The following is a 57,671-nucleotide window of genomic DNA, read 5'->3' as shown; positions in this document are numbered from 1 at the left end:
AATTACCATGCAGGTGATTGGAATATACAGAGCATTAACAATTGTGGCATAAGCCAGAGGGAAAGCCCCAAATAAAGCCCCTCCAGTACACACTAACCAAGTTTCATTAGCATCCCAAACACTGCTTAAAGTGTTAATCAAGATGCCTTTTTCTTCCTCATTCTTGCGTCTTAAAGTTAAAATTCCCACTCCTAAATCAAAACCATCAGTAATCAAATAAATGGAGAGAAATAAAGCAATAATACCAAACCAAACTATCGGTAATATTCGTTCCAATGTGTCCATTAAACCTCTCCTTCCTGAATTTTAGTTCCTACAATTTCACCCACAAATTCTCTTTTATTACTACCTGTTGGTAGTGGTAATTCCAAATTTGGACCTTGGCGAACAATGCGACTACCAAAGTACAAAGCAGAACTAAATAACAGCAAATAGATAACTATATAAGCTATCAATGAAGTGAGAACCGTATTTGCTGGGAGATGAGAAACTGCATCTGCTGTTCTAATTTTTCCGTAGACAGTCCAAGGTTGTCTTCCCACTTCTCGCACTATCCAACCAAACTCCACAGCCAGATATCCTAAAGGCGCGGCAAATACCCAACCTCGCATCAACCAACGTTGTTTAGTGATATTTTCTATGGCAAGTTTACCGCGTAACCATTGAATAACACTGAACAACATTAACCCACATAAAAAGAAGCCAATTCCTACCATGATCCGGAAAGAATAGAAAATAAGACTGATAGCATGAGGTCTATCTTGTGGTTGCCATTCTTTTAAACCTTTCACTGGTTCAGAAAGAGTAGGTTTCATTTCTAAGATGTAACCTAATGCGTGAGGAATATTCAGTTCCCAATGATTTTTATCTCCAGCTATATCAGGTGCAACTAACGCTGTCCAAGGTGCAGATTCTCCGGCGGGAATAGTATCCCAAATTGCTTCTATTGCAGCTAATTTTGTGGGTTGGTTGTGATAAACTTGTTCACCACTGATATGACCAACAAATAGTTGTAGAGGAGTGACAAAAATAGCTAGAGCTAAAGCCAATTTGAAAGATTTACTGAAGAAAGCATGATGGCGATTCTTGAGAATATACCATGCACTAATACCACCAATTACAAATAGTGCAGTTTCTAAAATCGCCAAAACCATGTGAAACCAACTACTTAATGCTGCTGGATTAAAAATGGCTTGGATAAAATCATGGACGATGAATTTACCATTCACCATTTCGCCACCAGCAGGTGTTTGCATCCAAGAATTAGCGACAATAATCCAAAAAGAAGATAGACTTGCACCGACAAAAACCATGATTGTTGATAGCAAATGTAACCAACTAGGTACACGATTCCAACCAGAAATCATGATGCCTAAAAAGGCAGCTTCTAGCATGAATGCCATTGTGCCTTCAAAGCCTAAAATTGTGCCGAAAAAGTCACCAACAGCTACAGAAAATGGAGACCAATTAGCACCAAATTCAAATTCTAAAGCAACTCCTGATGCGACTCCACACCCAAAATTAAGAATGTAGATTTTTGACCAGAAACGCGCATGACGGTAGTAATCAGGGTTTTTTGTGAGCAACCAGAGAATTTCTACTACTACCAAATAACCCGCCATGCCGATGGTTAAGACAGGCCATAACATATGAAATATGCTAGTCACGGCAAATTGTATGCGTGACAATATAATGGGGTCTGACAAAAATCCCATAACTACCTTCTCGTGAATAAACAAAATTTAGGGCGATGAGTTGTAGATATAGCCCATATTTCTATTTATGACTTTTTTTATGATTTCGTCAAAAGACAATTTGTCAGAGTAAAAATAAATAGATTAATTATAATTTTTGGTATATCAAATATCTTAATTGTCAGTTATTTTGTTAGCAATAATACTTTTACTCTGTTCCATAAATGTTGAATTGTATTGTTGTTAGTAGTTGGTTTTTCTGTCTAACTCTGGGGTAAGTTCGGCTTTAACTATAGTCCATGCTAGGTAAACATCTTATTTGACGGCTTGTCTTTTGACAAACTGACTCGGTAAAGTAAATAATCCTACCTGGAGACTTGGGACGTAATATCTCTAGTTATTTTTTCGTGGAATGTGGGGGGTAGCTTTGAAATTAAAACAGTGTGTGTTTATAAGTGTGGCAAGTACGATTTGTTTGTTGATAACTCAAAAAGCAAATGCAGAAACTGTTCCCAGTGGAGTTATTACAGATATTCCGCGACTAAATGATGTTGAACGTCCGAAAACAAGTATTAAAGATTGGTTAGCACAGGAATCTCAAACATCTCAAGTTTTGCAAATAACTGGTGTACGACTGCAAGAAACAGAAGCCGGTTTGGAAGTTGTTTTAGAAACCCCAATTGGAGAATTATCCGCACCAGAAAGTTTAATTGATGGTAATGTTTTAATTGCAGATATACCAAATGCGGTACTAGCTTTACCAGATCAAAAAGAGTTTACAACAAAAAATCCAGCAGCGGGAATTGCGGCAATTACGGTTACACAACAAGAAAATAACCAAGTCCGAGTTTTAGTAACTGGAATTGAAGACGCACCAACACTACAGATAGGTGCAAATAACGGCGGTTTAACTTTAAATATATCTGCCGCTACATCAGAACCAGATATAGAAATAACCGTCACAGCCCAAAAGCGGACAGAAGACGCTCAGGATATACCACTTAGTCTGACAGTAATTCCACGTCAGCAACTCGAAGACGGTCAAGTTAGTTCTTTCTCTGGTATCGCCAACAACACACCCAACTTTACCTTTTCTTCCTCTTCATCCGGTAGTGCTGAATACAATTACTATAGTATGCGGGGTTTAAGTAATTTCAATGCTTTTACCAACCAAGATACTGTAGCTTTCTATATTGATGATGTCCCTTTTGATTACGGTGGCTTTTTAGACCTGGGCTTGATTGATTTGGAACGAGTCGAAGTCCTACGCGGTCCCCAAAGTACCCTCTACGGGAGAAGCAGTCCGGCTGGGGTAGTGAACGTGATTTCTCGTCAACCGACTCAAAAGCCGGAATTTGGAGTTTCAGCTAGTTATGGCAGCTACAACAGCCGTGAATTGCAACTTTCCCTCAGCGATGCGGTAATTCCTGATCAGCTATCATTTCGACTAGCTGGTGCATACAACGCACGGGATGGATTTATTGATAATACGACACTGAATCGCACCGTTGGCGAAGTATCAAAAGTAGCAGGACGGGCGCAAATTCTTTGGACACCCACACCAGAATGGAGCGTGTCTTTCAATACCTATGCTAGTGATAGCGATGGTGGCAACCCTACCTATAATCTCCGTAATGCCCCTGATCCATTTCAGATCGATCAAAGTGTGGATGGTTTTGCGCGGTTAAGCAGTAATACCCAAGCCTTGAAAATCGGCTATGATGGTGCTAAATTTCGGGCTACGTCAATTACAGCCCGGCGTTTTACCAATCAATCCAATTTCCTGGGAGATAACTTTGCTGAACTTGATCTACTCAGGCAGATTATAGATATTAATTCCACCGTTTGGTCACAGGAGTTACGTTTTCAGTCCCCTGAAAGTGCAGACCGTTTGCGCTGGTTACTTGGTGGATATTATGAAGGGCGTGATTTTAATGTTGTTAATGATACTATAGAACGAACAGCAACAGCCGCCGCCATATTTGGTTTACCAGAGGGACGTAATCGTGTTTCAGCAGAACAATCTCGCCAAACTTATGCAGTATTCGGTCAATTAGACTACAAACCTATTGAACCCTTAACTTTATTTGCTGGTTTGCGTTATGAAACTGCGGATAGCACCCTTAGCCGTCGTCGTGTCTTGGAAACGCCTGGTGGTGGAGTTATCCCATTGAGTGCTGAATTAAAAGGTGCAGAAATAAGTAGTAGTGCCTTAATTCCTCGTTTTGGGTTGCAGTATCAAATTACGCCAAATTTAATGGCTTACGGGACAATTGCCCAAGGCTATCGCCCCAGCGGACTCAATTACCGCGCTGACGACGACGCAACCCGTCAATATCGAGAAGAAAAATCTTGGACTTATGAAGCGGGTTTAAAGTCTTCATGGCTGGATAACCGCTTGACTGCAAATTTATCGGTGTTTCGGACTAATGTGAATGACTATCAAGTTTTGCTAACCGATAATGATGGATTTTTCCGCGATATTGCCAACGCTGATGTGGATATCACTGGATTAGAGTTTGAACTAAAAGCCCAACCTGTCAAGGGGCTAGATTTAATTGCTGGTGTGGGTTATGTAGATAGCAAATTTCAAAACTACACCAATCCATTTACAGGCATAAATTATAGTAATAATCGTGTTCCTCTTGCACCAGAATTGACTTACAATTTAGCGATTCAATATCGCAGTGCAGGGGGTATTTTTGCCCGTGGAGAATTGCGCGGTTATGGCACAAATTATTTTGATGATGCGAATGAGATTAAACAAGATCCTTTTGTATTAGTGAATGCTAGGATTGGTTATGAGTGGAAAAAGTACGGTATTTATTTATTTGCTAACAATTTGTTTGACACTCGTTATATTAACTCTGGTTTCTTTTTCCCACCGCCTAATGTAACCGCAGGATTTGGTGATCCGGCAATGTACGGTGTGCAAATAAAGGCGAGTTTTTGATTTATAAATAGTATAAAATCGGTAATGCACTATGATCAAGAATTTGGTGCGTTACGCGATCGCTAACACCGAAACAAAACTTATACCACCATTATGCAATGCCGAAAATTGCTGTAAAAATCAAAATCCCGCAGCGATCGCACCGCAATAATTTAGGTTGTATTACTATAGTGCTATAGTTATCCAATCAATTCTATAGCAATTCCCATTCAAGTGAGGTACAAGCAGTAATAATTAAACGCAGATGGACGCAGATAAACGCAGATAATTTTGTACTTCATTAGACTGGAAAACGCTAATAATGGGGTGCAGCCATTGGACGTAAGGGGGAAGTCAACTTTATGTAATAATTATTGGTAGTCGCTAAATATTCTGTTGTTTACGATTTCTCAGGAAACTTTTATGACTTCAGAAAATACTGATATTAAGCAATGTTCCACTGCTAAAGTTATTTACAGATTTCTTGGAGGTACTGCATTTGGTGTCTTGGTGGTAACTATTCCTATTTCATTATCGTCTATAGATGATTTGAATTTATTTCATCTAGTTATTGCATTATTCCTGATTCTATTATCTGGTTTGCTATCAAGTATTTGGGGAGAAAAATTTATTGATGCAGTGACGGGGATATTAAATTCCTTTGCTTCTTAATTATCAACACAAAAGTGACTGGGCTTTAGGTTAGTTTAAGAGGATGTTTGAAAAGTTTTGGGCGAATATAATTCACTACTACACAAGCCAACTCCACACTTCGACAAGCTCAGTGACCACCTGCGTGGACTAACAAAAAATCAAGGGTTTGAAACCCACGGAGGTGGGTTTTGCCTGTGTAGGCGCGACTTCTAGTCGCCAGGGCGAACGTAATTACGAAAAAATGAAAAAAGTATCAAACGACCTATTGTCAAACCTTACAAAGATTAAAACTTTTGGAAGTAATACCATGTAAACAAATATTACTGTATATTCTGATTACGTATTTATCCTCTTTGTATAACTCCCTCCAAGAGTATGGAAATTTTATCTAATACCGTGGCGTTATCGCGGATGCAATTTGCATTTACAGCGATTTTCCACATGATCTGGCCTGTGCTAACTACAGGTATGTCTATCTACCTAATTGTTGTTGAAGGACTATGGTTAAAAACCAAAAACCCTACTTATTATCATCATGCTCGTTTTTGGTCAAAACTGTATTTACTCAACTTTGGAATTGGTGTTGCATCAGGTTTACCAATGGGTTTTCAGTTTGGAACTAACTGGGCCCCATTATCAGAAGCGGTAGGAGATTTCTTAGGTAGTATTCTGGGATTTGAAGGCTCAATGGCATTTATGTTAGAGGCTTCTTTTCTGGGAATTATGATGTTTGGTTGGGAGCGAGTTCCTCCCGTAATTCATTACTTAGCAACTATTCTCGTGGCTTTTGGGGCGAATCTTTCCACATTCTGGATTTTGGTTGCTAATTCATGGTTTCAGACTCCTAGTGGTGGAGAAATGGTGAATGGGAAGTTTATTGTCAATGACTATTTTCAGGCAATTTTAAATCCCTTCATGGTGAATAGTGTTCTCCATATGTTCTTAGCAACTTTGGAGACTTCTTTATTTGTGATTGGCGGCATTAGTGCTTGGTATATTCTCAATAATCGCCAGCAAGAATTTTTCAGCAAATCATTTAAAATAGTTTTAGCGATCGCCATTTTTGTCGCTCCTTTACAAGTGTTAATTGGTCACGCTAGTGGCGATCAAGTTTATCAATATCAACCCACCAAACTAGCAGCAATTGAAGCCCAATGGGAAACTGTACCTGCTGGTGAATCTGCCAAATGGAATATATTAGCAATTCCTAATAGAAAAGCCGAAAAAAATGATTGGGAAATTTCTGTTCCTAATGGTTTAAGTTACATTTTAGAACTCAAACCTCAACTGTCTCAACCTGTATTGGGACTCAAAGAATGGAAACCAGAAGATCGTCCCCCAATGATTCCTTTGATATTTTATTCTTTCCGTTTAATGGTAGGAATTGGCTTTTTCTTAGTTGGATTAATGCTGTGGAGTATTATTCAATGGCTCAGAGGTAAATTGAGCAATAACAACATAACTCAACAAAAATGGTTATTACGAGCTTGGATTTTAGCTGCACCTTTAGGCTATCTGGCGATTGAATCAGGCTGGATTGTGCGCTGTGTAGGAAGACAACCTTGGACAGTATATGGACAAATTCGTACTACTGATGCAGCTTCTCATTTACCACCCGGTGAAGTATTATTTTCACTCACAGTTATTGCCCTTCTTTACAGTGTTTTATTTGTCTCAGCCATGTTTTTTGGTAGCCGCATTATTCGCAAGGGACCAGATTTAACTTTACCAATACCAGGAAGTGAGATCAAAACAGTAATTGCTACTGAATCTGTGAGTCATATTCCCGATAGTCGTCCTTTGGAAACACCGCAATAGGAACAATTACATGGAAGCTTTACTGCACTTTTTACCACAAGTTTGGTTTGTAATTCTGGGGTTATTTCTGTTTCTTTACGTGCTTTTAGATGGCTTTGATTTAGGCGTTGGTATCCTCTCTTTGACTTCTTCTGATGAGAAACGCCGTAGTTTATTAATGACCAGTTTAGGCAACGTTTGGGATGCTAACGAAACCTGGTTAGTTTTGATGGCAGGGGCATTATTTGGAGCTTTTCCTTTAGCTTATGGAACAATTTTAAGTGCGCTTTATCTGCCTCTGATGGTGATGGTTGTAGGGTTAATTTTGCGGGCTGTTGCTTTTGAATTTCGAGAACATTCTGATAATAAAAGTTTCTGGAATTTTGCCTTTGGAATCGGCAGTTTTATTGCTGCTTTATTTCAAGGATTTGCTTTGGGTGGTGTATTAGCAGGAATCAAAGTTGATGCGGCTGGGCATTTTATTGGTGGGATATGGGATTGGTTAAGTTGGCAATCATTATTAACAGCATTGACACTTGTACAAGGTTATGTATTGATTGGTTCAACTTACCTAATTCTGAAAACCGAAGGTAAATTACAGGAAACTCATTTTAGCACTGCCAAATTAGCCGCTTGGACAACTTTCATCGGGGCAAGTTTAATTACCATAACGACACCAATTGTCTATGAAAATGCTAGAGCCAGGTTGTTTCATCAACCAGAAGTTTATATTTTTGCCCTGATTCCTTTGTTGGGTGTGTTGTTGGTTTGGTTGCTGCTACAAAGCCTAAACCATAAACAGGAAGTTGCCTCATTTGTCTATACAGCTTTAATCTTTTTGCTGACATTTATTGGTTTAGGATTTATTGCTTTTCCCTACATTATTCCCCCCACTATTACCATTTATCAAGCAGCTTCTTCTGCTACTTCAATGGTTTTTATGATTACGTTCATTGGGTTTTTGATTCCAATTATGTTGTTTTACAACATCTACAATTACTTTGTCTTTCGAGGTAAGGTGGTCATCACTGAAGAGGGACAATAAATTCATATCAAATAAGAAATCTGTTAGATTCAGTGTCAGCTACTACTATCTTGATTTTTCTTTTAGTATTAGTTAGAGAAATTGTCAGAATCAGGTGGTTATCGAGTTTCGACTCCGCGGTAGTTGAGCGGAGTCGAGATAATTTCCAGGATTTAAGGATGTACAGGATTAAGACTAAATGGCGGGTGTGGGGATCGAACCCACTCATCCCCGAAAATGGTGGAGACTTTAACCAATGATAACCCTAAATTCATCGGCCTAAAAAGGCAAGTTACGAACAAGGGAAACCCGCCAGGAAAGATCAGGGATAAAGTTGTATTTATCCCTTATCAAACAATATACAGCACAACTTTACAAATCGTCATTAGCTAACATTTGGATAATGCGCGGAATACTCGGATCAAACCCCGCCAAATCCCAAGATAAAGGATCTTTTGGATCTACCAAAGAAATACGGTAAGGAGTTAAAGTCACATAAACAGCCTTAACATGAGGATTGATCTTTTTCCGGTATTCCTGCAAAGCTTGACTAGGATGTTTATTACCCGCCCAGCTTTCCGAGTCAGTCCAAAAGCAGACAACATCAGCCTTAAACTTATTCTTGATCATCCAGTCATAAGCTACACTCGCATCAGTTCCGCCAAAGTTTTGGTTACTAGCTTTGCGAACCGCAGAACTAAAACTATCCTTCGCAGTAATATCCAAATCTTTAAACTGAGTTGAAAAACCGCGAATTGCATAGTTTTTTTCAGCTTTTGCTGTTACTAACGCCATTGTTGTGGCGATTTCACAGCAACTTAAACCCATATCTGCAACCAAGCTACCCATAGAACCAGAAATATCTACAGCGTGCATAAAGACTTTACCAGTCGGTTCTACCACCTCAAAAGACAGTTCGACCGCTTTTTCCAAAATATCCACAATGCGGGAAACTGGTTTCCAAGTCTTCTTACTGCGTCCTAAACTTCCTCCAGATTGATAGGTTTTGAGAGCTTTTAAAACATCAATGGGATGAATTCGACCTTTTCTCAAATGTTCACGGTTATTAAGAACTGCTTCCACACGCTGCAAATTTGCGCCTTCATCAGCCCGCAAAACCTCTAATTGAGTCAAAGAACCTAAATTCCGTAACATTGCCCCTATAGGCATTTCTTGAAAGAGCAAATTCCAAGCTTGCTTATCCATGTTACCCACAGGTGCAGCCATTTCATGGGTTAAGCGTCCTTGAGAAATAGCGGTATGAGTTTCGCTAGGGTTACGCTTGAGCCATTCATACCACCAAATCTGCGCTAAAGCATCTGAGGGTATATCTGCGGGTAACTCTTCCCAACCTTTCACAACCCACTCAAATAATTGACGGTGATTTTCTGTAGGTGGGTTGACGTGAAACAACCGCAAAGCATCACGGTGAGTAAAACCTTGACGTTGTTGATATTTCAAAAGTTGATAAGCCAAACCTTTGACATCTTCCCGTGATAGCCACGTTTTACCAGCTTCGCGGATAACTTTACCGAAACCCCGCAAAGATTTGGTGTAATTCAACCATTCATAAAAATGGCTACCTGTGCGGACAACTTGGGGGAAAATTTCACCAAATGCTTTTTTAGCTTCTGGTGTTTCACCCATAGACAGCAATACCAAAGCGAGAATTGGCGCACTGTTATTTATGGCGCGGCCATCACTAGCATAGAGAATTTCTTCGGCTACCCGTCCAGGATTTTCCGCCACGGCTTGGTTGAGAATATTAGCAAAATCTTCTGTTAATTCCTGTTTACCAGCGTAGTACGTGCTTTTTGCTGTTCCTATCAACAGACACCGACGCAGCATTTTCCAAATACCAGCATCGAACATATAGCCGCCACTACGCCCTTTGATCATCTCTTTTTCCCTTCCAGGAATAGGCTGATTTTGGGGTGTAGTATTTTTGTTTTTAGTAAAGAAGTTATAATTCATGGCTGCTTCTCCCGGCCTTTTCAGGCAATTTTGAGATTCCACAAAGTGGAAGGTGGCAGGGCAGGATTTGAACCTGCGATCTCCCGCTTAGAAGGCGATAACCCTCTTTCGTCGGCCTTTTCAGGCAAGGTATGAAAAAGGATGTTTTAGGTGTTCTAGGCCGCTGAACTACCTGCCACATAATGGATTTTGGATTTTAGATTGAATAGAGGTTTGGTGTAGTGAGACAGGAGTTGTTCGCGTAGCGTGCCGAAGGCATACCTGCAAAATTTTCATCACCAGAACCCGATAACCCTCAACTTTTCGGCCTGTTTAGGCAAGGAAAGTAAATTAAGGATTTACTCTGGTGCGTTTACCAATTTCGCCACCCACTACAGAAAAATTCAAAATCTAAAATTGTTTTGGGTGGTGGAGCAGGATTTGAACCTGCGAATGTCTCGATAACCCTCAATTCATCGGCCTTTGCAGGCAAGGTTGTGAATAAGGATATAAAATGAAATGCCTTACCGCTTGGCTACCCACCACATGGAAAGTCAAAAGTTAGAGTTTTGGCGCGGGAAGCAGGAGTTGAACCTGCGACCGATGAATTAACGATAATCCTCAGTAAGTCGGCCTTTACAGGCAAGTTTGTTAACCAAGGAATATGGGTTTTACCCCTTTCACTGCTCTACCAACTGAGCTATTCCCGCACGTAAAAAGTCAAAAATCTAAAATTATTTTGGGTGGTGGAGCAGGAGTCGAACCTGCGAATGCTCGTTCTTTAAACGATAACCCTCAATTCGTCGGCCTTTGCAGGCAAGGTATGAATAAGGATGTTAAGCGCCTTACCACTTGGCTACCCACCACATAAACAAATAATTTCAAATCCAAAATATCAAATCGTTTTGGGTGTAGCGGAGCAGAAATTTGGTCTGCATCTCCGGGATTTTAAGCAAGGGTATTTTAATTTGGAAGATTACGATAACCCTCGAAAAGGCAAGGTGGGCGCTCTGGTATTTGAGCTATCCGCTACGGTAAAAGCTAACTCCTTTGGGAATGTCGCTTGTAGTATTAATGTAGTATGTATATTTCTGGTTGTCAAGAGGGTAAGGAAAATTTTTCTTTATTTTGGTGTAAGCTGTCACTTTTTACTTATGTCAGTAGCTTTTGCCAAATAATTGGCGACATTTTTGCCAAAAAAATACAAACAAATGTCCAAATTTTTGCCAAGATATAAATATTATTTTGTAAAAATTCACTTAGCAAAAAATCAGCATGAGTGAAAAAACCATAGAAAATTACGGGAAAGCTTTTCTCGTTCTAATTTTGCCGATATCGTTTTTGATTGTTTTCCTGGTGAATACCTGGAAAATTTTACTGGTAATCTTATTGCTGTTAATGGTTTTCAATCTTTGGCAACAATACAGATGGGAAAAGTGGTGTAACCAAGTTAACCCGCTTTTTTATCAGTTGATTCAGGAAAACCAGGGAAAAATTACTCCGATGGATTTGGCAATCAAGGGTAATTTTTCGGGACAGGTGGCAAAACGCTATTTAGATGGTAAGGCTAAGGAATTTGGTGCTAGTGTACTGGACTCGGAAACAGAGGATCAATCGTACTACTTTATTACTGCCAGTATTCTCGGCGATATTCTTGATAGTAGTGAATCAGTAGAAAAACTTCCGGCTCAACCAGTTACGAAAGTTGCCCGTTCATTTTTAGCTCCTCCTCCTTCAATTCCCCAGGAGGAGAAAACAGAACCTGAATCTAAATCTGAGCTTGAATCTGAATCTCTACCTGAACCTACCCATGAGGAAGTTAAAAAACCTCTAGAAGAACAGTTAGTTTTTGGTTCATTGATTCAATCTGAGTTAGCTAAACGGCTCAATGTCTATTCGAGTACGGTTTATAAACGACGCAATGACCCAGATTTTGCTGAGTGGAGTCGTAGCCGTGATCCTGATGGTATTGCTTGGTCTTATTCTCGGAGGTCTAAGGAGTTTTTCCCCGTTGAGAAATAGGGAACAATTGACAATTGACAATTGACAACTAACTATTAATTGTCAGTTATCAATTACCTATTACCAATGCCGATCGCTTGATTGATGGATGTTAGTCCGTTTTCTTCTAGTTTGGTTAATAAACCGGAGAGGATGCGGCGTACCATCATTGGTCCTTCGTAAATCCAGCCTGTGTATGTTTGAATGAGGCAAGCGCCGGCTGTGATTTTTTCCCAAGCATCATCAGCAGTAAAGATGCCTCCTACGCCAATGATGGGCATTTGTCCTTGGGTTTGTTGGTATATAAAGCGAATTACTTCGGTGGAGCGATCGCGCACTGGTTTGCCACTAATTCCTCCGGCTTCTTCTTGGGGGGATTTACCCGTTTGTTCAATGATTTGGGTTTGAAGTCCTTCCCGGCTGATGGTGGTGTTGGTGGCGATTAAACCGGCGATTTGGTAGGTTTGAGCGATCGCTATAATGTCAGATATGGCCTCCCATTCTAAATCGGGGGCTATTTTCACAAATATGGGTTTTTGCGCTGTGTTTTCTTGTTGTAATCCAGCTAATATCTGACTGAGCATGGCTGCATCTTGGAGCGATCGCAATCCTGGTGTATTGGGCGAAGAAACATTTACTACAAAATAATTACCCAAATCTTTCAGTAATCGAAAACTCTCTAAATAATCCTGCGCTGCTAGTTCCAAGGGTGTTATCTTGGATTTACCTAAATTTATTCCTATAGGTATCGGTAATGGGTTAGTTAAGTGTTTTTTGCCGTCTGTTAATTTTGCCGCCATAGCGATCGCACCAGAATTATTAAAACCCATCCTGTTAAGTGCAGCTTGATCTAAAGGCAAACGAAATAAACGGGGTGGGGGATTTCCCGGTTGGGGATGATAAGTGACAGTACCCAATTCGGCAAACCCAAAGCCAAAATTATGCCAGATACTCGCAGCAATTCCATCTTTGTCGAATCCGGCAGCCAAGCCCAGGGGATTGGGAAATTTTAGCCCTAATATCACCTGTTCTAATCGTGGATCATTGAGACACAAATATTGCTGAAGGAGATTGTTTAACCAGTTAGTAGAAGGATAATAACTGCTTTTTACAAGCCAGTTTAAACTACCAATGGTTTGTTTGTGTACCCACTCCGGTTCGGTTTTCACCAGAGTAAATAAAAAATGACTAACTACTGCTTTATAAATATCCAATTTAAGGTAACATCTACCAATTATTAACAGATACCAGGAACAAAATCCATTAGGAAGGTTTGCGAGGCATCTTAAAACATATTACTACAACTTATGTCAAACGATAATCAGAATGGGCAGCAAAAGAAACCTAGAGCCGCCGAACAACAAATACTATCCTTGGGGCAACTTCTCCAGAACATGAGAGAAGATGATAGTGTTGATGCTCTGATTAAAACTACTATTGCTTATCTTCAAGAAGGGTTTGACTACCCATTTCTGTGGATTGCTCTTTATGATGAGAGCAATAAAACTTTATATGGAAAAGGGGGATTGACTCCCGATGGAGAAACAAGTTATTTAAGAAGATCGATTGTCATCAAACCTGGAAATTTCTTAGAGAGAGTCGTAACTCAATTATGCCCTTTGGGTATAGCTAATTTACGGGGAGAATCTCGCGCTTCTGAATGGCAGGAAGTTGCCAATAGATATAACATTCAAGGAACTATTCTTTTACCAATTCGCTATAAAGAAAACTGTTTAGGACTAGTATTATTAGGTTCACAACGTTGGGGCTATTTGCTGAGTGGAGAAGCCAGAGCCAAGCTGTTAATAGTCATCGGTGAGTTGGGAATATTACTGTATAAGAATAGCCATAATAATACACATAATAAACCAGAGAATCCGCCAACTCAAGCATTATTACAACTATTAGAAAATGTCCGCTCTGCTAATAATCTAAATAAAAGACTAGAAGCAGTAGTAGATGCTACTCATAAATTTATTTCCCCAAGTCGTACAAATATTTATTGGTTGGAAAGAGAGGGAAATTATTTTTGGTGTCGGATGAGCAATAATCTTGTCAATATTAGTAGTGTAGACAGTCATAAACCAGGAGCAATCGGCATAACAGTCCAAGAATTGAGCGATGTTTATTATGCTTTATCTGTTAACCAAGTAGTATGGATTAATGAAACTGCTAGTTCTTTAAAAACCAATGTCAAAGGTAAACTATTACAACGATTGGGAGTTAAATCTATATTAGCAGCGCCTATCATTTGGCAAAAAGACTTATTAGGTTTTTTATCGGTAGAAAGTCATGAATTGCGAAATTGGTTAGAAGAAGAAAAACATTTTGTCCAAGGTGCAGCAGGATTAGTATCTTTAGTTGCTCCTAGTGAAATTATTGAAGGAACAATCAGACAAATTCAACAAGATACTCAATTAACTAATCAAGTCGCTCAAGCAATTTATAAAGAACAAGGTTTAGATTCAGCTTTACATATTTGTGCAGGTAGGATTTTAGAACGGCTGACTGCGACGCGATTTGTATTGTTACAGTACAATCCCACTAAAAATATTTATCAAGTTATTTTCCAGAGCATAAGACATCATCGCCGACTTTGGGCATTTGATCTGAAGGAACTAACAGAAATTGATATTCAACTTTTACAAAATGCCAAACAAGCCTTAGAAATTGAAAACTTTGAGGCAGATTTGCGGTTTTTGAATTGGCGACGGCAGCTATTAGATAATGGTGTGCGATCGCTGTTAATATGTAACTGCGCTCAAGGTCAAACACCTGAACTACTTTTGCTGATTACCCACGAAACCAACCGATCTTGGAAAACTCTAGAAAAAGAATTACTATGGGTATTTAGTCAAAATATAGGTGTTGTCGTTCACCATTGGCGACTACGTGACAACACCAAAGATCAACAAAAAATATCCCAAGGGTTTAAAGAATACTTAAATATTCTCACTCACACTCAAAGCAGCACAAACGAAACGGAATTAGCTGCCCTTAAACAAATAGCATCTGTTTTAGAAGTTCCCCTAGCAATTATTCTCTCCTCTAATCCTAGTCAGAATTGGGCAAAAATTTTACCGGGGGTAATTTCTAATCATCAATTTGGCGTAGTTCTAGATTTTCATGTTTCTTTAGAGAAGGATGTAATAGCAGAGTTAGCAATAGCACATAATAGTTATTTAATCCTCAAAGCTGAGGATTTACCAGCAGAAACGAGGCAATGGTTGACGATTCCCAACAATAGTAAAGTTTTTGTGATGGCATTACGCACAAGTGCTGAAAATCAACCGACAAGCATTGTAGTTTTAGCAGATTATGAAGAACAAAACTGGAGAGAAATTAGCATCAATGCCACAGTAACTCTGATTCATCAATTAGCATGGTGGCAAAATCAACAGCAAATTATTCAAAATCTAGAATCTCATAATGAAAACTTACATAAACTCAATTGGTACAAACATAGTCGTCTAGAAGAAATTCATAGAATGTCTACACTCGTACTTGGACAAATCCGTGATTTAGGAATACCTGCTAATGAATTAACGCAAATGCGTTACAAATTGCTGTTACGTCAACTAGACTACATAACTAGTTCCATGACTAGCATGATTAAACAAGAGCAGTGGGATTTGCATACTAGTGTGGAAACTATGTCCATTTCTAGCCTATTGAAGCGAGCCGTGGAAAGAGTTGATAATTTGTCTAAACAGCAACAACTTTGGATAGGTATACATGGCTTAGGACAGTCTAATGATAATCGGGAGTTATCCCCAACATCGTCCTTAGCTGGAGAACAAACTATGACAGGTTCTACATTAGCTACAACTGGCGACATTGTAAAAATAGAATTAGTTTTACATGAATTGTTAGTTGCAGCTTGTCAACGTTCTCCTATTGGTGACAGAGTTGATATTTGGTGTCGTCCTTTAGATGAAAAATCGCTAGAAATTTCAATTACAGATAATGGCAGTATTGAACCACAGTTATTAGCAGAGTTTAATCAAGCTCAATTCTCAAATACATTTTCTACTTCTCACGTTAGTAAACCACCTGGTTTACATCTAGTGATTTGCAAAAAAATGATGCAACAATTGGGTGGAGAATTACAGCTATATCAATTACCAGATAAAAGGGTCGTTAGTCGTTTATTGTTGCCTTTAGCATCTCAAAATCATGAAGGTAGTACATTGGGAAGCACTTCATCATTTTTGGGAAATGGGTAATTGGTGATTGGTAATTGGTGATTGGTGACTTGCCCTGAGCGTAGCCGAAGGGTTGGTAATTGGTAATTGGTAATTGGTAAGAATTATTTCTCCTGTTTTCTCAATCTGCAAACTATAATCACAGCACCTTAATTATGGGGCGTTCTCTTTCTAAATCTAATTTACCTGAAAAAATCTGTGTAGTTTGTCAACGTCCGTTTACTTGGCGGAAAAAATGGCAAGATTGTTGGGATGAAGTAAAATATTGCTCAGAACGTTGCCGTCGTCGCCGTTCTAACGCTAAAAATAACAATTGACAATTGACAATTGATAATTGACAACTGACAATTGACAACTGAAAATTGACAACTGACAACTGACAACTGACAACTGACAACTGACAACTGACAACTGACAACTGACAAAATAAATGACATTACAAATACAACCGAAGTTAATTATTCATGGGGGGGCTGGTAGTTCTCTTCAAGGTAAAGGCGGATTGATAGCAGTACGCAACTCTCTTTCTAAAATTGTTGAAGAAGTTTATGCTCTTTTGCTTACTGGTGCGACTGCGGCTGAAGCAGTAGTTCGGGGTTGTCAAATGTTGGAAGATGAACCCCGCTTTAATGCTGGTACTGGTTCTGTACTCCAATCTGATGGACAAATTCGGATGAGTGCTTCCATTATGGATGGGACAACTGGGCGCTTCAGTGGTGTAATTAATGTGTCACGGGTGAAAAACCCTATTGAAATGGCGCTATTTTTGCAAAATTCGGATGATCGGGTTTTGTCTGATTATGGTGCGGCTGAGTTGGCGCGGGAGTTGCAAATTCCTAGTTACAATGGTTTAACTGATTTGCGCTTGAAAGAGTGGACACTAGAACGCCAGGATAACTTTAAAAGAACCATGGCTGGGGTAGTAGCAGAACCGGAAATGGCGGAAAATGCTGGGAGGGGAACTATTGGTGTCGTCGCTTTAGATGGCTATGGTAAATTAGCGGCGGGTACTTCCACTGGTGGTAAAGGTTTTGAGCGAATTGGCCGAGTTAGTGATTCAGCGATGCCAGCAGGTAATTATGCGACTAGTCATGCAGCAGTTAGTTGTACGGGCATTGGAGAAGATATTATTGATGAGTGTTTAGCTGCTAAAGTAGTAGTGCGTGTCACTGATGGAATGTCTTTGTCAGAAGCGATGCAGCGATCATTTACAGAAGCCAGCAAGAATCAAAGAGATTTTGGAGCGATCGCTCTTGATGCTACTGGTGCAATATCCTATGGTAAAACCTGCGAAGTTTTACTAGCTGCTTACCATAACGGAGACAACATTGGCGACACTTTGGAATGGAATGATCAAGAACTGATTGGGAAGGGGTAATTGACAATTAACAATTGACAATTGACAATTAAAATTAGCAATTGTTAATTTGATAATGAATCTTCCAACAGCACAATCTTGGCATGATATTCGCACAGCATTAAAAGCAATTTGGGGATATGACGATTTTCGTCCACCCCAAAAAGAAATTGTTAACTGTTTGATATCACAAAAAGATGCGCTAATTATTATGCCTACAGGTGGGGGAAAGTCAATTTGTTTTCAACTTCCCGCCCTACTCCAAACAGGATTGACTTTAATAGTTTCTCCTTTAGTAGCACTAATGGAAAACCAAGTTGAGGAATTACTTCAAAGAAAGCAAAAAGCAGCACTTTTACATAGTGAGTTAACGACATTTCAACGCAATGCAACTTTGCAAGCTTTAGAAAAACAGCAATTGAGATTATTGTATTTATCACCAGAAACTTTACTAAGTCCAGCAGTTTGGAAAAGGTTATGTGATCCTCAACTACAAATTAATGGTTTAATTTTGGATGAAGCCCATTGTTTAGTGCAGTGGGGTGATACTTTTCGTCCAGCTTATCGGCGATTAGGGACTGTGCGTGAGGCGTTGCTAAAATCCAAATCACCGGGAACAAAGATTAGTATAGCGGCTTTTACGGCAACTGCCGATCCTTTAGCCCAACAAACTATTTCTACCGTTTTAAAATTACAGCAACCTGAGACTTTTCGGATTAATCCCTATCGGGAAAATTTAAATCCTACAGTACGAATTGCCTGGACTCCTCAAGGCAGAAAACAACAATTATTAAACTTTATTCAAACACGACCAAATCAAGCTGGATTAATTTATGTCCGCACACGGCGAGATAGTGAAAATTTAACCCAATGGTTAACAGAAAAGGGTTATAATACAGCTAGTTATCATGCCGGATTAAGTGCCGGAGAACGGCGAAATGTGGAAGCTAGTTGGTTAGGTGGAAAAATCCCATTTGTGGTTTGTACTTGCGCTTTTGGTATGGGAATAAATAAGTCAGATGTCCGTTGGGTAATTCATTTTCATGCGCCTTATTTATTATCTGAATATGTGCAAGAAATAGGACGAGCGGGAAGAGATGGAAAACCTGCTGATGTCCTTACTTTAGTAAGTGAACCAACGGGGTTATTAGATACGGAGGATAAGCAAAGACAGCAATTTTTTCAGGAACAATGGCGATCGCAACAACAAAAAGCCCAACAATTAGTCAAAAATTTGCCTCCTCGTGGTGAAATAAATGCTGTAGTTAAAGAATTTCCAAATGCTGCTGTGGCGCTTTCTCTCCTCCATAGTAATGGACAATTAGAATGGCTTGATCCTTTTCATTATTCTATTTCTTCGCAGCCGAAAAATGCACCAGCCACGCAATTGCCAGCGGCTAAACAAATGAGAGAATATTTAACTACTAAAAAATGTCGTTGGCAGTTTTTATTAAATGCCTTTGGGTTTGCAACACCAACTGTAAATTGGCGTTGTGGACATTGTGATAATTGTCGCCATTAATCATTTTATAATTTAAACTTTGCTCCTTGGCGCGAAACATAATTAGGACTTGCTGAAAAAATAAAGTATGACTCCTAATATAAAAAACTAAAGTAAAGTATCACTACTTTCTAATTCAGTTTCATCTGAATTTTCCTTAACCCTGCGGATAGGTAAATTAGCGATTAAAGCCGTTGTGCGTTGGTTGCTTTCTAGGGAAAACTCCAAACCCTCGGTTTCTATTTCCACATAGCGACAAACAATGTCCAGGATTTCCTGACGCATTTTTTCTAAGGTTTGGGGATCTAAGTCAGCCCGATCATGGGAGATTACCAATTGCAGGCGACGTTTAACGTCATTGCGGCTGTTATCGGGACTACGAACAAAAAGTTTTTCTAAAATTTCAAGAATCATTGCGGGTATGTGTAAGGCAGAAACACTGGCAAGTGAATTAAACAATCTTTGACCACAACATCTTTCTTAAGCGGGAGAAGATGCTTTTATTAGATGAGTCAAGCTCAAGAAATTCGACAGTTTCGCCTTCCAATCTCCGAGCAATGTTTTCAAAAGCTGTAGCAGCTAAAGATGGAGTTTCTGATAATACTAAAGGTTCACCACGATTAGTAGAGACAATCACCCGCTCATCGTCGGGGATCACTCCAATTATGGGGATGGCGAGAAGTTCCTGAACATCTTGCACAGACATCATATCATTTGCCTGTACCATTGCCGGTCTAATTCTGTTAACTATTAAGTTAATCTTTTTTACACCTTGTGCTTCCAGCAATCCTACTACACGATCAGCATCGCGGACTGCGGAAATTTCGGGGGTAGTGACAATCAGGGCTTCTTTGGCTGGGGCTGTAGCATTTTTAAACCCCATTTCGATCCCGGCTGGACAGTCAATCATCACATACTGATACTTTTGCGCCAGTGCATTTACCAGTAATTTCATTTGATCTGGTGTCACCGCTTCTTTATTACGATTTTGAGCGGCTGGAAGCAGTACCAAATTAGGTTGTCGCTTGTCTTTGACAAGGGCTTGTTCTAAACGACACTCTCTAGCCAAGACTTCCACCGCTGTATAAACGATGCGATTTTCTAGCCCTAGTAGTAAATCTAAATTTCTCAAGCCAAAATCTGCATCAATTAAGGCAACTTGCTTGCCGATTTTTGCTAAGGCCATACCCAAATTAGCTGAAACTGTGGTTTTACCCACTCCCCCTTTACCGGAGGTAATGACAATAATGCGAGCCATGATAATGCTGTATGAGAGTTCAGGGAACAATATAAAATATTTAAAGCTATTGATTAATTCTAATTAATTGGTTACGAGAAAAATCAGCGGCTTTAGCAATGCGAATTCCTTCGGGTGTAATATGTGCAACTTCCGGAAAGAAGTTTGTCAGGGACTTTTCTGGCGCTCTAGCGACAGCATCAGCGATTCGCAATTGGGTTGGTTCCATTTGCAAGGCCATAATTAAAGATTCACGATTACCCCCCGCACCAGCATGGGCAACTCCTCGCAATCGCCCCCACACGAGAATATCTCCGTCTGCAATTACAATACCACTAGGATTGATATCTCCCAAAATAATTACCGTACCGGGATGACGAATTTCTACACCTGATCTGACTGTCATTTGTAGATAGAGGGCATCTGCTAGTGCGGTGGGGGCAGATTGGATATCAGTAGAGAGGGATGTTTGGAGTTGGATTTGTTCTACAGAATAACCCAGAGTACAAGCAGCGATCGCCGTTTGTCTACGACTGGTAGCTACTGATTTTAGTTGTAGCTGGTATGTATTTAAGGTTTCTGCTAAATCTTGCAGTTGTCTGTTATCTAACAACCGATCTTTAGCTACTAGATGCAGGGCTGTATTTGGTTTACGTAAGCGATCGCCTGCATTGAGACGCTGTTTCATTTGTTGCCAAATATCCCACCAACTGAATTCTGATGGCGGTATTTGAGATTCTGTAGGTAGAATTAATAAAAGTCGTCCCTCCTCAGTTTTTAACTGAACTTGAATATTATGATCTCCCGTCTGCTGTTGTAATTCTAAATCAGCATTTGGTAAATCAGATAAAACAGAACTAGATTCCCCATCCTGAGAAACATTAGATTCTGCATTTTCAGCATTAGAATTATCTTTTAAATAGGCAAGCACAGATTTTAACTCTGCATTCGGGATAACAGAACTAGATTCTACTTTATGATCAGTAAGATCCGCATTTATCTCGCTAGAGTTAGAATTATTTACCTCTTGATCAAACTGATGAGAAATTGACTCTGACGGAGAAAATTCTGAGTTGATCTGATCAGGTTTCCCCGAATCAGCAGAATCTGTATTTATCTCGCCAGAATTAGAATTATTTACCTCTTGATCAACCTGATTCTCATCAGGTTTAGCAGCATCAGAATTCATGCAACACTAGCCAAAATATACTAACATTGAGATTTTAAATTGATAATTATCAATTATCAGTTGTTAATTCACATATCAATCTTTGATAAATTGTCCCCAAAGCATCAGCATTACCGACATTACCGGGAAACAACACTACAGGTAAGTTAGGAAAAAGAGGATGATCAGATGGTGTAATTACCATTGAACAACCGGCTAAAATTTGGCCAAGTAACCGAGCGGAAGTTAAACTCAGTCCCGTACTCAAGACATCATTAGAAGTAATACCCCCCTTACTAATGAGAAAGCCTATATCAGATGGTAAACCTTGCACAATATCCATGAGTAAAGCCGAAACTTTTGCTCCAAAATCTAACCTGGTTTTGACATCTTTAAAAGACAATTCCTGACGGCTAGTATAAACTACTGGTGTTTTTCCAGAGTTATGTACTACTTGGATCTTTTCAAGGATCTCAGCCAGCAGTTTAGCAGATTCATTTATACCATGATCAAGTAATCTGCCAACATTAACTTCTATCCCTACTGTTCCCTCAACTTGTAATAATGATTCTAACTGTTGAGTTGTCTTTTTGACATGAGAACCCACAATTACCGCACCAGGTTTACCACCGCGCACGTATTTTGCCATATTTTCAGCAGCAATGGGTTGAGGTGGTAAGGCAGCCAAAGCTGTTAAAATACTAGCAGCAGAACGGAATAAAAAGCGTTTTCCTTGGCTTGCGGCTGTTAAAATATCAACAGCGAAGGTATTAAGATCATCTTGATTTTCTCCATCTACAACACCACACTGATTGTCATGAAGTTGCAATAAGCGTTCTAAACTACCAGCACGGATATCTGCAAGCAAAAATCTGGTAACACTATCTTCTTTAATTCGTTTTTGGGTTTTTTCTTCTACATATTTGGGAAGATAGCTGTAATTGTAGCTGAAGACAGAATCACGGGCAAATTCTGTTTCATGGACTGGAGTAGGAACACCATCAATAATTAGATAATGAATACTATCGCAGGTAATTCTTCCCCCCTCAAAAAATGCAGGTACAAGAAAATGAGCATCAAATGGACCGAGTTCTTCGGCAATGACATCAGTTTCGATGGGATAATGTCCACGTAAGGTGGAGTCAGAACGACTAACTACGAGAAAATCGTCAATTTTTTCGGCTGCTAATGCTAGTTTAAGATTGTGACAAACTTCTCTAGTCACAGATGCGGCTGCTTCTGGAGTTAGGGAACGAGTATTAGTTAAAATAAAGAAAATAGGAGCATCATCTTTTAATCCTAAACGTAATGTTTCCACATCCCAGCGCATCAATAGTAAACAACTATGAACGGTTTGTGAACCAGTAGGATCATCATCGAGGACAATTATTTTGGGTTTGTTATTCATAAATATGTCAATTTTGGTAACTATTCAACATCTAAAATCTGTTCAATAATAATATAGTGTCAGGGCAAATTTTGGAAAAATAATTTTAACCTATTTTTCACTTACTTGTTATGCTGGGCTATTATAGCAATTCTATTTGATTTGTGTATCTTTTACAAGAGTCAAATATTTTGTTGTATGACTAAGAGAATGTTTGAAAAATCCAAGAATCTAGAAGTCATTCACCACCCTCCGCAAACAGACAACAATTTATACCTATCCTCCAACTTTATAGGAAACTGCACAAAAAAATAATCCTCCGTATTTATCTGCGTTTATCTGCGTTTATCTGCGGTCAATTATTCTTAAAATCTTACTTCTATACAACTTTATTTAAATTTGATACAAGCATATTTACAAAAAAGGGAACAGGGAACAGATAAGAAACTTTAGTTGGTGAGTTTAAAGCTCAGTCAAAAAAACAGTGTCATTATTTCAATCTCATGTTTAAAAACATAAGTTTTTCCTGTTCCCTCTGAATATAAATAAATAGTTAATCATAGTTTAGAAATAAATGAATTTTCATTCTCTACAGTATTGGGATATTTTTTGAGAATGGAAGTAATTTTTTGTTTCTGATCATCATTTACAAATAAGTTATAGCTTTCAACAAATTTAAAACTTCCTACTAAATAATTAGCACCTAATTTTATTCTAGAAATAATGTATTCCTCTGTTATATCACTATGATTAATCAGCCATCCTTTTTGATGAGATAAGTAAAGTAAAGTTGGATCACCACCTGTAGTAGAAATTATTAATGAACGTGGTTCTGTATTTTGTTTAACTAACTGAGCTAATTTGATAACTTCTGATTTATCTGTGCTTTCTTTAAACATATAATCTACAGAATATATGATAGAACCTGTTGTTATACATAAACATAGAGAAGTTACCAAAATTTTTGATATATTAAGACGCTGATGATCACTATTTAGGTATTTGCTAAAAACCTTCCCGATAAAGACAACACCAGGAAGCATCATTGGTAGTTGATAATATTCATGCACTAAGCTAGTAGTAGGAACTAAAACCCAAGTTAATATTACTGACAATAACCAAACATCAAATAAATACTCTTCTTGGCTTTTTCTTGGTATAAATAACCCTGCTATAAAGATGGGAAACATGAAAATAGCAAAGTGTCTGATAGCCGTTCTCGATATTATTTCTAACCAAAAATTAAAAGTGAATATGATATTATATTGATATCTGTTTGTTGAACCGCCCCAAAATCCAAAAGTATTACCATATTCTAAATATATTTGATGAGCATGATAATACCATAGAGCTAATGTGAAAATAATAAATAAGCTATAAAACCAAAGAGATATTTGGCTGAAAATCTTCAGATGAAATTTGTTTACAGCTAAATAAACCAACGGTATGCCAATATATATTATTGGTAAAACTTTAATAAGACAAGCTAGAGAGACAAAAATTGCTGATATGAATAAAAAATATAATTTTTCTGATTCTAACCAATTAGTAAAATAATATACTCCTATAATCGAACACGTTAAAAGCATGGATTCTGGTTGAAAAGTTCGACTATAATATACAGTTAATGGTAAAATAGCAAATAATAAGCATGACCAAAAAGCGGTTTTATGATCAAGATATTTGCTAATAAGTTTATATAAGAAAAATATTGTTAATAATGAAAAAAGAATAGATGTCAATCTACCAAATAATTCATGTACACCAAAAAATTTATAGAATATAGCTACAATAAATGAATAAATTGGAAATTCTGTTTCACAATAACCAAGGGAATTACCACCCCAATCAATTTGTGGATAAAATAAATTAAATCCATTTTCATAAAAATTCCTAGCCATTGCTGCTGTATCTGCTTGTCGCCAGGAATGAATGCCTATAATTGGTGAATTAATATTGTACAATCGGACAGATATAGATAAGGTTATTAAAAATAATATAGGTGACTTTTGAATTTGTTTTTGAATCTTATCAATTAGCATAAATTCTCATAACTCGGATGATTTAGCAACAATTAATTAAAATATCATAAAAAGGGGCATCACCATCCTGATTAGTTAATGGAAAGGGAAAGAAAAAAACTTTCCCTAAACAATACTTTTGTCGCTACAAATCAAGGCTTTTTTCAATTTGGCGTATTGTTCAAACCAACTTAACTAGTAAAGCATGACATAAATCAACCAACCATTAAAAATTGGACAAAAGCTTGTGTGATCTGCTTTATTTTCTAGACTACAACCTTTTCTAAAATCAATTTAGAACGCTTCATTTGTTCAGGAATAGCGACGGGATAATCACCAGTAAAACAAGCCGAACAGAAACTATTAGTATCTTCTCTGGTTGTTTCTAACATTCCTTCCCAACTCAAATAAGCTAAACTATCAACTTGTAATTGTTTGGCTATTTCTTCGACTGACTTCGTAGCAGCAATTAATTGATCTTGGGTATCAGTATCAATACCATAGAAACAAGGATGAGTGACAGGAGGAGAAGAAATTCTCATGTGGACTTCGGCTACACCAGCATCACGCAAAGCTTGAACTAGTTTACGGCTAGTAGTTCCCCGAACAATCGAATCATCAATAATTACTACCCGCTTACCGTATAATACATCTTTGAGGGGGTTAAGTTTCATGCGGATACCTGACTCACGCATGGCTTGAGTAGGCTGAATAAAAGTGCGGCCAACATAGCGATTTTTAATCAATCCCTCACCATAAGCTATCCCAGAAGCTTGGGAAAAGCCAATAGCCGCAGGGATACCAGAATCAGGAACACCAAAGACTAAATCAGCTTCTACGGGGGATTCAGCCGCTATTCTCCGTCCTAACCGCATTCGATAACTGTATAAAGTTTCGTCGTGCATGAGGCTATCCGGACGGGCAAAATAGATCATTTCAAAGATACAAAGTTTGCGTTCTGGCTGTTGATGCCATTGAAATGATTCTAAGCCGCTTTCAGTGATCCAAACTAATTCTCCTGGTTGAACATCACGCAGATATTCAGCACCGATAATATCTAAACCGCAAGTTTCAGAAGCGAGAACGTAACGGACAGGATCACTATCTAATGTGCCAATTACTAAGGGACGGATACCGTTAGGATCACGAACTCCCATGATACCTTCTGGTGTGCCAATAACTAGGCTAAATGCGCCTTCGCAACGGTGAAAGGCATTAATTGCCCCTGTTAACCAATCTGCACCAGTGTTGACTTCCTGAGCGATCGCATAAGCAATCATTTCTGAGTCGGTTGTCGTTACTAGGTTAAACTGATCTTTTAACTCTTCTCGCAATTTTACTGTATTGACTAAATTACCATTATGTGCTAGGGCTAATAAACCTAAGCGAGTTTCCACAACCGCTGGTTGGGCGTTAACTCTACGACTAGAACCGGTAGTGGAATAGCGAGTATGTCCAACTGCCAGATTTCCAGGTAACTCATCTAAAATGGTTTCATTGAATACTTGCGATACCAAGCCCATATCTTTGTGCTGGTGAACGTGCGAACCCTCAAAGGTAGCAATACCAGCAGATTCTTGACCTCGATGCTGAAGAGCATACAATCCAAAGTAAGTCAATTTAGCAACGTCTTGTTCTGGGGCGTAAATGCCAAAAACACCACAAGCTTCTTCTGGCTTGTCAGGATGGTGTTCATCCAAGGTAACGGAATTAAGGGGAATCATGCTGGTTTTGCTCCTGGTGGGGTGTCGAGTCAGTGGGAACTGGGAACTGAAAACTGGGAAGGGGAGCAGGGGAGCAGGGGAGCAGGGGAGCAGGGGAGCAGGGGAGCAGGGGAGTAGGGGAGCAGGGGAGCAAGGGAGCAGGGGAGTAGGGGAGCAGGGGAGAAAAACACTTAATCTTACCTGTTACCTGTTACCTGTTACCTGTTACCTGTTACCTGTTACCTGTTACCTGTTACCTGTCACCTGTCACCTGTCACCTGTCACCTTCTTCTTAACAAATCTTTAACCATCCATTAAAACAGTACCGTAAATTGGTCAAGGATGAAGTATGAATTGTAAATTTTCATGTTCAAACCTTGATTTTTGATGTTGATTAGGTATTGGTGTAGATAGCAAGACGTTTAGAGATGGCTTGAGAATAGCGATCGCTCATATCTTCGAGACTAACCTGGAGTAACTGATGTTTATCTGCGGTTAAAATCTCCAAATTCCCTGAATTAGCAACTGTTCCCAGTTTTTGCCAATTCTCTGTGAGATGTTCCTTTAAATAGGATTCCCATTTTTCTTGGTTTTCTCCACTTACAGAAACTAAAATTCTCGCCCCACCTTCACCAAATAGCACTTCATCAAATCGTGAATCATGATTTGCACTTATTGGGAAATTAATTTCCGCCCCTAAATTTCCAGAAAGACAAGATTCCGCTATAGCTACAGCCACACCACCCTCAGCCGAATCATGGGCAGAATTTACCCAACCAGCGCGAATACCATGACGACAAGCTTTTTGTACCAGACGTTCTAAATCAAAATCAATTCTAGGGGGTTTACCTGCGATCGTATTATGAATAGCTGCCAAATATTCAGAAGCACCCAATTCGATTTTTGATTGAATTGATAAACCCAGAAGATAAATTATATCACCTGCATTTTGCCAACCTTGTCCGCAAATTTTCGTTAAATCAGGAATCAACCCCACCATACCCACAACCGGAGTCGGGTAAATTGGTTGAGGATTACCTTCCGCGTCGAAAGTTTCATTGTAAAGAGAGACATTCCCCCCAGTTACCGGCGTACCCAACTCACGACAACCTTCACTCAAACCCCGACAAGCCCACGATAATTGCCAATAACCAATGGGTTTTTCTGGACTACCAAAATTGAGGTTATCTGTCACAGCGATGGGTTCAGCGCCCACACAGCTAAGATTCCGGGCAGCTTCCGCCACCACTGCCTTAGCCCCTTCATAGGGATCAAGATAGACATAACGAGAATTACAATCTACTGTAGCCGCAACGCCCGATTTGAGATTTTCGATTTTGGATGTCAGATTGGGGGTTGCTTCCAAAGGACGTAACCGCACCACAGCAGCATCAGCACCACCCGGTAACAATACCGTATTATTCTGAACTTGATGGTCATATTGACGATAAACCCAGCTTTTAGAAGCAATGCTAGGAGTATCTAGCAAAGTCAATAAAATATCATTCCAACTTTGCAGACTTCCCTCAATTTCAATTCCCTCAACATTGCAAACAGGTAAATTATCACTTGTCCATTGCCAAGCTTTTTGTGCATATTCGGGGGCTTCTGTCAATAATTCTCTTTCATACAAAGGCGTATTTTCCGCCAAAGCATCAGCGGGAATTTCAGCGGCAATTTTCCCCTCAAACCAAATTCTAACAATAGGTTCTTCAATTACCGTACCCGCAACCACAGCTTGCAGTCCCCAACGGTGGAAAATATCAATTAATTCCTGTTCCCGTCCTTTTTCGGACACAAACAACATTCGTTCTTGAGATTCCGAAAGCAGGTATTCATAAGGAATCATTCCCGATTCCCGCACCGGAATTTTATCTAAATCGAAATCAATCCCCACACCACCTTTAGCAGCCATTTCCGAAGTTGAACAGGTGATACCCGCAGCGCCCATATCCTGTGCCGCAACTACAGCCCCGGTTTTGAATGCCTCCAAACAAGCTTCAATTAAGGACTTTTCTAAAAATGGATCTCCTACTTGCACCGCAGGACGGTTATCCATTGATTCCTCAGTTAATTCCGCACTGGCAAAACTTGCGCCGCCCATGCCATCCCGTCCGGTGGTTGAACCTACATACAGCACGGGATTTCCTAAGCCGGAAGCCCCTGATTTGACAATTTCCGACGTTTCCATCAATCCCAATGCCATGACGTTGACAAGGGGATTTCCAGAGTAGGCGGGGTCAAAATACACTTCACCCCCAACTGTGGGGACCCCAACGCAGTTACCATAATGGGAAATACCAGATACTACACCAGCAAACAATCTTTGAGTTTTCGGATCATTCAAATCTCCAAACCGCAAGGAGTTTAATAAGGCTATGGGACGCGCCCCCATTGTGAAGATATCTCTTAATATCCCACCTACTCCGGTTGCAGCACCTTGGAAGGGTTCAACGGCGGAAGGGTGGTTATGGGATTCTATTTTAAACGCTAATTGTAGTCCGTCGCCGATATCCACAACTCCGGCATTTTCACCGGGTCCAACAAGTATGCGGGGTCCCGTGGTGGGAAACTGTTTGAGTAAAGGGCGGGAATTTTTATAACAGCAATGTTCTGACCACATCACCCCAAACATACCTAGTTCGGCTTTGTTGGGATGACGGCCTAAGCGGCGGACGATTTCGGTATATTCTTCTGGTTTTATGCCTTCTGAGGCTATTTCTTGGGGAGAAAAGGGATTTTCACCAAATGTGGTCATGGAAGTTATGCACCAAGAGGACAGAGAAATATTCTATCTGAGATTCCCGACTTCTTTTTTTTAATCTTGTCAATAAATTATGAATTGATGTCAGAAGTCGGGGATCTTAGAGATATCAAAGAGATTAAGACTCCCGACTTTTTTTAAATTTTGTCACATTTTTTGGCTAGATTGTTATTTATGCCATGTTGTTCTCAGGTTTTTCTGATTCAAGAGACTGAAAATTCACATCTTCATAAAGTTCTGTCATTGTCCCTGCAAAATTAATATTTTTCAATTGAAATGATGCTTTTTCTCCCACATAAGACTGTAAAATCCAAAGTCCATCATCATTGCGCCTAAAACATTCAACTCTTGGTTTTTTCGTATTAATTAAAACATATTCTTGCAAAGTTTCCAACATTTGATAATCAGCAAATTTATCACCTCTATCAAATCCTTCGGTAGAATTAGATAAAACTTCAATTATTAAACAAGGAAATCTTTTATAACCTGGAGTTTCTTGATCTCTTTCATCACAAGTTACCATCACATCAGGATAGTAAAATCTATTTAAAGATTCTATTCTCGCTTTCATGTCAGCAATGTACACCCGACAACCAGAACCCCGGACGTGATTACGAAGTAACGAGAATATATTACCAGCTATAGTAACATGAGAATCAAGTGCGCCAGCCATTGCATAAATATATCCATCAATATATTCATGTTTAACTGTGCTTTTCTCTTCCATTGCTAAATATTCTTCTGGTGTGATGTAAATATTAGGAGAAGCAATCATATTTCATATCCTCAAGATTTTAGTGGTTGCTGTTTTAACTTCTGTCATAATCTCTCCAATATTTTATAGATTTACTACTTAAATTAAAACTTCAACTTCCTGAGCGATACTTGTAGGTTGGGGAATTGGTAAACCTGACTCTATTAAACCTTCTATATGAAATTCTATGGACTCTACAATTAGTTGTTGAACTTCTGCTAATGTTTCAGCTACAGCTATACAACCGGGTAAATCGGGAACATAAGCACCATAACTGGTATTTCCTTTTTCAATTACTACTGTATAACGCATTATTCTTTCTCCAATTGTGCTTGCCTCCAAATACTTTTTATTGTACCAATGGGTACATTAATATTAGGTTTACCGGAAACTGTAACTGTACCAAGTTTATCAGGATATTTAAACTGTCGGTGACTTCCTCTAGTTCTGGCTAAATACTAACCATCAGCTTCTAGTCGCTGAATCACTATTCTTACTTTCATATTAACATCTATCTGTAATCAATAGTTTGATTTATTGTATAATTAATTATGTTACTTGCTGATAAAATATGCAAGATACCCTAACCATTACTATTACCCCAGAACTGAAAGCAGCACTTTTAGAAATTACCCAAACTGAAGGTATATCTGCTGATAGTTTAGTCGGTAAAGCTATTGAGGACTACATCTTTACCCACAAATTCCGTGCATTGCGTTCTTATTTGATGCAAAAGAATGAAACAGTTTACACAGATGAGGAAATTTCTGAGATAATTTCATAAAGCTAGTTATAGATACTGCTGTTTTATGAGATTGAAAGAGATTTTAGATATAATTATTGATGTTAATTAATTGTTTGCTTATGCCATCTAAAGATATATTTCATGAATCTGTACGTAATGCTTTAGAAAAAGATGGTTGGAACATTACCCATGATCCACTGTATATTAAAGTTGATGATATCGAATTTTTTGTAGACTTAGGAGCAGAAAGACTATTAGCAGCGCAAAAACAAGGTCAACAAATAGCTGTAGAAGTAAAATCTTTTGTAGGTGCATCTGAAGTAACTGAATTTCATCTTGCTTTAGGTCAAACTCTCAATTATCGGTTAGCATTAAAAAAAGAACAACCTGAACGGATTTTATATTTAGCCATTAGCGAAGACACATATCGAGATTTTTTCTCTCGTCAATTTATCCAAGACTCTTTAAAAGAATATCAAATTAAGGTTTTAATTTTTGATTCTTTAACCCAGGAGATTGTTTTATGGAAAGAATAAATTACTCGCAAATTATTCAAGATATTTTAAGCAATCATTCTACCAATGATATCGCCAATGGTACAGAAATTCAACTACTTTTTGATACGCAACGTCATCATTATCAAGTATTAAATATTGGTTGGAAGCAACAAATCAGAACCTATGGAGTGATTATTCATGTTGATATTAAAGATGATAAAATCTGGATACAAAGAGATGGTACAGAAATTGGTATTGCTAATGAATTAATCGCTGCTGGTGTACCTAAAGAAGATATTGTTTTAGGATTTCATGCTCCTTATAAGCGGCAATTTACAGGTTTTGCGGTGGGATAATAACTGTATTAAAATCTTCATCTCTATTTTACTCCTCATCATCATGCAAATTAGAAATATAAGGTGGAAGTTTCCCAAAACTAATTCTTTCTACATATTTAATGGCGCGATGTTCTTCCAATGATGTTTGAATCAGGGTATTTATTAACAACCGAAATTTATTAACATCTGCTTGAGATGGTGATTTTAATTGTGCAGCTAATAAACTGGAAATTTGCAAAATTAATTTAATATTAGGTAAATTAGTGTCCGTTTGTTCAATGATTTCATATTTTTTATTAACACAATATTCATTACCTACATGAGAATAATCAGCCAGTGTTTTTAATAATTCTGGTTTCCAATTGATAATTACTTGTTTTATTCCTGGAATTTTATTTAATAAAACAGCAATGATTTTTGGTAAGTTAGGAATGAAATCACCGATATTTCTAAATCTATATATGGGAGTATCCAGAATTAATTCTATTGTGCTAACTGGTGGTGCGCCAAATGTATAAGTTTCTAATGTATAAGGTGCAACAGGTTTTAATTCGCTTTCACTAATTCGTTTAGTAATTAATGTAGCCGCAGCACCGCCTAAACTATGTCCGGTTACAAAAATATTTTTGTTGGCGTTTTCTTCTCTTTGGATAAAGTCTTGTAATTGTTGCCAAAAACTCTTAACATAAAGATTAAAACCGGAGTGAATTGCTTCTGAATTGGGGAATGCTAGTAAGTTAAAGAAGTAATCATCTAATCTTTCTGTACCTCTAATAGCAATGACAATATCATTTTCTGTGGATAGGAGTAAACCACAACAAACTAATTCATCGGTATCACTTAAAGGACGTGGTGCTGAGATAAATTCTATGGTTTGATATGGTGGGAAAAATGATGAAGTACCTGTTTTTAGGATATCGCTAACTATATCATTTCCTTGTTTATAGGCGACGTAAGCGAGTTGAGAAATACAAGCCATTTCTAGGGTGCGTTGTCTGTCGGTTGATGTTTTCATGTTGGTTAATTTTTGGGGTGGGTTTGATTGTGTAATTACAGGGTTGTAGATTTATTGATTATAGTTTGTAATTCTTTCTGCACTTGTTCAAGTTCTTGGCGTTTTTGCTTAATAAATGCTTTTTCAATTTCCCGTTGTTCTAGGTTTTCTTGATGAGCTTTTTCTTGTTGTTCTATCAAGTTTTCATATAATGAAATTGCTTCTGCAATTACTCGACTAGAACCTTCAATTCTGCTATTAAAAACTGTATTAATAATTTCGTCTAGCTTCTCTGAAATTTTCTCTACTGATTCTTCAAACTTTTCAAAGCCTATGTCATAAACTTTCTGCTTTATTTGGGTACTGAGTCCATCAAAATCTAGTAATCCAAAACCAAAAGAACTAGCAATTGTAGCTGCTATTGCTGCTACAACAATTGCAATAAATCCTAGTCCTGTAAATGCTATTAATCCCACAGCTAACGCACCACCTACTCCAACTCCACCTCCAATTCCACCTAAACCCATAAAATCATCACTTATCCCTCCAATAGATAACTTCATTTGCTGACTAAAATTAGTTTGAATTTGTTGGTCTAAACGTTGAAAATCAGCTTGAATCGCGTCTAATTCATAAGCGATATTAGAATCTAAATATTCTATACCTTCTTTGATAATAATATCTCTTAGTATTTTAGTACCCCATTCATCTATTTCTTGTGATAAGTCTGCAATAAATTGATTCGTATAATCTCTAATTAGTTTATCTTGGCTAAGAACTGGGTTATGTTCAGAAACCCAATATGCACTTTTTTCTGCAATTCTATCACCTAATTCTGCACGCCATTCGTCATAAGATTCACTAGCTTTTTCATAAACTTCATCTATTACGCTAGATACTAATACACGGATTCTGACATCTCTCGCACTTGCTTCTCCTATTTTTTCTAATATTTCTAGTTTTTGAGCTTCGGAAATTTCAATTTTACCTTCTAAAGTTTGTTCAGATTGAGATAGACTATTTAAGGATTTGTTAATTACTCTATTTATTTGTTCAACAGATTGGTGAATTTTTACTTTTCCACTTTCAAGAGTTAGAAATCTCTCAAGAGACTGAGTAAAATTTTGAAAAGATTGTAAATACTCATCTTCAATTCCCTGTAACATTGCATCTAATGCAGCTTGAGCAGAAATAAAATGAACACGATTTTCACCTATAACTATAGGATTTTGACCACTTACAAACCTTTCAATTCTCTGTTTTACTTGTTCACGACCTTTTTCTGTTCGCACTAAATCCATAAAATTACCTACTACAAAAAGATTATTAGCAGGTTCATTTTCTTTACCATAATTTAGTTTGGTTCTCAAGTCTTGAAGTAGTTCACGTTCTCCCTGAGTTAAAGAACGAGATACATTAGTTAAGAAAATAGCAGCATCAGTATTTTGAAGAATTTTATGAGTAATTAAAGTTCTGTCAGGATGTTCATTTAATCCTGGTGAATCTATAATTTCTACACCACTACTACATAAATTTAAATCAGGATGTTCAAAAATAATTTCTTCAATTTCAGAATGCGCTAGTTCATCACCAAGACATTCAATTGCTGCTTCTTCAGAAATAGTTGCTTTCAGGTGATAATCTTCTAAAGAAATTTCTTCTTCTTGACCATTTTTATAACGACAGATTACTCGCTTATTACTACCATGTTTGAGAATAGTAATTGTACCACTACAAGGAATTTCTCTTGCTGGTTGAATTTCTTCACCTAATAAAGCATTTAATAACGTTGATTTACCTTGACTAAATTCACCAATAACAGCTAACCTAAATCGCTGATTTTTAATTTTATTATATACTTCTGTAATATCATCTATCAAAGTAGAAGGTAAGAAACTATGATCTTTACATTCGTGAATTATTTGGGAGACTAAGTTACAATAATTATCTAATTCCTGACGATAGACTTGGAACTTTTTCAACTCATCATAAGATAAAGTTGTATGCTTTTGAGTAGTTTTAATTTCTGGTTTAGCAGGTAAAATTGCCAACATATCACTTGCAGCTTTTACAAAGACTGTATCAAGTTCTTGAAACCGAGAAGAATCTAGTAAAAAATGTAGTTCATTTAAAGCATTTGCTTCAATATTTCCTTCTTGAGTAAATGCAATTTCAAAAATTGATAAATGTTGTGATTTAACACCCAGATTTTTAGCAACTATTTCTAAATATTGCTTTTCCCGTAAATCAATTTCACCATCTGCCGCTGACATTTCATAACCAAAACCAATTAATAATATTTTTTCTGATTCTGAAAGTGGAGATGTTAACTTTAACAAATCCTGAATTTTTTTATAAGTTTGATTTTCTTTAACTCCTTTAATCATCAAGTTTGTTAATTTCTGTATATCACTATTTGATTGACTAAATCGAGATAAAATTTTCTGTAAACGTTGTTTTTCTTCTTCTGAAACTGTCCCATCTACAAGCATTACTCCTAGTAGTAGCGTCACTAAACTAGCTAAAAATAATACCTGTGGTGTGATATCCCGTTGGCTCAGTTTTTGTCCTGTGATGCGTGATAATAAATCAACAGTCTCAGAAGTAACTCGTGAAGTATCCATAAAAATCCCCAGTGGATAGAGTGTGTAAAAATTATTATTCCCTAATTTAATCAAATTTAACCCATTTACCGCACAATCACGGTTCTTAGTATTGAAATTTATCAGTTAAGCTATAAAAGTACATATTGATTCAATAAACTCTACAAAGATATGATGTATCAATTTCCATCTCTCATTCAAGCTGGTATTGAAGCTGGTAAATATATCCCCGTCTTTAGTAATGGAGTACCCTTAAGCATTGCTAGAGATGCTATTACAGGTCAGTTTGTGTCTCATGCTATTGGTGCTACAGTCAGCAATATTCCCTTATCACCACTGGTAGCTGCTCCTAATTTTCTCATGACTGGGTTGCAGATGTATCAAAATCAGCAAAACTTTACAGCAGTCATGGGTAGCTTACAAACAATCCAAAACAGCTTAGGAGTATTACAAGCAACAACCGCCCTCATCGGTGTAGGAACAATTGCAGGTGTAGCATTAACAGCAGTGAACTTACACCAAACCCTGAAATTGAGGAAAGAAGTTGAGCAAATGCGGTTAGAGGTCAAAAATGGCTTTATTGACTTGAAACAAGCCTTAAAAGACCAAGGAGCAGAAATTAGACAACTAATTGAACAGGTAGCCCAAGATATCAAATTTGAACAACATCGCACGGTTTTAATTAGGGCTTATGGTTTATTTGTGCAAGCTATAAACCGTTTACGTTCAGCCATGCAATTACAAGATATTAGCCGCAGAAATGCAGAAATTGACGCTGTTAAAGGAATGTTATTTGAAGCGTTAGCAGATTATACTAATCCGTATTTATTAGAAGATACTTGTGCGCCTGGACAACTGCGCCGTTTAGAATGTTCTTGGGCTATTGAACAAGCAATTATTACAACTTATCAAGTACAAAATGAAGTTTCCGCAGTGAGCGATCGCCTGAACCAATTACAAACTAAAATATGTGAAGATGCCCATACTGTAATTAATCAATGTGAATCCCACGATGAACTTGATTTTCTCTTTCCTGAACTTACCCGTATTCATAATCATGATTTAGTAATCATCGAATCATGGCAAAATCATGTAAATTGGGTAAAATCCCTTCCTCCAGCAGAATTAAAACTTTTAAATAGTGCTGATTTTAATAATTCAGAAACTACCCAAACTATAACTAATTCAGAAATACCACCAGAACAAATCAGCTACGAAAACATAGCCGAAAAATCTCATTTTTATTCATTACGTGATCAATTATTATTTATGTTTGCGCCAGAATTACGCCGGGAATATGAAAATTATGTCAGTCAACAAGCTGCAATTTCTGGATATAGAACATTAGTTACATCTAATTTACAACAAGCATCAGATTTAACTGTTGCTAATCTTTTTCACTATTTTAATATTAGAGATGAATCACAGGAAGAAGTAGAAGAACAATCAAAGGTTGAAAACTTAGCACCTCAACCAATGATTACTGCTAATAATAGTAATACCACTGAAAAAATATTTAGAAAGTTGAAAATAATTATTGCCGAACAATTAGATGTTAATGACAACAAAATTAACTTGAATACAAACTTTATTCAAGATTTAGGGGCGGATTCTCTTGATGCTGTTGAATTAGTTATGGCTATAGAAGAAGAGTTTGATATTGAAATACCTGATCAAGTTGCTGAAAGAATTACGACAGTTAAACAGGCTCTAAATTATATCATTGAAAAAGCTACTTTTTAATGATTTTTCACACTAACTAAGGTAGAATGTAACAGAGGAAAGCAATGATGAAAACCCAAAATGAAATTATCAAACAAGGTTATAATGCCTTAATTAACTCTCTAGAGTTTTTGTAGATTGGGTTAAGCAAAGCGCAACCCAACAAAAGTTAGTAAATGTTGGGTTTCCTAGCGTCAAACCAACCTACCTAATTTAATGTTTTTAGCTTAACCGACAAGTATTGGATCAATAATCAACTTTTGAAAATGTTGAAAAAAGTGATCAGTCAAACTAATCACTTTCCATTTATTCTAATTACTCTGAAGGATTTTGATCAACAGATTTTTCCGCAACCTTCCTCACTGCTTCAATATCAACAGCTAAATTTGCGGCTATTTGTTCCACAGTCAAACCTAACTGTAATAACAGCGGTACTGTTTCCAACTTACCTTCTAACTTACCTTCTAACTTACCTTCTAACTTACCTTCTAACTTACCTTCTAATTTACCTTCTACTTTTGCTTCCTCCGCAACTTCTCGAAAATATCGTGTTTGCTTTAATTCATCTAGAGTAAACATTGCTTCAATCTCCTGACGAGTTAAATTACTTAATTTATAAACTAAGATCGTCTCTAACAATTCTAGAACTTTTTGCCTTTTACTAGCATCAGTTAATTGTTGTCGAGATTTTTGGATTAACTGTTTGGTATGATCGATCGCAGTTTCCTGTTTTTCCACAACTAGCTGTACCATTCCTAGTCCTATTGAATTATCGGTTGTAACCTCTAACTCATCCAAATAAATAAATGTGACTTGCTGACTCATTAGCAAACCCCGATACTGCATTGGTACACCAGGATCTAAACTACGTTTAGCGAAAATCGCTACTGCGTGAAAATCATTCTTGGGTTGATATTGATTGAGATAAACAAAGATTTCGGTAAAAAACCGCCAATAAAAATCCGCTTTCGGCTGAAATTGAACTTCTACAAAGTAAATTGGCTGTTCAGGTATCTCCGAATCAGGTACAAATAAACCATCAAAGCGAAATGCTAGTTCTTTGATTTCTACAGAAGTAAATTGATATCCTTCTGCTTCTGTGGCTGGTTTGCCAAGTAACTCAAAAAGTATACTAGGTAATGTCTGAAACAGTTGATAAAATATAGTATCAGTTTTCACAAGATTGATCTTCTTTTACATTGATTAAAAGATATTCATATTAGTATTTTCTATATTATTGATGAACCATTAAATGTAAAAATACGTATAACCCAATTCCTCTCTAGTTTTAAAATTAGCAGGGTTTTGTCAAGTTGTTGACAATACGTATGAATATAATATTATACACATTATTTATCTCTCCTAGATTAAAAACCCAACTTTGAGTTCAGTTGCGATTCTGGAGTGACGTAAATCACATTTATGTATGACTTAGATCCTCTCATAAATATTGCCATGTTGGCATAATTAAAAGCAACTGAACTCTAGCCGAGTCATTAATAGGGAACACACTAATTGCCGACAGCTTACCATAAGTTTGTCGGTTTTTTGTCATAAGACCTTGCGGTAAGTGGGAAACTCAGTCACTTTAGTGCTGAGAGGAAAACGACACGAGCAGTTCGACAAGCTCACTGACCACGGTTTTAACCGCCTTAAATATTTCTTCATTTGTACTAAGTATAACACTAACTTATCAATTAACTATTGATTAATAAAGTCTTAACCAAGATCAAAATATCCCCACAACTGGTTAATAACCTGACAAATATTTTGCCATAGTCACTACCAACTGTGGGGAAGTGATTGCTAACAAGTGCTAAGATGTTGAATTAGACTTAGCACAGGCGTTTGCTTAGGACATCGCTTGAATGATGTAATCAAAGTAAGGTGCGGCTTCCATAGCGTCTTCTGAATTCAATAAATCCAAGGATGCTTGTTTGAGAGAAGCAATAGCTTCTACCATTCCTGGAACAGGAACACCTAGAGAGTTATACATTTCCCTTACACCAATCAAACCAATTTTTTCAATGGGTTCTTTGTCACCTGCAAGTACACCGTAGGTAATTAGGCGTAAATACCAGCCAAAGTCCCGAATACACAAAGCCCGCTGTTTTTCACCGTAAGCATTACCACCAGGGGCGATAAAGTCAGGGCGTTTTTGCCAAAGTTTTTTGGTGGCTTCTTGAACAATCTTTTTCTCGTTTTCGGAGAGGGTAGCAGCGATTCTAGTGCGCTGTACTCCTGTTTCTAAAAAGGCTTTGATGTTTTTGAGTTCGCCACTGCTAGGGTAACGCAGTTCGTCGTCAGCTTGGAGAATAACTTGGCTAATTACAGTCATGATTATCTAAATGACCTGAAATATTTATTATTTGCTAGTTTAGCGACTTAGAGGTACAGAAGTGAAGTGTGTGGGAAGATAGATATAAATGAATTCACAATTCAACATTAGGGAACTTCCGCTTCCCTGTTCCCATTCCCTAAAAATTGACCAATGACTAATACAATGTGGCGACAAGGTGAAGTCATAGAACTGGAGATTACTGATTTAAGCGACACTGGTGATGGTGTAGGACGCTTTGATCAGCGTGTGGTGTTTGTTCCTGATACGGTGGTGGGCGATCGCGCTCTTGTCAGACTCATCCACGTTAAGCCAAAATATGCTCATGGTAAACTCACTGATTTATTGGAAATTTCGGATGATCGAATTAGACCTCATTGCATTGTCGCTGATAAATGTGGTGGTTGTCAGTGGCAACATATTAATTATGATTACCAATTAAAAGCCAAACAAAATCAAGTGCTTCAAGCTTTAGAACGGATTGGTGGTTTTACTAATCCACCTATAGATCCCATCTTAGTAGCTGATTCATCTTTTGGTTATCGCAACAAAGCTACTTATCCTGTTGGTGTATCGGCGACAGGTCAAGTCCAAGCAGGTTACTACCATGAAGGTAGCCATAAATTAATTAACTTGAACCAATGCCCCGTTCAAGATCCTCGCTTAAATCCTTTGTTAGCGGAGGTGAAATTAGATATTCAAAAGCAGGGGTGGCCAATTTATGACGAAAATCTCCACAAAGGATTAATTCGCCATTTGGGTTTACGCATTGGTCGCTATACAGGGGAAATGCTGTTGACTTTGGTAGTCAATGATTGGAATTTACCAGGAGTTGAAACTCAAGCACAGCAATGGTTAAAGCGATATCCTCAGTTAGTGGGTGTGTCTCTTAACCGCAATAGCGATCGCACAAATGCTATATTTGGATCAGAAACCCGTTGTCTAGCTGGAGTTCCTTACCTGCGAGAAAAATTTGCCGGACTTAACTTTCAAATCCGCCCAGATACCTTTTTCCAAGTGTACACAGAAACAGCCGAGGCACTTTTAGAGGTGATTCAGGCAGAACTGAATTTACAAGGCCATGAAATCCTAGTTGATGCCTATTGTGGTATAGGGACGTTAACGTTGCCCCTAGCTAAACAAGTACGACACATTACAGGTTTAGAATTGCAATCTACAGCAGTAGAACAGGCGATTATCAATGCCCAAGAAAATGGAATTAACAACGTGACATTTCAGGTAGGCGCAGTAGAAAAAATCCTTCAGAATTTGGAAATTATACCAGATGTTGTATTACTTGATCCGCCTCGAAAAGGATGTGAAGATAATGTTATCAAAACATTAAGGAAACTGAAACCATCCCGAATAGTTTACGTCAGTTGTAAAGTATCTACCCTCGCCCGTGACCTCAAATTACTTTGTGAAGATGGATTATACCAACTCACAAGGGTGCAGCCTGCTGACTTCTTTCCTCAAACCGCTCATGTCGAAGCAGCCGCTTTTCTAGCCTTATCAGCCAATGATTAGAGCAGCTAATTCTTTACAAAAATCAAAATTAGAAATTTGTAGTCTAGTCCATACCCATAATGCTAGAATGAAATTACGATAAAAATAGAAATTCATTTTCTTTTAAAGAAATCAGAGTTGCATAGATTCTTAAAAAGGTCAATACAATTGTGTTAATTACAAATCAGCAGTTAAAAAGAGTAACTTTCTACTCCTGTCCGAAAATAGCAATTTTTCATAAAATCGCTAAATCAACAGGTTAACTTTTGCAAATTGTAACTAATCAATATAATTTACCTTTAGAGTTGCTATGTCCTAGCATTTTTATAAATTTAGTTTTACAGACGCAAGTTTGCAGGCAGTACGACTACCTAAATTTTGATCAGGATATCTGTTAAAGCAAACAAATGTCTAGCTAACTAAAAGCTACGGGGTTTCTCTTGTGATTACCATTTCTCTTCGTCCAGTTGGACGTTATTGGGGGACAATTAGTTTTGCCTCCACCCTTTATCTGTGTCCAATATTAGATTTACTCTTGAAAGATATTCCGGCAAAATTACAATCAGAACTACGATTAGGACTTCAAGAAGCCCTAGTAAATGCCGCTAAACATGGCAATAATCTTGATCCTGGCAAATTAGTAGTAGTCCGTTTTTCATTAATAGATAATCAGTATTGGTGGATTATCTCAGATCAGGGTAGCGGTTTCACTCCTTCCCACAGTAGCGATAGTGATCCCGATGACTATTTACCACCAGACGAAGCCGAAAGTGGACGGGGTATGTCCTTACTCCATCAAATTTTTGATCAAGTAGAATGGAATCGCAAAGGCACAGAACTCAGGCTTTGTAAGCAATTAGAAAGCCGTCGTTTATTATCTTTGCGAAGGTGATAGGCAAGAAGGTGACAGTTTACAGGTGACAGGTGACAGGGAAGAAAGAAAGTAATAGGAGAAAACTCTTTTTCCCTATTCCTTCTGCACTCGATCACGATTATGTCCGTGAGTGGGGCAGGGAGGGGCAGAGATTGACTTATCTAGCCAGCCCACAGCCTGTTCCAGCCTAGCTTGTGCCTCTTGGGGTTCATTTTTTACCAAAAATACCATGGCGGCGGCGGCTTGTTCACTAGCGCGGGAATTGCGGTTAGATTTGAGACGATGCCAATCATCAGGAGAGATTTTTAGCCTTTCCATGAGGGCTTGGGCTAATTCTAGAGTGCTAACTTCATTTAGATTAAGTTGAGTAGTTGGAGACATAAGACTAACTGCTGAGTTAATAGACAAAAGTTATTATTTAATTATCATAGCCAATGACCAATGACTAATGACTAATTTAGAGGAAAACCCCCAACCAGATTTTGAACAAGAACTAGAGGAAGTAGAAACTTCACTGCGATTCTTGAAAGATAGATATGCCCAAGTGCAACAAGATCAACAACAAAAGGCACAATGGCAACAAGAATTAAATAATTTAAAGCAAAATAGAAAGCAGACTCCAGAAATTAGAGCAGAGTTAACCCGCCTTCAAAAACAGTTAGAAACTTTAGAAATAAACCTAGAAAGCCAGTTATTTTCTTGGAGTAGCCTGAAAAGACCTTTTTGGCAAGCTATCCGTTTTGGTGGTTTGGGCGTTATTATAGGTTGGTTATTAAAATCTTGGGTTGGGTGATTTTTAGATATCTGACTTCTTAAAGAAGTCGGGGATCTTTGGGGATCTTGATCATGAAAAAAAATACAAATTGCCTAAAATGATTAAACACCGAATTGCAGAAATATTAAGAAGTGGTAAACCCGAAGAAAGTTTGGTAGTTCAAGGTTGGGTAAGAACCAAACGCGAATTAAAAGGATTTGCATTTTTAGAAGTTAATGATGGTTCATCTTTAGGTAATTTGCAAATAGTTATTAATCAAGATTTACCAGACTATCAAGGAATATTAAAACAAATCAATACAGGTGCTTCTGTAGAAGTAACAGGAGTATTAGTAGCTTCTCAAGGAAAAGGACAAAGGATAGAATTAAAAGCTGATACAGTCAAAGTATACGGAGATGCTGATCCTGATACCTATCCTCTGCAAAAAAAACGTCATTCCTTTGAATTTCTGCGAACCATTGCTCATTTGCGCGGCAGAACTAACTCCTTTGGTGCAGTATTTCGAGTGAGAAATGCTTGCGCGACAGCTATTCACCAATTTTTTCACGAACGGGGCTTTTTATGGGTGCATACTCCCATTATTACCGCAAGTGATTGTGAAGGGGCTGGGGAATTATTTAGTGTGACTAATTTCAATTTAAAGGATGTTCCCAGAACCGAAAATCAAGAAATTGATTATAGTCAAGACTTCTTTAATAAACCTGCATATTTAACAGTTAGTGGCCAATTAGAAGCCGAAATTATGGCAATGGCTTTTACTAATGTCTATACTTTCGGTCCTACATTCCGCGCAGAAAATTCTAATACTTCGCGTCACTTAGCAGAATTTTGGATGGTTGAACCAGAAATGGCCTTTTGTGATTTAGAAGGTGATATGGATTTGGCTGAGGAGTTTCTCAAACACATTTTTAAATATGTGATGGAAACCTGTCCCGAAGACATGGAATTTTTCAATGCACGCATTGATAATACTGTTTTAGTAACAGCCAATAATATTATTAACAATCAATTTGCAAGATTGACTTATACTGAAGCAGTCAAACTTTTAGAAAAAGCTGATGTTAAATTTGATTATCCTGTAAGTTGGGGTGCAGATTTACAATCAGAACATGAACGCTATTTAGCCGAAAACCTGTTTAAAAAGCCTGTCATTGTTACAGATTATCCCGCCCAAATCAAAGCTTTTTATATGCGGTTGAGTGACGATGAAAAAACCGTCCGCGCTATGGATATTCTCGCTCCAAAAATAGGGGAAATTATTGGTGGTTCACAACGGGAAGAAAGGCTAGATGTTTTAGAAAAACGGGTATTAGCACAAGGTATGAACCCGGAAGATTTGTGGTGGTATTTAGATTTGCGTCGTTATGGTACTGTTCCCCATGCTGGTTTCGGTTTGGGGTTTGAAAGATTGGTGCAATTTATGACGGGTATGGGAAATATTCGGGATGTAATTCCATTCCCACGTACACCAGAAAATGCGGAGTTTTAATGACTTTAGAGACGTTGTAAATAACGTCTCTTTTAAAAATATTATCTTGCTAATTGCTAACTTTTTGATTTAACCAAGTTACCAAATAAGCAACATCTGAAAAATCAAATAATGCTACTCTACCTTTAGAAGGTACTAAGGCTTGGGATACGAATTAGCCTCACGCAAAGGCGCAAAGACGCAAAGAATTAAGAGTTAAAGATATCTAATTTTTAAATTTCATACTCTGATTCAGCAACGCCGCACTTTTTCCATACTGCATGATTCATAACAATGCACGAATAGGCGAAATCATTAACGTCTGTAAAGCAACATCCTTAACAAGAGACGGCTTATGGATGATTTTCAATCCTGTTGATCAACAGGGTGCGATTATTCCTCATGCTCCAATTAAGCCCTATAAGAAGCCAGAAAACTATCACAATCCTGTAAATCCTCTAATCCTGTACTTCGACTATGGCTACGCCACGCAGGCGATCGCTCAGTAACCAGAAATCCTGATATGGCTTGCACCACGCTACGCTATCAGACAACAGTCAGTGTGGGTATTTCACTTACTTATTCCAAAATCGAAAATTGAAAGTTGAAGACTCTCGACGGAAACGTTTGGTAGGTTTTCTTTTGCGTCTTTTAGCACTTCTATCGCTAGGTATCTCTTCTTCTAAGATTTCCTCTGGTAATTGTGTTTGTAACGTTTCCTGACACCGCCACCAAGCAATTATCCAGCCACCACCCACACCAGCAATACCACCAAACAAAATACTTATGGGTGCTGAATAGCCCAAGAAAAGACAACCCAGCATAAACACCAACCAATATTTTAGTCCAGCGTCAATACCATCATTAGAGGCTACTGTAGTAGATTCGGGATTGTTTTCATTTGCGGCTGTAAATAACCCCAAGGAAACACCACCCATAACACCTACAAAGAGACTGACAGGGAATGAAGCCCCAGCACTTCTGGCAATAATGAATAGAAATAACCCAAATAGCAATTGAGACAAAAAGTTAGGTGAAGAAGAGAAAATATCGCCTAGAAGATTATTTTTTGGTGCCATAACATTAGGAATTAAAAAATCAAATTACACAAATTAAATATGCGTCTCCTAGAATCCTTGTAGAGACATTCCATGGAACGTCTCTACTTCTTACCAGATATTTAAATTAATCCTGGTAATTGTGCCTCTAGTGGTTGAGTTGTATCTACAACTGTTATATAAGGTTGTTCTTGATCTGTAAATGGTTCAGATTGCTTGATTTGGGATGCTAATAAATCAGCAGTAGCATCAGCAATATCACCAGTCCGGTTCAGCAGTCGTTCTTTGACAACTTCTAAGGGTGCAGTGCAATTGATAATATGTACAGGTAATTGATGCTGTGTCGCTTGAGATATCGCATCTTTCCGTAAATCCTGACGATCATATTTAGCATCTAAAATCACAGACCAACCTTGATTAGCCAGTATAATTCCCAAATCCAATAAACGGCTATAGGTTTTTTGTGTCATTTCCGGTGTGTAGATTTCATTCCCACCTCTTTCTAAGAGGGGAATTCCTGCTAAATGCTTACGTACAGCATCAGAACGCAGATGAATGGCGTTGAGTTTCCGCGCCAAATATTTAGCTGTGGTACTTTTCCCCGTACCAGACAACCCTGACATCAAAATCAGTTTTCCCTGTTGAGGTTTAGTATATTCCCAAGCTTGATGATAATATGCCGATGCTGTTTTTGCTGCCTCTTCTTTTACCGCCGCCGGGATATTAGGATCATCTAATAAAAAGGAATTTACCTTAGCCCGTACATAAGCTTGACGACTTAAATATAAAGGTAATACTTGCAAACCTTCCCAATCTCCAGTTTGTTCCACATAGGCATTTAAGAAGGCATTTCCTAAATCTTTACGTCCTCTGGCTTCAATATCCATGACTGTAAAAGCTACATCATACATGACATCAACGAAACGAAATGGCTCATTGAATTCTATGCAGTCAAATAGCATAATTTTGTCATGCCATAGAGCAATATTTCGCAGATGTAAATCGCCGTGACATTCACAAATATAGTTATTGTCAATTCTACTTTTAAATAATTCTGGATGTTGGATAAAGAAGTTATCTGTATATTGTTTTGTTTCCTCAAACTGTTCTTTTGTCTGGGGTCCACCAATATAGTTTTGAGCTTGCTGATAATTCTCATCAATTGCTAAACGTACTTGTGAGACTTCCCCAAAGCTGCGAATGTAATCATTAGTCTGGGCGTTTGCATGGTATTGGGCTACAACTTTTCCCAATTCTTCTAAGTAACTTTCCTGTAAATTTCCACTAGCAAAGAGTTCACTAAACAGGGATTCTTGGGGAAATTGACGCATTTTTACGGCATATTCTACAGCTTGGCCTGTTCCACCTAAATGGTATTGTTCATCTACTAAAGTTAAAGGGACAACTTCTAAATATAATTCACCTGCACCTCTTTGATTTAACCGCAATTCTTCCTGACAAAAATGTTGTCGTTTTTCTAAGGTGGAAAAGTCTAAAAAACCAAAGTTGACTGGTTTTTTGAGCTTGTAAGCATAATCACCTGTCAGGAGAACATAAGAAACATGAGTTTGAATCAGTTGAATTGGTTCTGTTACGGAATGAGGATAAAATCCTGGTTGTAACATTTGTTCAATAAAGGCGGGAAAATTTGTTTCTGTCATTGGTTGGTTGTCAGTTGTTAGTTGTCAGTTATTCGTTGTCAATTGTCAATTGTCAATTGTCATTGGTAAGAGAGATGTTGATACTCTTACTCTTACCTGTTGTCTCTTGTCAATAAAAAAACCAGGTTTAACCCTGGTTCTCTTAGTTATTATCGCCTGAATTTTAGTCTTTATTACCAGCAAAAAAACTGATGTGGTAGGGTGTACCTTTGGCTGGGTGAATTTGAACTTCACGAAGTACGGTTTTACCAGTCCATTGTAATTCAGGGATACTGAGTTCTACTTCTGTTTTATTAGGTGCAGCTTGTTTGAGTAAACGTTCAACGACTTTAGCATCAACTGCGAGAGAAATTGATTCAATCCCGTTGTGGCCATACAAATTAGCGGGAATTAATCCAGAACGACGTAAAGCTTTGGGTTTAACGCCTTCTGGACGTTTTTGAGATTCGACTGCGATCGCCATATAATTTGTTTAGTTGTGAGTTGTTGGTTGTTAGTTGTCAATTGTCAATTGTCAATTGTCAATTATTAAACTGGTGTACCATCTGGTTGTAACAGAGCGCGTTTTGGACCATGAATTGGGTCTTCAACAATGATAGTTTGATCACGACTTGCTCCCAAGGAAACGATCGCGATCGGCACTTCCATTAATTCTGCTAGGAATTTCAGATAGTTTAGGGCTTGCTTTGGCAAGTCTTCTAAGGTACGGCACTCAGTGGTTGATACTTGCCATCCTGGTACAGTTTTATAGATGGGACGACAACGGGCGAATTGACGGGCGCTAGTGGGAAAGTGTTCACACCTTTCACCATCTATATCATAAGCAACACAAACGCTGATTTCCGCTAATTCATCGAGGACATCGAGTTTGGTAATTGCCATACAATCCATGCCATTAATGCGGACTGCATAGCGACCAATGACAGCATCAAACCAACCGCAGCGGCGTTTCCGTCCGGTTGTTGTCCCAAATTCTGCACCGCGATCGCACAGTAATTCCCCTACTTCTCCTGCCAATTCTGTAGGAAATGGTCCTTCTCCTACTCGCGTTGTATAAGCTTTAGATACCCCAATTACTCGGTCTATCATTGTTGGACCCAAACCTGTACCAACGCAAGCCCCACCTGCTACGGGGTTAGATGAGGTAACATAGGGATAAGTCCCATGATCTAAATCGAGAAGTGTGCCTTGTGCGCCCTCAAATAAAATATTCCGTCGTCGAAGAATCGCATCATATATCTTCAACGAAGTATCAACCACAAAGGGGCGCAAGCGTTCTGCATATCCTATATACTCCTCAATCACAGCTTCTGGATCAAGGGGTGGTAAATTATACAGTTTTTCTAAAATAGTGTTTTTATGAGTAATTGCCCACTTTAATTGCTCACGTAAACCATCAGAATCCATCAGATCCAAAATTCTGATGCCTGTACGTTCTGATTTATCGGCATAGGTGGGTCCAATTCCTCTCCCAGTCGTACCGATTTTATGACTTCCCCGCCGCTCTTCTGATGCCTTATCAATCAAGCGATGATATGGCATAGTCACATGGGCTGTCTCCGATATCAGCAGGTTCGCGGTGGAGATATTTAATTGTTCGAGTTGTTCGAGTTCTTTTATCAAAACCTGTGGATCTATTACTGTTCCACAGCCGATAATACACTCAGTATTTGGATACAAAATACCAGAGGGGATTAAGTGCAGCTTAAACGTCTGACCTTGGACTACTATTGTATGTCCAGCGTTTACTCCCCCTTGGTAACGTACAACCACATCTGCGGAGCGGCTGAGTAAGTCAGTTATTTTACCTTTTCCTTCATCGCCCCATTGAGCGCCTATGACAATGACGTTAGCCAAGAGATTATATTAAAGGGTAGAGTTTCCACAAACTATAATTGTTAACCGATTTTTGATATTTTGTCAAGAAATTGGGGCTTGATTGCTTATAAAATTATTTTCTAATTCCCTATCACCTATTCCCTATCTATGAAAATTACAGATCGTCTCGGTGTTGACTACCAAAATCCCCGCTGGTGGTTTGATGTATTAATTATTGCGTTAAGTTACTATATTGTTTCTTGGCTGGTGTTAAAAAGAATGCCTGTTTCTCCCTATGGTACACCTGTTTGGCCTGGTACGGGGTTTGTGATTGGGTTGTTGCTATTGTGGGGGCGATCGCGCTGGTTCGGTGTATTTTTAGGAGCAACATTGACCAATTATATCGGGATCAAACCTTTGTTTTTGGCTATTATTGGAGGGATTGGGACTACTTTTGGCTCGCTCCTATCAGTAACGCTGATTCTCAGATTAACTAGGACAAATTATTTTCTTACCCAAGTTAATCATGTTGTTATTTTCGCATTTTGTAGTTTGTTTACTGGAACTATTTTCCAATCTTTGATAGGTGTAATGACAGTTTGTTTGGGTGGTTATGAACCCTGGAGTAAGTATTTAGAAGTTTTTTGGGGTTGGTGGATTGGTGATGCTATCGGAATTTTAGTGTTTGCTCCTTTGATCTTAATTTGGTCTAGGAAAAACAGAGATTTTCAAGTTAGATATCACCTAGATTGGGAACTATTATTTACAGTTGTTAGTTTAATTATTGTTGGCTATTTTACTTTTATCAAATCTCAACCTGTAGAATATTTACTTTTACTGCCTTTGCTTTGGTCTGCTTTTCGCTTTGGGGGAAAAATAACTACTTTATTAGTGGCAATTGTGGCGATGGTATCGGCTATTGCGACTAGTTATAAAATAGGAGTTTTCCATGAAGTTACTTTGAAGACTCATTCTCTTTTATTATTACAATTGTTTATTGGTGTGATTGCTGTAACTGTCATAGTGATGTTAGCTATTGTTGCAGAAAATCGGCAAGTAAATCTGAATTTACAAAAAGCTAATACTGAATTAGAGCAACGGGTTGATGAACGGACTAGGGATTTACAAGATAGTGAATCTAAAGCGCAGAAACTAGCGACTAAAGCCGAAGCTGCTAACCAAGCCAAAAGCGCATTTATTGCGAATATGAGTCATGAATTGCGATCGCCTCTCAATGCAGTGATTGGGTTTTCGCAGTTGATGTTACGCGCTAACAACCTTCCCCCTGAACAATATGAAAATGCTGGGATTATTTATCGTAGCGGTGACTATTTACTAACTCTAATTAATCATATTCTTGATTTATCAAAAATCGAAGCTGGTAAAGCAACTCTGAATATCAATAACTTTAATTTCTATCGGTTACTGGATGATTTAGAAGATATGTTACATCTGCGGGCAAGTGATGCTGGCTTAGAACTAATATTTGAGAGAAGTCAAAATGTCTCTAATTATATCTGCACTGATGAAGTAAAACTCCGTCAGGTTTTAATTAATTTACTCAGTAATGCGATCAAATTCACTCCTCATGGCTCAATTGTTTTGAGTGTGGATCAAGAAAATGAAACAACAGAAGATGTTTTGAACCTACATTTCATACTTCGTGATACAGGTGTGGGAATTGCCGAAGCTGAATTGCCAAAACTTTTTGATGCCTTTATCCAAGCAAAAGCAGGGAGAGAAATGCAAGAAGGAACAGGTTTAGGTTTAGCAATTTGTCGTAAATTTGTCCAATTAATGGATGGGGATATTACCGTTGAAAGTGAATTAGGAAAAGGGACAACTTTCCAATTCTCTATTCAAGCAAAATTAGGACAAGAAACTATCAGCAATAGTGTAGAAGATAGACAGCGAGTATTAGGACTTGCACCTGGACAGCCTACTTACAAAATTTTGACTGTAGATGATAAACCTATTAATAGACAACTGTTGTTTAAGCTGCTGAGTCCTTTAGGATTTGAGATCAAAGAAGCTGGTAATGGTCAAGAAGCGATCGCTATTTGGGATGAATGGGAACCCCATTTAATTTGGATGGATATGCGGATGCCTGTGATGGATGGTTACGAAGCCACTAAGTATATTAAATCTACTACTAAAGGTAATGCTACGGCTGTGATTGCTCTAACTGCAAGTGTTTTAGAAGAAGAAAAAGCGATCGTTCTCTCTGCTGGTTGTGATGATTTTATCCGTAAACCCTTTGCAGAACATACGATTTTTGATGCACTAGCTAAACATCTGGGTGTAAAATATATATTTGCAGAAATCCCGGTACTGGATTTAGATAACCACCTAGAAAGCCCATTGACATCAGTAAATTTAACCTGTATGTCTCAACAATGGATGACTCAATTATACGAAGCTGCACTTGAGGCTAATACTAATTTAGTTTTACAACTGGTGAAAGAACTTCCCGAAACAGAAACTCGTCTATTACAAGCTTTATCTAAACTTGCTCGTCAATTTGAATTTGAGCAGATTATTGATTTAACTGAACCTTTGTTAAAAGACGTAACCTGAGAATACCTGGTGGGCATTGCCCACCATTATGTTAAATTAATAACCTGATTAATCGTCGTGATCATCAAACGGATCATCTAATTCCTGACTTGGAGGTCCAAATGATGTGTAAATTGCCATACCAGTAATAGCAACTAGCGCCGCACAAAAGGAAATTCCAAGCACCGTAGCGGGTTCTAAGTCCATAAATTTAGACACATATTATGAGAGCCATAGTTATAGAATATTACAAAATTTAACTTAATTAACATCCGAACATCTACAAAACTCAGATAAAATACCCGCGTAGTACAACATGGCGTAAATCAACCAACCATTAAGAATTCCCAGAAAGCTTGTGCCATCTGCCTTTTTAATTTTTAATTTTTAATTCTGCTCTGCGGTACTAGTGGTATTATGGTGAAGATCCGGCTCTCAACCATAGGGTAATATTGTCGGACAATATCACCAAAAATGATGTAGTTTTGTAAATGTAGCAAAAACCTATATCAACATAGCTAAATAAATATCACAAACTGCGATAATTTAAGAAAAGCTTTTGGAGTAATCCGCGTACTGTGAGACAAACTCCGAAAATATCCGCCACCGGGTAGGGTACAAGCTGGGTTAATTATTCGTGAAAATAACACGATTAAGTACGAACTATTAAACCTGTAATTAGAGTAATCTAAAATAGGTAGGTTCAATCCAATAATCCTCAGTCTCCACAGGCTTAGGAATGTCTAAAAAAATTTAAAAAAGCTTTGGCAACTGATCTTAGGTGAACTATGGCACAACGGACTAAGTTAGGAGATATTCTCAGACCCTTAAATGCTGAGTATGGTAAAGTATCTCCAGGTTGGGGAACAACACCTTTAATGGGTGTGTTTATGGGTTTATTTTTCGTATTTCTGTTAATTATCCTCCAAGTTTACAACAAGTCTCTGTTAATTCAAGATGTGCTTGTTGATTGGCGCAGTTTAGGAGGCTAATAGCTATCCAGCCATCAAGTTGGCATTAAAATTACATATACCCGGCTTGACCGGGTTTTTTTGTAGAAATCTGAAAAGAGCGATAAAATTAGCCTAGAGAAACAATACCTTGTCCATTTTTTGTAGGTTGGGTAGAACGAAGTGAAACCCGACGCATTTGTTGGGTTTTGTACCGATTGCTCCGCAACGCTAACGCGAACAACCCAACCTACAAATCCAGACTTTTTTTAATTTGGATAAGGTATTGAGAAAGTAATAGGGTTCACAATCCCAATCAAAAATAATTGTTAAACATCGAGTTATTGTGGTGGTTTATAAATCTACAGGAGAAAAAGCATGAATATATTTGGTATCGGCTTACCAGAAATGGGTGTAATTATGGTAGTAGCATTGTTGATATTTGGACCAAAGAAGTTACCAGAAATTGGGCGCAGTCTAGGGAAAACCATTCGCAGTTTTCAAGAAGCTTCTAATGAATTTCAAAATGAGTTCAAACGAGAAACTGAACAATTGAAAGAAACTGTACAAACAACCGCTGAACTAGAACCTAAACATATTGAAGCTGGAAATCCTCAGCAGGAACATAGAGCAGGATGAAGGATGAAGAAGTAAAACAGAAGGCTTTGGTAATTCCCCAGCTAATCGTCGGATTGGGAAACCCAGAGCCTAAATATGACCAAACTCGCCACAATATTGGCTTTGCAGCGATAGATACCCTCGCCCGTGTTTGGCAAATTTCTCTAGCTGAAAATCGCAAATTTCAAGGAGAGTTTGGGGAGGGTATTGCACCAGGTAACGGTAAAATCCGCTTAATTAAACCCTTAACTTATATGAATCGCTCAGGACAAGCGATACAAGCTGTCACCAGTTGGTATAAAATACAGCCAGAATCAGTATTAGTAATTTACGATGATTTGGATTTACCCTTGGGAAAAACTCGTTTACGTTTGTCTGGTTCTGCGGGTGGACATAACGGGATGAAAAGTATTATTTCCCATTTGAATAGCCAAAATTTTCCTCGGTTAAGAATTGGGATAGGGAAACCAAAAGGTGCAATAGATGGAGATAATTCTCATACTGTCTCTCATGTTTTAGGACGATTTTCCACTACTGAAAATAAAGTCATGTCTCAAGTTTTAGACTTTGTAGTTGATTGTGTGGAATTCAGTTTTAAACAAGGAGTAGAAAAGGCCATGAATCGTTGCAATACCCAGAATTTTGCAGACATTGAAAATCAGAAAGTATTGGGCGATTAGAAATCACTGCTACACAAGGAAAGTCCACCTGCGTGGACTAATAAAAAACAAGGATTTATAACCTGCGTAGGCAGGTTTTGTCTGTGTAGACGCGATTTGTAATCGCCTGTTCCCTTTTTTTGTAATTTTTGGATCGGAGTTTAATTTGTGAGCAAATGGCAGAGTTTATCTAATGCTGTATCTTCGTGTCTAATAATTAAATCTCCTAGATTTTTTAGCTCTTGAATGTTTCTAGGAGTAGCATCATCCATATCATCATTAGCTTCACTCAATGGTGCTTGAAACCGATAATACTGTTGAGGATAACCATCAACTACTGGTAGTAACTGCTCAAGCTGACAAGCTACTGATTCACTACCACTATCTAAGACAACATTAATTAGTGGTGCAACCCATTTAATTAATCCCCAATTTTTTGCGTCTTCATATAAATACTTACGAATCAGTGAACCTGTCCCCAAAGAAACTACAAGAATTTCGTTAAGTTGAAGTGGTACTTCTCCTGATTGTTTAGAAGCAATTAGAGCTTCCATTATTGCTAAATTAGTGGGATTATTGGCGAAAACTCCACCATCAATTAGTGCATAGTAGCCGTTATCAGTTTTATCTATGGTGTCAATTTTGTAAGGTTCAAAATAAGTCGGTGCAGCAGAAGTGGCCATTCCTGCTTGTTTCATTGTATAACCATCACATAGTTGTCGAAAGTTTTCACCTAACTTTTGACGGTGCGGATTATTGATGAAAAAAACTGGTCTTCGTAATTCAATATCGTAGCTAGTAACAAAGATATTGGTGAGTGCATTTTTAAGCAGAGTGTCTTGTAAATATTCTTCTAAAACCCTGTCTCTACCTTTCGATGGGAACTTAGGATATAAAAAATCATCGGATTTTACGTATCTGTTGATAATTGACTCATAAAAGATTTCAGAGCCATTATTTACATATAAATCTACGATATCATTGGCTGTATAATGAGGTTGAGTTTTGTTTTTGGGATGTGGTTTACTTAAAGCTAAACCAAGAATACCTCCAGTGGAAGTACCAGCTATTAAATCAAATAATTGACATATTGGTTTTCCGGTGCGCTTTTCAATTTCAGCGAGAATTTTCGCTGGGATCATTCCGCGAATACCACCACCATCAATTGATAAAACTTTGTATTTAAAAGACATAAAATTCCCTGAGTAATCCACAAGTTATGCAGTCTACGGTATTTAGCCGGAGGAAGACTAATGTGGATATTATACTTCAGTACGGAAAAGTGATTTCAAACTTTTTGTCCTATGTGCTGTTTACAAGCAAAGGCGATCGCATCTATAGCTAGAACTTGAACCGCTGCACCTAATTCCACGGCTACTTTTGGCATACCATAGACGACGCAAGTCTTTTGATCTTGGGCGATAGTGTGCCAAGCATTGTCCCGCAGGAGTTTTAAACCCTGAGCGCCATCTCGTCCCATACCCGTCAGCAAAACTCCCACACCTGGTTGATGCCAATATTTAGCCACACTTTCAAAAAAGACATCAACTGAGGGATGGTAAAAACTCTGAAGAGGTTCTTCTTGATAATCGAGAGTTTGATCACAACGCATCACCAAATGATGATTTGTCCCGGCTATTAAAACCTTTCCTGGCTGTGGGAGATCACCGGGAATTGCTAACTTTACTGGTAGAGAAATTTGTCCATTTAACCAAGTTGCAAAGCCTTGAGAAAACTGCACATCAAGATGTTGCACAATGACCACAGAGGCATGGAAATTCTGAGGAAACTGAGAAAGAATAGAAACTAATGCCTGGGGACCACCAGTAGAAGAGCCGATAACTATGAGGGGTGGATGTAGTTGTGATGGACTTTTAGGTAATGGGGGGATATTCAAGAGCGATCGCCCACGAGAAGATTTACCAATTAATCTGGCAATAGTAGCGATTTTATTGAGTAATCTTGTGCTACCCTCTGTCTGTTGATCAAAACTAATAGCTGGAGTATTGACTGCATCTAAAGCTCCATAACCCATTGCTTCAAATACCTTAGCTGCATAGCGATTAACACTGGCCGTTACCATCAGAATAGCGCAAGGAGATTGGCTCATAATCTGCTTTGTAGCTTCTACCCCATCCATTTTTGGCATCAATACATCCATCAAAATCAAGTCGGGGGTATCCTCTGCACACTTAGCTACAGCTTCTATACCGTCATAAGCGACCCATGCTAAATCATATTCGGGAATGTTGTCCAGCAACCGCCGCAGTGCTTCCACAGCGATAAGTAAATCATTAACAATGGCAATTCTCATAATTAGTAACGGGTGATAGGAAAACATTTTCTCCCATTTCTCCCTTCCCTCATTGAAGTTTTAAGATCCAAGTTTATAAGAAAATAGTGAAAGTTAAACAAAAAAGCAGGAAAAAAGGAGTACAAGATAGTAAATAAAAATATTGGTATCATAAAGATATCTCATTCTTCCCATTCCTGACGCAGAGTATCTAAATGAGCTAACATTGCTGCTTTTTTATGCTTTAAAATTCCTTTAGCTTGAATAATTTTTTCATAGTCCTTTTTCCAATTTAATAGCATTGATTCTGGTACATCTACCGTAATTGAATCTTCATCTTGAGATACAAGATAATGTCTTGGTATTTTGATTAATGGCATAGTTTTATGCTCCTGTTTCTCTCAATTCAGATTGTAACATAATGACGATATTACACATTATAAAATTGTCTGAATCAGACAACCACAACTTTCACCACACAACAAAAAATCATCCAATCACATCCTGTAAATCCTTAAATCCTGGACATCCTGATTCTGACAATAATATGCTATATTCTTAACTATTAATATTCTCAGGATGAATAATTGTAATTTCGGGAACAGCGATAAAATCTTTGGGATTTAAAGTTAAAATATGGCTGATATTATGAGCAAGCATCACTGCTAATATGTGTATATCGTGAGTGCGTTTACCAGAAATATTATATGTTGTTACCAAGTTCAGCCAAATAGAAAATATATCTGGTGTTTCTTCTAGTAAATCAAATCGATTTATTAGCATTTGTACTGCTTGAGTTGTTTGTTCTATATTCCATCCTAATCCATTGACAGGATGAGTAGCAACAACCCAAAATTCAATAATTACTTGAGAGGTAATAAAACATTGACCACCTCGTAATAAAATTTCAGAAATAGTATTCCGTATCAGGTTATATTCCAGAGATTGAGAATTTGCAAATCTAAGAATAATATTGGTATCAAGTAAATAGCTTTTCATATCCCTCTATCATCATAAATATTTTCTCGACGCAGTGCTTCATCTGATAGGGTAATACTACTTTGAGGAAATTGAGATAACCATTCTTGAAATTTTGAGGCTTTTTCTGCTGATGTTAAATTTTGCGGTTCTGCTGACGGAATTATATTTCTATGAGAAAGTTTAGATAAAAAAAGTTTCTGATCTTCGGGAGTTAATTTGGAAACAATTTCTACAAGGGAGTCAACAAGTTGTACATTCATAATTATCTATGTCATTTACTAGGTTATAAGCAATATTTTACTGTATTTCAATTATAAACCCTAAACTGTCTGAATCAGGATAACCAGGATTAGAGGATTTACAAGATTTTATTCTCTACATCAAATATAGCATCAATTAATAATTCACTTGATCAATATCGGTGTGAATAAAATCATTACCTTTGAATAATAAAGGTTGATTTGTAGATTTTGCTAAAGCATAAGAAAAGCAATCTCCCATATTCAGTTTTGCTGGATGACGGCCTTTACCAAATTTCAAAAATGCTGCACTTGCTAATTGTGCCTGTTCTACAGTCAAAGGTACAATAGTTATAGACAATGCTGCAATTAATAAATTCAGATTTTCTACACCTTGCTGACCCTGAAAAAATTTTAGACTCTATCAACTCTCTACCTGTCTCTAAGTCAGTCATAATTAATAATTTACAAATAATATATTTAACCAGCACATCAGGATAATCTTCATACCAGTTTGAGACATTTGCTGTTATGACTGGTAAATTTCGTCTAAATATACCTGCAAAAAATGACAAAACTTCATCCATTTCTTTGATTTTTTTCTGATCATTAGATGAATCATACAAAACATAACCTTTATTCTTAGGATTCTTGACAAAGACAACTATATTCTTAATAAATAAATTAGCAATATAGGTATATTTTTGATTATCAACTAATATTTCGCTAGATTCTGAAATATTTTTTAATGAAAATTTTAAACGTTCACACCATTGAGCGACTGATAAAATTTCTTTTATTTTTAATTCTATAAAATAGAAAAAGT

53 protein-coding genes, 4 tRNA genes and 2 pseudogenes (1 of these 59 running past the window's edge) are annotated in these 57,671 nt (G+C 37.8%); 24 read left to right on the top strand and 35 right to left on the bottom strand.

The features are described from left to right. A protein-coding gene (cydB, locus tag FJR04_RS07800; protein WP_168493344.1) for a cytochrome d ubiquinol oxidase subunit II crosses the window boundary here: on the bottom strand, positions 1-285 show its start. Its footprint begins 729 nt before the window's first position; only the first 285 of its 1,014 coding nucleotides appear in the window; the start codon lies at positions 283-285; its stop codon lies off the left edge, out of view. Continuing rightward, positions 285-1,715 (bottom strand): cytochrome ubiquinol oxidase subunit I, encoded by a 1,431-nt coding sequence (locus FJR04_RS07795; RefSeq protein ID WP_168493342.1) that lies wholly within the window; start codon positions 1,713-1,715, stop codon positions 285-287. The genes cydB (FJR04_RS07800) and FJR04_RS07795 overlap by 1 nt, the downstream gene beginning before the upstream one ends. A gap of 391 nt (positions 1,716-2,106) precedes the next feature. Between FJR04_RS07795 and FJR04_RS07790 the strand changes: the two genes are divergently transcribed. From FJR04_RS07790 to cydB (FJR04_RS07775), 4 genes are all read left to right on the top strand, one after another. Beyond that, the gene (locus FJR04_RS07790) at positions 2,107-4,647 is read left to right on the top strand and encodes a TonB-dependent receptor domain-containing protein (protein WP_168493340.1); all 2,541 of its coding nucleotides are present in this window, start codon (positions 2,107-2,109) and stop codon (positions 4,645-4,647) included. Between the two features lie 402 nt (positions 4,648-5,049). After that, complete coding sequence (locus FJR04_RS07785) at positions 5,050-5,298, top strand: hypothetical protein (protein WP_168493338.1); 249 nt, start codon at positions 5,050-5,052, stop codon at positions 5,296-5,298. A 357-nt stretch (positions 5,299-5,655) separates the two neighbouring features. Beyond that, positions 5,656-7,098 (top strand): cytochrome ubiquinol oxidase subunit I, encoded by a 1,443-nt coding sequence (locus tag FJR04_RS07780; RefSeq protein ID WP_168493336.1) that lies wholly within the window; start codon positions 5,656-5,658, stop codon positions 7,096-7,098. Between the two features lie 10 nt (positions 7,099-7,108). Further along, positions 7,109-8,122, top strand: a complete 1,014-nt coding sequence (cydB, locus tag FJR04_RS07775) for a cytochrome d ubiquinol oxidase subunit II (RefSeq protein ID WP_168493334.1) — start codon at positions 7,109-7,111, stop codon at positions 8,120-8,122. Positions 8,123-8,473: 351 nt separating this feature from the next. Here cydB (FJR04_RS07775) and FJR04_RS07770 read toward each other — a convergent pair whose 3' ends face one another. From FJR04_RS07770 to FJR04_RS07750, 5 genes are all read right to left on the bottom strand, one after another. Further along, complete coding sequence (locus tag FJR04_RS07770; protein ID WP_168493332.1) at positions 8,474-10,075, bottom strand: TROVE domain-containing protein; 1,602 nt, start codon at positions 10,073-10,075, stop codon at positions 8,474-8,476. A 52-nt stretch (positions 10,076-10,127) separates the two neighbouring features. Next, positions 10,128-10,253, bottom strand: a tRNA-OTHER gene (locus FJR04_RS07765). A gap of 224 nt (positions 10,254-10,477) precedes the next feature. Then, positions 10,478-10,599 (bottom strand) — tRNA-OTHER (locus tag FJR04_RS07760). A gap of 25 nt (positions 10,600-10,624) precedes the next feature. Further along, a tRNA-OTHER gene (locus FJR04_RS07755) sits at positions 10,625-10,764 on the bottom strand. Positions 10,765-10,794: 30 nt separating this feature from the next. Continuing rightward, positions 10,795-10,920: transfer RNA gene (locus FJR04_RS07750), tRNA-OTHER, on the bottom strand. Here FJR04_RS07750 and FJR04_RS07745 point away from each other — a divergent pair. Then, positions 10,888-11,232 carry a hypothetical protein gene (locus FJR04_RS07745; RefSeq protein ID WP_168493330.1) on the top strand — a complete coding sequence of 115 codons (345 nt, stop codon included), beginning with the start codon at positions 10,888-10,890 and terminating at the stop codon, positions 11,230-11,232. The genes FJR04_RS07750 and FJR04_RS07745 overlap by 33 nt on opposite strands. 97 nt (positions 11,233-11,329) lie before the next feature. Further along, positions 11,330-12,076 (top strand): hypothetical protein, encoded by a 747-nt coding sequence (locus FJR04_RS07740; protein ID WP_168493328.1) that lies wholly within the window; start codon positions 11,330-11,332, stop codon positions 12,074-12,076. Between the two features lie 53 nt (positions 12,077-12,129). Here FJR04_RS07740 and FJR04_RS07735 read toward each other — a convergent pair whose 3' ends face one another. Further along, positions 12,130-13,269 (bottom strand): quinone-dependent dihydroorotate dehydrogenase, encoded by a 1,140-nt coding sequence (locus tag FJR04_RS07735; protein WP_168493326.1) that lies wholly within the window; start codon positions 13,267-13,269, stop codon positions 12,130-12,132. 93 nt (positions 13,270-13,362) lie between these two features. On the opposite strand from FJR04_RS07735, the gene FJR04_RS07730 reads away from it, so the two are divergent. The 4 genes from FJR04_RS07730 to FJR04_RS07715 all read left to right on the top strand — a co-directional run bounded on the left by FJR04_RS07730 (position 13,363) and on the right by FJR04_RS07715 (position 19,139). Continuing rightward, positions 13,363-16,281: a GAF domain-containing protein gene (locus FJR04_RS07730; RefSeq protein WP_168493324.1), complete on the top strand. Its 2,919-nt coding sequence runs from the start codon at positions 13,363-13,365 to the stop codon at positions 16,279-16,281. Between the two features lie 134 nt (positions 16,282-16,415). Continuing rightward, positions 16,416-16,577, top strand: a complete 162-nt coding sequence (locus FJR04_RS07725; RefSeq protein ID WP_168493316.1) for a DUF2256 domain-containing protein — start codon at positions 16,416-16,418, stop codon at positions 16,575-16,577. A gap of 113 nt (positions 16,578-16,690) precedes the next feature. Further along, the gene (locus tag FJR04_RS07720; protein WP_168493314.1) at positions 16,691-17,638 is read left to right on the top strand and encodes an isoaspartyl peptidase/L-asparaginase; all 948 of its coding nucleotides are present in this window, start codon (positions 16,691-16,693) and stop codon (positions 17,636-17,638) included. Positions 17,639-17,693: 55 nt separating this feature from the next. After that, the gene (locus FJR04_RS07715; protein ID WP_168493312.1) at positions 17,694-19,139 is read left to right on the top strand and encodes an ATP-dependent DNA helicase RecQ; all 1,446 of its coding nucleotides are present in this window, start codon (positions 17,694-17,696) and stop codon (positions 19,137-19,139) included. Between the two features lie 87 nt (positions 19,140-19,226). On the opposite strand, the gene minE is transcribed toward FJR04_RS07715, so the two are convergent. From minE to FJR04_RS26610, 10 genes and pseudogenes are all read right to left on the bottom strand, one after another. After that, positions 19,227-19,532, bottom strand: a complete 306-nt coding sequence (gene minE, locus FJR04_RS07710) for a cell division topological specificity factor MinE (RefSeq protein ID WP_168493310.1) — start codon at positions 19,530-19,532, stop codon at positions 19,227-19,229. Between the two features lie 37 nt (positions 19,533-19,569). After that, on the bottom strand, positions 19,570-20,376 hold the full coding sequence (gene minD / locus FJR04_RS07705; RefSeq protein WP_168493308.1) for a septum site-determining protein MinD: 807 nt from the start codon (positions 20,374-20,376) through the stop codon (positions 19,570-19,572). A gap of 46 nt (positions 20,377-20,422) precedes the next feature. After that, positions 20,423-21,544: a septum site-determining protein MinC gene (gene minC / locus FJR04_RS07700; RefSeq protein ID WP_168493306.1), complete on the bottom strand. Its 1,122-nt coding sequence runs from the start codon at positions 21,542-21,544 to the stop codon at positions 20,423-20,425. 49 nt (positions 21,545-21,593) lie between these two features. Further along, positions 21,594-22,931: a four-carbon acid sugar kinase family protein gene (locus FJR04_RS07695; RefSeq protein ID WP_168493304.1), complete on the bottom strand. Its 1,338-nt coding sequence runs from the start codon at positions 22,929-22,931 to the stop codon at positions 21,594-21,596. Between the two features lie 536 nt (positions 22,932-23,467). Next, positions 23,468-24,952, bottom strand: a complete 1,485-nt coding sequence (locus FJR04_RS07690; protein ID WP_168493302.1) for a glycosyltransferase family 39 protein — start codon at positions 24,950-24,952, stop codon at positions 23,468-23,470. 245 nt (positions 24,953-25,197) lie between these two features. Beyond that, on the bottom strand, positions 25,198-26,655 hold the full coding sequence (purF, locus tag FJR04_RS07685; RefSeq protein ID WP_168493300.1) for an amidophosphoribosyltransferase: 1,458 nt from the start codon (positions 26,653-26,655) through the stop codon (positions 25,198-25,200). A 373-nt stretch (positions 26,656-27,028) separates the two neighbouring features. After that, on the bottom strand, positions 27,029-29,392 hold the full coding sequence (gene purL, locus FJR04_RS07680; protein WP_168493298.1) for a phosphoribosylformylglycinamidine synthase subunit PurL: 2,364 nt from the start codon (positions 29,390-29,392) through the stop codon (positions 27,029-27,031). Between the two features lie 178 nt (positions 29,393-29,570). Further along, on the bottom strand, positions 29,571-30,173 hold the full coding sequence (locus tag FJR04_RS07675) for a Uma2 family endonuclease (protein WP_168493296.1): 603 nt from the start codon (positions 30,171-30,173) through the stop codon (positions 29,571-29,573). A gap of 78 nt (positions 30,174-30,251) precedes the next feature. Next, positions 30,252-30,464 (bottom strand): type II toxin-antitoxin system HicB family antitoxin, encoded by a 213-nt coding sequence (locus FJR04_RS07670; protein ID WP_168493294.1) that lies wholly within the window; start codon positions 30,462-30,464, stop codon positions 30,252-30,254. After that, positions 30,464-30,547 (bottom strand): annotated as a pseudogene (locus tag FJR04_RS26610) (addiction module toxin, HicA family); the annotation flags it as partial. The gene FJR04_RS07670 and the pseudogene FJR04_RS26610, both read right to left, overlap by 1 nt. A 176-nt stretch (positions 30,548-30,723) precedes the next feature. Between FJR04_RS26610 and FJR04_RS07660 the strand changes: the two are divergent. The 3 genes from FJR04_RS07660 to FJR04_RS07650 all read left to right on the top strand — a co-directional run bounded on the left by FJR04_RS07660 (position 30,724) and on the right by FJR04_RS07650 (position 31,750). Further along, positions 30,724-30,936: a hypothetical protein gene (locus FJR04_RS07660; protein ID WP_168493292.1), complete on the top strand. Its 213-nt coding sequence runs from the start codon at positions 30,724-30,726 to the stop codon at positions 30,934-30,936. 80 nt (positions 30,937-31,016) lie between these two features. Further along, on the top strand, positions 31,017-31,433 hold the full coding sequence (locus tag FJR04_RS07655; RefSeq protein WP_168493290.1) for a XisH family protein: 417 nt from the start codon (positions 31,017-31,019) through the stop codon (positions 31,431-31,433). Then, positions 31,421-31,750 (top strand): XisI protein, encoded by a 330-nt coding sequence (locus FJR04_RS07650; protein WP_168493288.1) that lies wholly within the window; start codon positions 31,421-31,423, stop codon positions 31,748-31,750. The genes FJR04_RS07655 and FJR04_RS07650 overlap by 13 nt, the downstream gene beginning before the upstream one ends. Positions 31,751-31,778: 28 nt before the next feature. Here FJR04_RS07650 and FJR04_RS07645 read toward each other — a convergent pair whose 3' ends face one another. Beyond that, positions 31,779-32,747: a lipase family protein gene (locus tag FJR04_RS07645; RefSeq protein ID WP_168493286.1), complete on the bottom strand. Its 969-nt coding sequence runs from the start codon at positions 32,745-32,747 to the stop codon at positions 31,779-31,781. Positions 32,748-32,782: 35 nt separating this feature from the next. Further along, a complete protein-coding gene (locus FJR04_RS07640) occupies positions 32,783-35,350 on the bottom strand; it encodes a dynamin family protein (protein ID WP_168493284.1) in 2,568 nt (855 codons plus the stop codon). Positions 35,351-35,500: 150 nt separating this feature from the next. On the opposite strand from FJR04_RS07640, the pseudogene FJR04_RS07635 reads away from it, so the two are divergent. Continuing rightward, a pseudogene (locus tag FJR04_RS07635) lies at positions 35,501-36,766 on the top strand (hypothetical protein); the annotation flags it as partial. Positions 36,767-36,805: 39 nt separating this feature from the next. Continuing rightward, positions 36,806-37,072, top strand: a complete 267-nt coding sequence (gene acpP, locus FJR04_RS07630) for an acyl carrier protein (protein ID WP_168493514.1) — start codon at positions 36,806-36,808, stop codon at positions 37,070-37,072. Between the two features lie 294 nt (positions 37,073-37,366). On the opposite strand, the gene FJR04_RS07625 is transcribed toward acpP, so the two are convergent. Together FJR04_RS07625 and FJR04_RS07620 are read right to left on the bottom strand one after the other, a co-directional pair. Then, entirely contained in the window at positions 37,367-38,230 is an 864-nt protein-coding gene (locus tag FJR04_RS07625; RefSeq protein WP_168493282.1) for an Rpn family recombination-promoting nuclease/putative transposase, read from the bottom strand. A gap of 673 nt (positions 38,231-38,903) precedes the next feature. Continuing rightward, positions 38,904-39,389 carry an allophycocyanin subunit alpha-B gene (locus tag FJR04_RS07620; RefSeq protein ID WP_168493281.1) on the bottom strand — a complete coding sequence of 162 codons (486 nt, stop codon included), beginning with the start codon at positions 39,387-39,389 and terminating at the stop codon, positions 38,904-38,906. A gap of 153 nt (positions 39,390-39,542) precedes the next feature. On the opposite strand from FJR04_RS07620, the gene rlmD reads away from it, so the two are divergent. Beyond that, positions 39,543-40,916, top strand: coding sequence for a 23S rRNA (uracil(1939)-C(5))-methyltransferase RlmD (gene rlmD, locus FJR04_RS07615; protein ID WP_168493280.1), 1,374 nt, complete (start codon positions 39,543-39,545; stop codon positions 40,914-40,916). A 421-nt stretch (positions 40,917-41,337) separates the two neighbouring features. Then, positions 41,338-41,787, top strand: a complete 450-nt coding sequence (locus tag FJR04_RS07610) for an anti-sigma regulatory factor (protein ID WP_168493279.1) — start codon at positions 41,338-41,340, stop codon at positions 41,785-41,787. A gap of 75 nt (positions 41,788-41,862) precedes the next feature. On the opposite strand, the gene FJR04_RS07605 is transcribed toward FJR04_RS07610, so the two are convergent. Next, positions 41,863-42,150, bottom strand: coding sequence for a DUF6439 family protein (locus tag FJR04_RS07605; RefSeq protein WP_168493278.1), 288 nt, complete (start codon positions 42,148-42,150; stop codon positions 41,863-41,865). A 67-nt stretch (positions 42,151-42,217) separates the two neighbouring features. Between FJR04_RS07605 and FJR04_RS07600 the strand changes: the two genes are divergently transcribed. The 3 genes from FJR04_RS07600 (at position 42,218) to FJR04_RS07590 (ending at position 44,521) form a co-directional block, all read left to right on the top strand. Then, a complete protein-coding gene (locus tag FJR04_RS07600) occupies positions 42,218-42,562 on the top strand; it encodes a hypothetical protein (protein ID WP_168493277.1) in 345 nt (114 codons plus the stop codon). 79 nt (positions 42,563-42,641) lie between these two features. Next, positions 42,642-44,033: an asparagine--tRNA ligase gene (gene asnS / locus FJR04_RS07595; RefSeq protein ID WP_168493275.1), complete on the top strand. Its 1,392-nt coding sequence runs from the start codon at positions 42,642-42,644 to the stop codon at positions 44,031-44,033. A 260-nt stretch (positions 44,034-44,293) separates the two neighbouring features. After that, the gene (locus FJR04_RS07590; RefSeq protein WP_168493273.1) at positions 44,294-44,521 is read left to right on the top strand and encodes a hypothetical protein; all 228 of its coding nucleotides are present in this window, start codon (positions 44,294-44,296) and stop codon (positions 44,519-44,521) included. Positions 44,522-44,587: 66 nt separating this feature from the next. Here the strand turns inward: FJR04_RS07590 and FJR04_RS07585 are convergent, their stop codons facing one another. The 4 genes from FJR04_RS07585 to FJR04_RS07570 form a co-directional block, all read right to left on the bottom strand. Beyond that, complete coding sequence (locus FJR04_RS07585) at positions 44,588-45,091, bottom strand: hypothetical protein (RefSeq protein WP_168493271.1); 504 nt, start codon at positions 45,089-45,091, stop codon at positions 44,588-44,590. A 101-nt stretch (positions 45,092-45,192) separates the two neighbouring features. Then, complete coding sequence (locus FJR04_RS07580) at positions 45,193-46,731, bottom strand: AAA family ATPase (RefSeq protein WP_168493269.1); 1,539 nt, start codon at positions 46,729-46,731, stop codon at positions 45,193-45,195. A gap of 163 nt (positions 46,732-46,894) precedes the next feature. Continuing rightward, positions 46,895-47,194 (bottom strand): 50S ribosomal protein L25, encoded by a 300-nt coding sequence (rplY, locus tag FJR04_RS07575; RefSeq protein WP_168493267.1) that lies wholly within the window; start codon positions 47,192-47,194, stop codon positions 46,895-46,897. A gap of 65 nt (positions 47,195-47,259) precedes the next feature. Continuing rightward, the gene (locus tag FJR04_RS07570) at positions 47,260-48,588 is read right to left on the bottom strand and encodes an adenylosuccinate synthase (RefSeq protein WP_168493258.1); all 1,329 of its coding nucleotides are present in this window, start codon (positions 48,586-48,588) and stop codon (positions 47,260-47,262) included. 129 nt (positions 48,589-48,717) lie between these two features. On the opposite strand from FJR04_RS07570, the gene FJR04_RS07565 reads away from it, so the two are divergent. Further along, the gene (locus tag FJR04_RS07565; RefSeq protein WP_168493256.1) at positions 48,718-51,126 is read left to right on the top strand and encodes an MASE1 domain-containing protein; all 2,409 of its coding nucleotides are present in this window, start codon (positions 48,718-48,720) and stop codon (positions 51,124-51,126) included. Positions 51,127-51,174: 48 nt separating this feature from the next. On the opposite strand, the gene psbN is transcribed toward FJR04_RS07565, so the two are convergent. After that, positions 51,175-51,312, bottom strand: a complete 138-nt coding sequence (gene psbN / locus FJR04_RS07560; RefSeq protein WP_168493254.1) for a photosystem II reaction center protein PsbN — start codon at positions 51,310-51,312, stop codon at positions 51,175-51,177. Positions 51,313-51,893: 581 nt separating this feature from the next. On the opposite strand from psbN, the gene psbH reads away from it, so the two are divergent. From psbH to pth, 3 genes are all read left to right on the top strand, one after another. After that, positions 51,894-52,097: a photosystem II reaction center phosphoprotein PsbH gene (psbH, locus tag FJR04_RS07555; protein ID WP_096566033.1), complete on the top strand. Its 204-nt coding sequence runs from the start codon at positions 51,894-51,896 to the stop codon at positions 52,095-52,097. Between the two features lie 336 nt (positions 52,098-52,433). Continuing rightward, positions 52,434-52,694: a TatA/E family twin arginine-targeting protein translocase gene (locus tag FJR04_RS07550; protein WP_168493252.1), complete on the top strand. Its 261-nt coding sequence runs from the start codon at positions 52,434-52,436 to the stop codon at positions 52,692-52,694. Then, positions 52,691-53,353, top strand: a complete 663-nt coding sequence (pth, locus tag FJR04_RS07545; RefSeq protein WP_168493250.1) for an aminoacyl-tRNA hydrolase — start codon at positions 52,691-52,693, stop codon at positions 53,351-53,353. The genes FJR04_RS07550 and pth overlap by 4 nt, the downstream gene beginning before the upstream one ends. A gap of 140 nt (positions 53,354-53,493) precedes the next feature. On the opposite strand, the gene FJR04_RS07540 is transcribed toward pth, so the two are convergent. The 7 genes from FJR04_RS07540 to FJR04_RS07510 all read right to left on the bottom strand — a co-directional run. Then, positions 53,494-54,525, bottom strand: a complete 1,032-nt coding sequence (locus FJR04_RS07540) for a patatin-like phospholipase family protein (RefSeq protein ID WP_168493248.1) — start codon at positions 54,523-54,525, stop codon at positions 53,494-53,496. A 95-nt stretch (positions 54,526-54,620) separates the two neighbouring features. Continuing rightward, positions 54,621-55,646 (bottom strand): chemotaxis response regulator protein-glutamate methylesterase, encoded by a 1,026-nt coding sequence (locus FJR04_RS07535; RefSeq protein WP_168493246.1) that lies wholly within the window; start codon positions 55,644-55,646, stop codon positions 54,621-54,623. Positions 55,647-55,807: 161 nt separating this feature from the next. After that, positions 55,808-56,005: a hypothetical protein gene (locus tag FJR04_RS07530; protein ID WP_168493244.1), complete on the bottom strand. Its 198-nt coding sequence runs from the start codon at positions 56,003-56,005 to the stop codon at positions 55,808-55,810. A 178-nt stretch (positions 56,006-56,183) separates the two neighbouring features. Beyond that, positions 56,184-56,624 carry a type II toxin-antitoxin system VapC family toxin gene (locus FJR04_RS07525; protein WP_168493242.1) on the bottom strand — a complete coding sequence of 147 codons (441 nt, stop codon included), beginning with the start codon at positions 56,622-56,624 and terminating at the stop codon, positions 56,184-56,186. Then, the gene (locus FJR04_RS07520; RefSeq protein ID WP_168493240.1) at positions 56,621-56,866 is read right to left on the bottom strand and encodes a hypothetical protein; all 246 of its coding nucleotides are present in this window, start codon (positions 56,864-56,866) and stop codon (positions 56,621-56,623) included. Before FJR04_RS07520 ends, FJR04_RS07525 begins: the two co-directional genes overlap by 4 nt. Positions 56,867-57,002: 136 nt before the next feature. Further along, positions 57,003-57,185, bottom strand: coding sequence for a type II toxin-antitoxin system VapC family toxin (locus FJR04_RS07515; protein WP_254445231.1), 183 nt, complete (start codon positions 57,183-57,185; stop codon positions 57,003-57,005). Beyond that, positions 57,133-57,671, bottom strand: a 539-nt coding sequence (locus tag FJR04_RS07510; RefSeq protein WP_168493238.1) for a hypothetical protein, incomplete at its 5' end; no start/stop codon positions are given. The genes FJR04_RS07510 and FJR04_RS07515, both read right to left, overlap by 53 nt.

Source organism: Anabaena sp. UHCC 0204, from assembly GCF_009711975.1.
Lineage (GTDB): Bacteria > Cyanobacteriota > Cyanobacteriia > Cyanobacteriales > Nostocaceae > Dolichospermum.
Note: the sequence above shows the minus strand (reverse complement) of the source record. Positions and strands in the feature narration are given on the sequence as shown.

Coding starts and splice junctions, on each gene's coding strand:
- FJR04_RS07795 (WP_168493342.1), bottom strand. CDS start 1,715: ATGGGATTTTTGTCAGACCCCATTATATTGTCACGCATACAATTTGCC.
- FJR04_RS07790 (WP_168493340.1), top strand. CDS start 2,107: ATGTGGGGGGTAGCTTTGAAATTAAAACAGTGTGTGTTTATAAGTGTG.
- FJR04_RS07785 (WP_168493338.1), top strand. CDS start 5,050: ATGACTTCAGAAAATACTGATATTAAGCAATGTTCCACTGCTAAAGTT.
- FJR04_RS07780 (WP_168493336.1), top strand. CDS start 5,656: ATGGAAATTTTATCTAATACCGTGGCGTTATCGCGGATGCAATTTGCA.
- cydB (WP_168493334.1), top strand. CDS start 7,109: ATGGAAGCTTTACTGCACTTTTTACCACAAGTTTGGTTTGTAATTCTG.
- FJR04_RS07770 (WP_168493332.1), bottom strand. CDS start 10,075: ATGAATTATAACTTCTTTACTAAAAACAAAAATACTACACCCCAAAAT.
- FJR04_RS07745 (WP_168493330.1), top strand. CDS start 10,888: ATGTTAAGCGCCTTACCACTTGGCTACCCACCACATAAACAAATAATT.
- FJR04_RS07740 (WP_168493328.1), top strand. CDS start 11,330: ATGAGTGAAAAAACCATAGAAAATTACGGGAAAGCTTTTCTCGTTCTA.
- FJR04_RS07730 (WP_168493324.1), top strand. CDS start 13,363: ATGTCAAACGATAATCAGAATGGGCAGCAAAAGAAACCTAGAGCCGCC.
- FJR04_RS07725 (WP_168493316.1), top strand. CDS start 16,416: ATGGGGCGTTCTCTTTCTAAATCTAATTTACCTGAAAAAATCTGTGTA.
- FJR04_RS07720 (WP_168493314.1), top strand. CDS start 16,691: ATGACATTACAAATACAACCGAAGTTAATTATTCATGGGGGGGCTGGT.
- FJR04_RS07715 (WP_168493312.1), top strand. CDS start 17,694: ATGAATCTTCCAACAGCACAATCTTGGCATGATATTCGCACAGCATTA.
- minE (WP_168493310.1), bottom strand. CDS start 19,532: ATGATTCTTGAAATTTTAGAAAAACTTTTTGTTCGTAGTCCCGATAAC.
- minD (WP_168493308.1), bottom strand. CDS start 20,376: ATGGCTCGCATTATTGTCATTACCTCCGGTAAAGGGGGAGTGGGTAAA.
- minC (WP_168493306.1), bottom strand. CDS start 21,544: ATGAATTCTGATGCTGCTAAACCTGATGAGAATCAGGTTGATCAAGAG.
- FJR04_RS07695 (WP_168493304.1), bottom strand. CDS start 22,931: ATGAATAACAAACCCAAAATAATTGTCCTCGATGATGATCCTACTGGT.
- FJR04_RS07690 (WP_168493302.1), bottom strand. CDS start 24,952: ATGCTAATTGATAAGATTCAAAAACAAATTCAAAAGTCACCTATATTA.
- purF (WP_168493300.1), bottom strand. CDS start 26,655: ATGATTCCCCTTAATTCCGTTACCTTGGATGAACACCATCCTGACAAG.
- purL (WP_168493298.1), bottom strand. CDS start 29,392: ATGACCACATTTGGTGAAAATCCCTTTTCTCCCCAAGAAATAGCCTCA.
- FJR04_RS07675 (WP_168493296.1), bottom strand. CDS start 30,173: ATGATTGCTTCTCCTAATATTTACATCACACCAGAAGAATATTTAGCA.
- FJR04_RS07670 (WP_168493294.1), bottom strand. CDS start 30,464: ATGCGTTATACAGTAGTAATTGAAAAAGGAAATACCAGTTATGGTGCT.
- FJR04_RS07660 (WP_168493292.1), top strand. CDS start 30,724: ATGCAAGATACCCTAACCATTACTATTACCCCAGAACTGAAAGCAGCA.
- FJR04_RS07655 (WP_168493290.1), top strand. CDS start 31,017: ATGCCATCTAAAGATATATTTCATGAATCTGTACGTAATGCTTTAGAA.
- FJR04_RS07650 (WP_168493288.1), top strand. CDS start 31,421: ATGGAAAGAATAAATTACTCGCAAATTATTCAAGATATTTTAAGCAAT.
- FJR04_RS07645 (WP_168493286.1), bottom strand. CDS start 32,747: ATGAAAACATCAACCGACAGACAACGCACCCTAGAAATGGCTTGTATT.
- FJR04_RS07640 (WP_168493284.1), bottom strand. CDS start 35,350: ATGGATACTTCACGAGTTACTTCTGAGACTGTTGATTTATTATCACGC.
- acpP (WP_168493514.1), top strand. CDS start 36,806: ATGATTACTGCTAATAATAGTAATACCACTGAAAAAATATTTAGAAAG.
- FJR04_RS07620 (WP_168493281.1), bottom strand. CDS start 39,389: ATGACTGTAATTAGCCAAGTTATTCTCCAAGCTGACGACGAACTGCGT.
- rlmD (WP_168493280.1), top strand. CDS start 39,543: ATGACTAATACAATGTGGCGACAAGGTGAAGTCATAGAACTGGAGATT.
- FJR04_RS07605 (WP_168493278.1), bottom strand. CDS start 42,150: ATGTCTCCAACTACTCAACTTAATCTAAATGAAGTTAGCACTCTAGAA.
- FJR04_RS07600 (WP_168493277.1), top strand. CDS start 42,218: ATGACTAATTTAGAGGAAAACCCCCAACCAGATTTTGAACAAGAACTA.
- asnS (WP_168493275.1), top strand. CDS start 42,642: ATGATTAAACACCGAATTGCAGAAATATTAAGAAGTGGTAAACCCGAA.
- FJR04_RS07590 (WP_168493273.1), top strand. CDS start 44,294: ATGATTCATAACAATGCACGAATAGGCGAAATCATTAACGTCTGTAAA.
- FJR04_RS07585 (WP_168493271.1), bottom strand. CDS start 45,091: ATGGCACCAAAAAATAATCTTCTAGGCGATATTTTCTCTTCTTCACCT.
- FJR04_RS07580 (WP_168493269.1), bottom strand. CDS start 46,731: ATGACAGAAACAAATTTTCCCGCCTTTATTGAACAAATGTTACAACCA.
- rplY (WP_168493267.1), bottom strand. CDS start 47,194: ATGGCGATCGCAGTCGAATCTCAAAAACGTCCAGAAGGCGTTAAACCC.
- FJR04_RS07565 (WP_168493256.1), top strand. CDS start 48,718: ATGAAAATTACAGATCGTCTCGGTGTTGACTACCAAAATCCCCGCTGG.
- psbN (WP_168493254.1), bottom strand. CDS start 51,312: ATGGACTTAGAACCCGCTACGGTGCTTGGAATTTCCTTTTGTGCGGCG.
- psbH (WP_096566033.1), top strand. CDS start 51,894: ATGGCACAACGGACTAAGTTAGGAGATATTCTCAGACCCTTAAATGCT.
- FJR04_RS07550 (WP_168493252.1), top strand. CDS start 52,434: ATGAATATATTTGGTATCGGCTTACCAGAAATGGGTGTAATTATGGTA.
- pth (WP_168493250.1), top strand. CDS start 52,691: ATGAAGGATGAAGAAGTAAAACAGAAGGCTTTGGTAATTCCCCAGCTA.
- FJR04_RS07540 (WP_168493248.1), bottom strand. CDS start 54,525: ATGTCTTTTAAATACAAAGTTTTATCAATTGATGGTGGTGGTATTCGC.
- FJR04_RS07535 (WP_168493246.1), bottom strand. CDS start 55,646: ATGAGAATTGCCATTGTTAATGATTTACTTATCGCTGTGGAAGCACTG.
- FJR04_RS07530 (WP_168493244.1), bottom strand. CDS start 56,005: ATGCCATTAATCAAAATACCAAGACATTATCTTGTATCTCAAGATGAA.
- FJR04_RS07525 (WP_168493242.1), bottom strand. CDS start 56,624: ATGAAAAGCTATTTACTTGATACCAATATTATTCTTAGATTTGCAAAT.
- FJR04_RS07520 (WP_168493240.1), bottom strand. CDS start 56,866: ATGAATGTACAACTTGTTGACTCCCTTGTAGAAATTGTTTCCAAATTA.